Consider the following 41,520-nt stretch of genomic DNA (forward strand, 5'->3'; position numbering starts at 1 on the left):
TTTGTAAATGTATAACCGCAAACAAAGGCTGCCAAAGAGAATGCACTCATTTCGAAGAAAGAAGTTAACGCGGTTGGAATTCCAATTCCAGCAATTTTTCTGAAAATAGCTTTCTGAAAATTACTTGCCTTAAATTGAACTTCTTGTAATACAGATTTCGTTTTCTTAAAATTAAATAAAACAAGAATTAAGAAAATCATCATTACCAAACGCGCAACGAATGTTCCCCAAGCTGCACCAGCGACTTCTAAACGTGGGAATCCCCAGTTTCCATAAATCCAACCATAATTTAACGTAATATTAATCACGTTACTCAATACAGTTGCAATTGTAACAGGAATCGTTAAAGATAAACCTTCTGATAATTGACGAAACGTTTGAAAAATCATCAACGGTATCATCGAAAATGTCATAATCGTAAGATATGGAATACATTTTTCTACTACATCAGCGGGTTGTCCCATGTAGAACATCAGCGGTTTTAGGAATGTAATCAATAAGAATAAACCGATTGATAACGTAATATTTAAGACCAAACTGTGCGAAAAATAATTTGCAGCCATTTTTTTATCACCTTTCGAATCTTCTGCTGCAATCAATGGTGACAACGCAAAACTAAATCCGAAAGCAAATACTAAAACTGCAAAAAACAATGAATTTCCTAAAGAAGCTGCTGCTAGAGCTGTTTTACCCAAAACCTCATCTTCTATATTATCATATTTTCCACCTAAACCACCAACCATAATGTTATCAATAATGTTGACAGAAATTTGCCCCATTTGAGTAATCATTACAGGAAATGCTAATTTGATATTACGCCTTAAATGCTCTTTTAATTCCAATTTATTCTCTATTTACAATTGCAAAGATACAGCAAAGGTTTTGCTTCTACATTTAGAAATTGTGATGTAATTTAAAATTAATCAATAAAAAAAGATCAAAATAAAATTTTGATCTTTTTTCTATATCAGTATATTTCATTTAAATCGTTTTACAACGAAACAGTTGTCAACATAGTACTAACCGTAAATGATTTTGTTGTGCTTCCTTCAGTCACTGTTCCTCCCACAATATACCCACTTGGAGATTCTGTTCCTCCAGAAACTGAAGCCCCTTTACTAATTGTGTAACTTCCGTATATAATCAAAGGATCTGTGATTAAAATAGTAACTGAATTACCATTTCCATTAGAAGAAAAAGCAGGAATTCTATATGTTAAGATTCGTGTTCCAGTAGAACTTTTTAGATTAATGATTGTTGATGTATTATTGGTAAAAGTTGTTGTGATTTTTATTGACCGTTGCGTACTTACATTCGTTGTAGGATTACTCGTTGCTCCACCCGTACCTATTATTGTACCTCCAGTTATTTTGAATGTATTATTATCACAATCAAAACCTTCTTCTGGTGATCTGGCTCCGTTTGAAACTGTAAACCCTCCATTTATAGTAAGCGTTCCATTACTATCAATCCCATCATTTCCTCTTGCTTTCACCCATGTATTTCCTCCATTAATTATTATAGCAGTAGCTGCATTAATTGCATCATCATAGGTTTCAATATTAATTATTCCATCATTAATTGTAAGAATTGCTTTACTTTCCAAACCTTCTCCTCCGTCTGCATTTTGTGTTCCTTTTATTGTTATCGTTCCACTATTAACAGTTAAATTACCATCTGCTTTTACAGCTTTAGGATTTGCGTAATCTGCATTATTACCAGATCCTGATACAAGAAATCTTTCTCCAGATGTTGTAATATTTAGATTTAACAAAGAATTATCTTTATTTAGCTCTCCTATTGTAATATTACCATCAGCCGAAATCCCTTTTCCTCCATTACCAGAACTTGTAGTTGTAATATTTCCTCCGTTAAGATAAATATTAGTATCAGCTGTTATAGCAGTAGAAGCATAAGAATCTTTTATTCCGCTTTCATTTACATAAACGGCACCAGTCGCAGCAGTTTTAATATTTATTGTACCTCCATTAATAATAATTTCTCCATCAGCAGAAATTCCTTTTCCTCCTTGAGAAGCAGAGGTTAACGTAAAATCATACGTTCCTGAATTAATTGTAATATTTTTGTCCGACTTTAATACTGTTCCATACGATGGATCATATCCACTTCCAATTGCTTCAAGAATTACTTTACTACTTATAGATGCTGTAATATTTGCATCTGATATATTAATATTTTGATTCGATTTTATACCTTTTGAAGCAGCACCTGAAATTGTTAAAACAATTGTACCTCCTGAAATATCAACATCTGCTGCACCATTTTTTATTGCTTTTACATCATCTGAAGTCGAAACAATATCAATATTTCCATTAGAAATAGTTATTTTCCCATCGCCTGCATCAATTCCGTCGCTTAAAGAATTTACTTTCAGATTTCCATTAATCATTGTAAAACCTTCTGAATGTAATCCATCGCTAACAGCAGTTTCAACAACAATATTTCCATTATTTACAGTAATCAAAGAACTCGAATTTATTCCATGCTTTTTATATCCTTTGATTGTTAAATTTCCTGTATTTTCAAAAATAAGCGCTCCATTACTTGTCACTACACCAGAATTACTTCCACTAGTTCCATCTATTAAAGTATTTTTAGAATTTTGTTTTACATCAATAGTTGTTGTTTTCTTTCCACTAATCGAGACTGCGGCTCCGTTTGGATTTGTTAAATTCAAATTATTAAATACTAATTTTGAAGACAAATCAGTATTAAGCGAAAAAGAACCATTTGATGATGTTCCGATTAAATTATAAACCAAGTTTGTAATTCCTGCAGTAGAAGTTGCCGAAACTATTCCTCCATTTACAGAAATCACAACGCCTTTATCATTATACGGATTAATAATTGTTGCGTTTTCTAATCCATTATAAATCACAAAAATTTCTCTTTCATTTATAGGATTAGTATCAAAGGAAATACTATCAATAAATGATTTCTGAATTTCAAAAGTTGACACAATTGAAGATTCTTTAATATTAACAAATTGATTCGTTAACTTGATACTATCAACTTTAGTAATTTCGGATTTGTAGATTGTGTTTCCTGCATAATGAACATTAATATTATGCTGAGCTTTTACTCCAAATGGAATCAAAGCAAGAATAAAAATCAGTAAAAAACTTCTCATTTCTTTATTAATTTTAAAGTTGAACCATTCACTTTTACAAAATAAATCCCAGGTAATAAATTTGATACATTTATTTCTTCATCTTTTTTGTAGACTTTAGATAAGACTAATTGTCCCGCTGAATTATAAATATTTAACGTAGATTTTGCTTCTTTAGAAGAAATTTTAAAATAATTAGTTGCAGGATTTGGATAAATGATGATTTGTTCTCTATTCTGCTTAATATCTTCTACTGCTAGAGAATTTTTAAACGTAATCTTAGAAATAATTGAAACTGGAATATTAATTTCAGTACTTTCAAGTGATGTTTTAATGATTAAATTATCATTTGAAAAAAATAATTTTCCAGAATCTTCAACAGCATATTGTTGCTGGGTTCCTGTATAGTAATTGATAACTATATTTGTTTGTGCGAGAGCATTATAACTTACAAACAAAAAAATCGCAAACAAGAACCTAATTAGAAATTTGTTATTTAGTTTCATATATAGTGTTTTGTCAAAACTAAAATTTCAATTATTCATTTCTAAATTTAATCGGTAAACCGTTAAAATTTGTCGGTAAATATTTTCTATAAAAGAACGTTAAATTCATTTTTTCTATTAAAAACTTCTAGATTTTCATTCTAAATTATCCTTATATTGCATCCTATACCACATCAAAAAAAAATTTTAGTATGACCCTACAAGAATTTAAAAATAGTTTAGATTTACCTTTAATCACTTCTCCTATGTTTCTTGTTTCTCGAACTGAATTAGTTGTAGAAGCTTGTAAAAATGGTGTTTGCGGAACTTTTCCTTCTTTGAATGGAAGAACTTCCGAAGATTTCGAACAAATGTTAATTGATATCACTTCTCAATTAAAACAATTTGAAGATGAAACAGGTAAAAAAGCAGCTCCATTTGGAGTGAATTTAATCGTTAACAAAACAAACCCTCGTCTCGAAGGTGATTTAGCTTTATGTGCAAAATATAAAGTACCGCTTATTATTACGTCGCTTGGTGCTGTAAAACAAGTTGTAGATGCAGTTCATAGTTATGGAGGTTTGGTTTTTCATGATGTGATCAAAAAACGTCATGCGGAAAAAGCTGCCGAAGCTGGTGTAGATGGAATTATTGCTGTAGCTTCTGGTGCTGGTGGACATGCTGGTACGGCTAATCCTTTTGCTTTGATTGATGACATTCGTACTTTTTATGATGGTTGTTTAATTTTAGCAGGAGCGATGAACAACGGAAATGATATCTTAGCAGCTGAAAATATGGGTGCTGATTTTGCATACATCGGAACTCGTTTTATCGCGACAAAAGAAGCCTCTGCGAATCAAGATTATAAAACAATGTTAGTCGATTCTACTTTCGAAGATGTGATTTATACAGATGGAATTTCTGGTGTAAATGCAAATTTCTTGAAACCAAGTATTATTCATTCTGGAATTGATTTAGACGAAAAGAAAGAAGAAGATTTTTCGAAATTAATTGGAGGCGATGGACATAAAGCATGGAAAGACATTTGGTCTGCTGGACACGGAGTTTCTGGAATTCATGATATTATTTCTACCGAAGAATTAATCAATCGAATGAAAAATGAATATAAATGTGCATTAGAACAAAATGTGCAGAAATTAAATAATTTGAAATTTTAAACTTAATAATGAAAACTACTCAAGAACTCATCGAATTAATTTCTCTCAAAAAACTAGAAGAAAATTTATTCGAAGGGAAAAGTTCTTTTATGGGAAGTCCAAATGTTTTTGGAGGACAAGTTGTAAGTCAAGCTTTGCACGCGGCGTATCAAACTGTTCCTGCAGATCGTTTTTGTCATTCCCTTCACTCCTACTTTATTTTACCTGGACATTTAGAAAAACCTATCTATTTTGAAGTAGCAAATCTTCGTGATGGAGGAAGTTTTAGTACGCGTGTTGTTACAGCAAAACAAGACAGTGTGCCTATTTTTGTAATGGCTTGTTCTTTTCAGTTGAAGCAAGAAGGTTACGAACACCAAGAGGAAATGCCTGTTGTAACGCCTCCTGAAGAATTAATGAGTTGGAACGATGTCGCAGAACAATTTGGTTCGGTTTTACCAAAATCAATAATGCGATTTGTCTTAGCAGAGCGTCCCTTAGATTTTAAACCTGTTGAATTTGTCAATCCATTTGAGAAAAAAGATTATCCAAATTTTAGTAATGTTTGGTTAACTTTTAATGATGTTCCAAAGGATTTACCTTTACCTATTATTCAGCAATTAATTGCGTATAGCTCTGATTACAATTTGTTATCAACAGCGATAAAACCACATGCCTCTAAAGCTCATTTTGGAAATACGCAAATGGCAAGTTTAGATCATTCAATTTGGTTCCATAGAGAACCAAATTTGCATGATTGGATATTAGTTAATGTTGAATCTCCAAGTGCAAATGACACAAGAGGTTTTACACGAGGAAATTTATTCAATCGTTCTGGTGAACTAATTTGTAGCGTTGCACAAGAAGGTTTAATCAGACCAATAGTAAAAGATAAATAATGAAAAAAGCTAACCGAATTGGTTAGCTTTTTTGTTGAATCTATTTTTTAATTTGATTTTACTATCTTTAATAAAACAATTAAGATGAACAAAGAAAAACCTTTGAGCGAATTAACATTAGAAGAATTAAATGATAAAAGAAAAAAAGTTAACAAACTAAATCTTAGCATTCAAATTCCTTTATTACTCATTGCAATCGTTTTATTAATTCTGAAGATGACAAACAAATATGATATCAATGTAACATTCGTTATTTTATTATCATGTTCTGTAACTTTTATTCCTCTTATAACAGGTTTAGCGAAAATAAATGCAGAAATCAATACCAGAAAAAAAGCGAATCAATAGATTAATTTTTTCGTCACTTAAATTCTACTTCGTTTATATTAATTACTTCAAATAAAGTTTCTAAATAATTTATTCTGTAATCATTTATTTCAACAATAGACTTTTCTAAAATAAACAAATCATCTTTATCAATATTCACACTTTTAAACAACTCGTTTTCTTTAGCATGAATTTTATAATATGTATTGTTTATTAAATTTTTAAAAATCAAATTTCTTCTCGATATAAATACAAAAAAATTGTTAGAAAAAAAATTCATTACAAACCAATTATGATTAAAATTTGAATGATGATTAATAATAGATATAATATCATCCTTATAGTAATATAGAATAAAATTTCTTTCATAAGGAATAAAAACAACTGGTAAAAAAGAATGAGAAAATTCAAAATTCACATTCATTATTATTCTATTCGAACCTCCATTCACCTCTTTAAATCGTTCAGTAATATCTACTCCTTCAATTGTTATTTTAGGAATTAACAACTCTCTTCCACTGTTTGGTTCATCATAGCCAACAACTTCTAATTTCAAAATCTGATCAAAAGATTCTAATATATCAAAAGGATAGTACATAAATAAAAGTATATCTTTCAAAGATATAACTAAATTCAATGACTCTCTTTTCTCTTTTTCCTAAGATGTAAAATTCCTTTGATTGGATTATAAATCATAATAAAAACCATCATTACAATTCCAAAATAAAATAATGTTCTAAAAATTTGAATATCTGCAATCAACAAAGCTTGGTTATACAATTGAGATTTTAGATTGGTCGCTGTCAAACTGATCGATTCATTTACTAAATGAGTTGTATTGTGTTTATTGAATAAGTTATTCCATTGTTCTTGAAAAATTGTATTGGTAATATCTAGATTTTTCGTCATCAAAAATTGATGTTTAGTCGTCAAGAAAAGAATTGCATTTTGCATAATCGAAAAACTAATTGTCGACGACCAATAACGCATTGCGACTGCTGCTTGCATAGTATTCATAGAAAAATTAGCGTGTATAGAACATACCATATATTGCAAAATTGGCGCAAACAACATTCCTTGTCCCATTCCTTCCATCAATAATGGCGGAATAACTGCATTCGGACGAGTATCTGGAACCAAAATGTAACTAAACCACAACATAGCAAACGTTAAACAAAAAAAACCTCCAAAAAACACATACTTATATTGCGTTTGAAATTGTGTGATGATGTAATAAGCAAACAATGCTCCTATGTAAATTCCGGCACAATTATAATATTGTATTTGCAAAACAAACTCCCAATGCCATTTCCAAACAACATTCATCACTTGATAAATGTTACTCATACTCGATTTGAAAATATAAAATGTAAAAAACAACAACATCCCTACAATAACTCTTTCGGAGCGAAGAATCTCGAAATGGAAAATCGGTTTTTTAGATGTTAATTGTTGCAAAATAAATAAGCCCGAAAAAATAAGCATTGCAGCAAACGCAATAACGATATAAAGCGATTCGAACCAATAATATCTTTTACCATAAATCAATAAAAAAGCTCCTGCTATTAATGACAACATCATCAAAAAATAACCAGCCAAATTCAACTGATACAAAGGTTTTTTGGGATACAATCTACCATGACTAAAAAGAAATACGTAAATCAATAATGATAAAACATGAAAAAAGATGATCGTATAAATCACCATATTGAAATTGTAATTTTCGATGGCAAATTTCACAATAGAAGTCGTGTATTTATCAGCCGTCATCATAAATCCATACAAAAACGTATTTCCTAATAATCGTCCATATTCGCCTTTTATACGCGACATAATTAGCGGAACTATAATACAACCTTCGAGATAAGATGTTGTTCCTTGTATCACACGAAGCAGATAAATCAATTGCGTATTTGTTGTCAACGAAATCAGTAACATTAATACAATATTGATAATCGTCATAAACAATAAATAGGAACGAATATTAAAGAACTGAAAAAGCCGTTCGTTAATAAAAAGCCCACATACAATTGTTGCGTAAGCCAAAGAAAAAATGAATTGTAAATCGTCTACATCAACATCTAGAAATGAAGCTGTAAACGTACTATTCATATTGAAAAGTGAGAGAATCATCACATGCGGAATCAACGCGGCAATGAGAATTGGAAGCACCAATTTTTCTGGTATCCATTTCTTGAAAATGGGATGTTGATTGTGCATTGAGTTATTTATTCAATTTTACAATCAAGTTCAAAACATTCATTCGAAAGTTTGTCTAATTAAAAATATTTTATTGATTTCGTGATTATCTTACCTAAAAAGTAAAAAAAGGAAGCTGCCTGAGAAAAGTCAAAAGGCTAAAATGTGATTCTGAATAATAAATCGTTAAAATACGATGATTCATTTTTATAAAACTATAACAAATTTAAAATCAATAAAATACAATTAATATTTTCTATAACATTAATCATTTTTCGTTTGATTTATTTTGATGGCAAAAGTAAGTGCTGTCTCAGAAAAACAAGTTGATTATTTGAGAATATAATTTGTTCATTTACGCCATTTTCAAATTTAAAAAACTTTAAAACACCTCCTTTTTACAAGATAATTTTGATAAAACATTCATTTTTAAAATTTGTCATAAAAAAAACGTACTTGATTCTATTAAATCAAATACGTCAATTAAATAAAAAATAATTTATAAAACTTATTTTAAGGATGTAAAAGTCTATTTTTTATCGGTTGATAAAGAATTACAAAAATCGCAGCGATAATTCCCACAACAAACAATGTTCGGAAAATCTCTATATTACTAACCAACAAAGCTTGGTTATACAATTTTGCTTTTAAAGCTGCAGCAGTAATACTTTCTGCTTCGTTTGGAAGATGACTCGCAATATTTTTATTGAACAAACTATTCCATTGTTGTTGGAAAATCGGACTCGTTTTGTCTAAATTTTTGGTCATCAAAAATTGATGTTTAGTCGTCAAATATAAAATTGCATTTTGCATTAACGAAAAACCAATTGTTGTAGTCCAAAAACGAATCGCCGTACCTGCTTGTGCCGCACTACCAGTAATAGAAGGATGTACAGAACCTGTAATATACAACACCAATGGCGTAAAAATAACACCTTGTGCAATTCCTTCTAACATCAATGTTGGCGCTATTGCCTCGACTTTTGCGTCTGGATAAAACAAATAACTAAACCACAACATGCTCATGGCTAAAAGTACAAATCCAAGAAAAAATATTTTTCTGAAATCAACTTTATTCTTAACCATAAAAAATGAAAATACAACACCAATGATAGAACCTGCCACATTAAAATATTGAATCTGCAACACATATTCCCATTGCCATTTCCAAACTGTCGACATAACTTGGTAAATATTGCTCATCCCAGCACGCAGAGTATAGAAAACAAAAAACATTAATATTCCTAAAATGACACGTTCTGATTTGAAAATCTCAAAATGGAACAAAGGTCGTTTGGCTGTTTTTTGATGCAATAAAAATAAACCACTAAAAACGAGTGTTGATGCAAATGCTATGATAATAATTGGCGATTCGAACCAATAATATTTTTTTCCGTAAATCAAGAAAAATGCACCAGAAATTAGGGAAATAATCATCAAAAAAATTCCTCCTAAATTTAATTGATACAATGGTTTTTTAGGAAACATTCTGTTGTGATTAAAGAAAAATACATAAATAATTAATGCAACAACATGAAAACTCATAATCGTATACACCATCATATTGTGGTTATAATTCTCAATCGCAAACTTCACAATAGAAGTCGTGAATTTATCTCCTGTTAACATTACGCCGTACAAAAACGAATAAGCAATCAATTTTGAATGTTCACTTTTAATATTCGACATAATGATTGGTAACAAAATACAACCTTCGAAAAGCGATAAAGGTCCTTGAATGAAACGCAGAATCAAAATCAATTCTGTATTTGTCGTCAATGTCATTCCAAACAATACCAAAATGTTGAGCATGGTCATTGTTAGCAAATAACTTCTGATATTGAAAAAGTGAAAAAATCGAACGTGAATAAATAAGCCACAAACAATAGTGGCATACGCCATCGAAAAAAGGAACTGCAAATCATCGACCTCCAAATCCAAAAATGATGCTGTAAACGTACTATTCATGTTGAATATCGTCAAAATCATCAAGTGAGGAAATAGCGCAAGGATAAAAATTGGCACAACCAATTTTTGCGGAACCCATTTATTGAATATTGAATTTTGTTGTGACATTTATTTAATTTACTTTTTCTGCGGAAACATTTACATTCATTCCGGTACGTAATTTTTCGTTATTTTTAGACTCTTTCAGAATTATTTTTACAGGAAAACGTTGTTCAATTTTCACGAAGTTCCCTGTTGCATTATCAGGTTTTATCAAAGCAAACTCAGACCCAGAAGCTGGCGAAAGTGATTCAATTTTTCCTTCAAACTCAATGTTTTTGTAAGCATCAGCTTTTATAATAACAGGTTGATCCAAATCGATTTCTCCAATTTGCGTTTCTTTAAAATTCGCAACAATCCATTTCTCTTTCGAAACCACTTGTACTAAGGCTTGTCCTTCTTTTATTAACTGACCTTCTTGAATATTTTTTGTTCCAACCCAACCATCATAAGGCGCCACAACATAGGTATATGAGAGAGTAAGTTTGGCATCATTCAATTGGGCTTTTCGTTGTAAAATTTGAGTTTTTGCAGGCGCAACTTTTGTTTGTTCAGCAGACGCACTAACATTTACTGCATTACGTTGTTGTTCCAAAGCACTCAAACTTGCTTTTGCTTGTTTATATTTTGCTTCAACTTCTTCAAATTGTTGCACAGTTGCAGCATCTTCTTGTACTAAATTTTTGAAACGATTATAATCTTTTTCCGTTCTCCAAACCTCTATTTTAGCAGCTTCTATATTTGCATTAACAATATTAACATCACTTGATTTTGTATCTACCGCTTTTTCGTAGGTTAAAACAGATTGCGAAGTCGATTCTAAATTTGCTTCGGCAATATCAATCTGATTCTGAAACTCTCTATTGTCAATCACAACAAGCGTATCACCTTTGTGCACAAATTGATTTTCTTCGAAATTTACTTTTTTGATAAAACCAGAAACTTTACTCGAAACTGGTGTAATATATTGTCGCACTTGCGCATCATTTGTATTGACATGTGAACTCGAAAAGAAATAAAACCAAGCCACTGCAGTGATTCCTATGATAATAAAAATCCAAGCAATCGCCGAAAGCGTTCTATTCATTCGTTTTTCTCCTTTTGTCTGTTGTTTTCCCATTTTTATAAGTTTCCTAAAACGTATTGTAATTGATAGTATTTTAATTGTTTGTTGATCTGCAATGAAATCAAATTCGATTGAGCCTCTAAATAAGCGTTATCTGCATCGATAAGTTCTGTAATCAAACTCAATTTGTTGACATATTTTGTTCGAACAATTCGATAATTTTCTTTAGCTTGACCAATTGCTTCTTCCGCAATTTTTATTTTATCGATCGATTCTTCTAATCGTTTATTCGCTGCAAAAACATCGTGTCGAATTTGTTCTTCTTTCTCTTCTATTTCTAATTTTGCAATTGAAATGTTACGATCTGCGATTTGCATTTTTTGTTTATTTTTGAAAAAATTACTCAACGGAATCGAAACATTTACCCCAACAGAACCGAATCTGTACAAATATTCTTCTGGAGGAAAAAACATAAAGTTTGGATAATTATATCCATATTCAGCACCAGCAGTTATTTTTGGTAATGTATTGGCTTTGGTAATTTTCTTATCAATTTCTTTCAAATTCAAATCATCTTTCGCAATTTTCAAACTTTCACTTTGATCCATTGCTTCCAAAATCATTTCATCAACCAAACCCAAATGCTCTTCATTTGTAAACAAATCATTGGTGTCAATATGCATTTCTTGATTTTCTGGTAAGGCTAAAATTGTTTTGATTTGATGTTCAATAATCGAAATTTCATTCGCCAATTCTGTAAAAGACATTTTATGATTTGACAATTGCAATTCTGTTCTCAAGACTTCGTTGTAGGTTACCAAACCATTTTTTTTCAAGGATTCTGTTTGTTTAATCACAACCGAATCTTCTCTCATTTTATCTGAAATTAACTTTTGTTGTTCTTGCAAATGCAACGCTTGTAAATAAGCTGTGATGATTTGCATTCTCAATTCTCGTTCATCTTTTCGAACTTGCAGTTTCGAAATATTAGTTTCTATTTCAGATTTTTTCTCATCATTTTTTAATTTACCACCTAAATAAATTGGAATTTCTGCCGAAAGTGTAAAATCGTATTTCACTCGAGGAACAGCATATTTTGTAGAAGGTTTTAGAACACCGTCTTCGAATTGGCGTAAATTACTCAAAACATTAAAACCAGTGTGAAAGTCTACATCTGGTAATTTTTCGTTTTTAAGATCTTTCTCTTTTAATTCAGCAATATTAGTTTTTAAAGCGCTAATTTGTAATTTTTTATTATTTTGAAGTCCAATTTCAATTGCTTTGCTTAATTTCAGTTGGTTATAGTCTATTTCATTTTGAGCATAACTCAACCCACTCAGCATTAACAACAATGTAAGCAACTGATATTTAACGAATTTAAATATCATTTTGTATTATTTATAAGTCTGTTATTGATTTTTAGTGATGCAAAGTTACATTGAAAACATGTTTACCCTCTTGATAAAAAAAGAAAATAATTTGCTCATTTACGCCAAAATAAAGTAATTTGCAAAAGCAAAAATATTTCACTTTATAAAAGTATAAAACAATGTTGTTTGATCAGTTTTTTTTTAACGAAGTTGACAAATCTAAAGTCCATTTTTACATACAACATGCACATTTAGATACGATAGGAACGCGCGTACATGAACACAAAAAAGCACAATTATTATATGCAGAAGGCGGAATTGTACATGTTTTTGTAAACGACAAACATTGGTATTTGCCTGCGCGTTGTTTTATGTGGATTCCTGCAAATACGCCACATTCTATCTTAACGAATAGTAAAACAGGCGATTTGTATAACTTTTATTTCAAGACCGAAAAAGAAGAAAACGATTTTTATTCGATTACAAATATTTATTACACGAATGAGTTGTTAAGGGAAATGATTTTGTACACCAAAAATTGGAGTGGATCAATTTCGGAAAAAGATCCTGCAAAATATGATTTTGTAAAAGCCATACGATCTATTCTACCCGAAATGGAATCGAACAAATTACCTGCTTTTATTCAGCATCCATTTCCAAAAGATCAGAAACTGATTGATATTGCTCGATTTCTGATGAAAAATATCGAGAAAAACTATACAATAGATGAAGTTGCGCAACAATTTGGTTTGAGCACGCGAACATTATCTCGAAAATTCAAAGATAATATGGGAATTAATTATGTTCGATTTTTACGCGCATTACGTATCACAAAATCATTGGAATTGATTGCTGAAAATAAATACAATATGTACGAAATCGCAATGTTAGTTGGTTATAATTCGTTGTCATCTTTCAGTAATATTTTTCAGAAAGTTTCAGGAATTCGACCAACAGAATATGCGCAATTATTACACACAAAAAAACAATAACTTAAGATAAAAACTATGATTATTAAAGCTTTTGCCGGAAGTAACAGCTCTACTTCTATCAATAAACAACTCGTAACTTATGCTTCTTCTTTATTAAACAAAGATCAAATTGAGATTTTAGATTTAGATGACTTTGATATCCCTACTTTTGATATTGATATAGAAAAAGAACAAGGTTTTTCTGATGAAGTAAAACGATTTTATCAAAAACTTGTTGATTCTGATATTTTGCTTATTTCATTAGCAGAACATAATGCTTGCATTACAGCAGTTTTTAAAAGCTATATGGATTGGTGCTCAAGAATTAATTATAAATTTCTTGAAGGAAAAAAGGTCTTCGTTATGAGTACATCTCCTGGTGGTTATGGAGCAAAAAACTCTTTAGAAATAGGTTCTAAATTAATTACAAAATTAGGAGGTGACATTTTAGTCGATTTCTCTTTGCCTAAATTCAACGAAAATTTTGCAGAAGGTAAAATCACTAATGAAGAATTAAACAGAGAATTGATTCTTAAAATTGATGAATTTAGAAAAAAAATATAAGTTTTTATCTTTTCCTAACATAGGTCAATAAAATTTATGGTTGCTTGCAATAACTTTGCTTCATCAAAAATGAAAATACTCAATAAGAATATGAAAATTTTAGCTTTCGCTGGTAGTAACAGCAAAAAATCAATCAATAAAGAATTATTAAATTATACATTAAATCAAATCGAAAATGCAGAAATCGATTTAGTTGACATCAATGATTTCGAGATGCCTATCTACTCTATTGACCGTCAATTAGAAAATGGATTTCCACAAGAAGCGCAGGATTTTTACAATAAAATCAAAGATGCAGAAGGTGTTGTAATTTCTTTGGCAGAACATAATGGAAACTTTTCTGTTGCATTAAAAAATATTTTGGATTGGGTTTCTCGTATCGAAATGCCATATTTGAAAGATAAAAAATTGTTGTTATTAAGTACATCTCCAGGTGCTTATGGTGGAGGAAATGTAATGGAAGTTGCAACAAAATATTTTGGAATGTTTGCAAGCGGAGAAATTGTAGCAAGCACAACTTTCCCATCTTTCAACGATAATTTCCAAAATAACGAAATTGTAAATGAAGAATTAAAAAATAAAGTATTAGCGCAAGTTAGTATCTTTCAAGAAGCTTTAACTATTGTTGAAGCTTAATTGAAAATGTATGTATTAAAAAAAGGTCTTTCGAACGAAAGACCTTTTTTTTGTTATCAATTTAATTCACATTTATCTCGTAGGTGATATCAATCCCGCCATTTGCAAGCATATCATGTACACTACAATACTTCTTAACCGCTAATTCAGCAGCTTTATTTGCTTTATCTAAATCAATATTTCCTTTTAAGAAAAATTTGATGTGAATATTCGTGAAAATATTTGGAATTTCATCTCTACGTTGACCTTCAACTTCAACTTTAATATCTTCAATTTCTTGGCGTTGTTTCTTCAAAATCTCATTCAAATCAAAAACACTACAACTTCCCAAAGCAATCAAAACTAACTCCATCGGGCGAACTCCTTTTCCTTCTCCTCCAATAGATTCTGGTCCATCAATATTTACTTTTACTGAAGAACTTGGTGCTGTCGCTTCATAGTGAGAAGCCTGATTTACTCTATTTAATTCAATTTTCATCTTATTTCTTTTAAAGTATAAAAATAATCATTCTCAAAAGATTTATTCTAATATTTGATTGAATAATGATTTTCTGAATAAATTTTCACTAAATTTAAATTCAATTATAGAAAATTTACCACAGATGAATAGCATTGTATATTTTGAAATTCAAGCAAATGATCCACAGAAATGCATGACATTTTATGAAAATGTTTTCGGATGGAGTTTTTTAAAACAAGAAGGTTTACCGCTCGAATATTATCGTATCAATACATCTGGAATGGAGGGAGGAATGTTTAAGCGCCCTGCCGAAACACCTCCTCTAAATTGTGGTACAAATGCTTTTACATGTACCATGGAAGTAGAAAATTTTGATAAAACTGCTCAAAAAATCCTGGAAAACGGAGGAATAATAGCTATGCCAAAATTTGCAATTCCTGGAATGTGTTGGCAAGGTTATTTTTTGGATACAGATAACAATGTTTTTGGAATTTTTGAAGTTGATAGGCACGCGAAATAAAACTGAAACACACCAATATGAAACAATTTACTTTTCTAATTTTATTTATTTTTTCGCTGAATTCTTGCGAATCAACTAAAACTTCTGCTGATAAACCAAGTTTTGATTTTTTGGTTGGAGAATGGATTAGAACAAATGAAAAATCGGATCGAAAAACGTATGAAAACTGGAAAAAAGTTGATAAAAACACTTTTTTAGGTTGCGGGTTTACAATCAAAAATAATGATACAATTTCGCAGGAACATCTTACTATCACAAAGATTGATGATAAATGGATATTGAAAGTTAATTTGGACAAAACTAAAAATGTGACAACTGAATTTGAATTTATCAATTCTGATAAAATTTCGTTTACATTAGAAAATCACAAGAATGATTTTCCTAAACTTATCAAATATTGGAAAGTTGGAAATCAGTTAAAAGCTGAGATTAGTAATGATGAATCAAGTAAAATTGCGTTCGATTTCGAAAAAGTAAAGAAATAATTAAGCAACATTTGTGATCATCGCGTAAGCAAACGTTAGCACGGATAAAACTGTTCCGATCATAAAAATTGTGTACGTGATGCTTAACAAACGATATTTTCTTTCCAAAACTTTTCCTAAATAATACAAATCTCTTGTCAAAGAAGTATATACATAATCGCGGTCTTTCATAAGTTCTTGCATCGCTTCTTCGTAGGCATCAAGCGACATTTGATAAAAATTTCCGAAGAAAAGTAAATTCACTTTTTTGTTTTTTACATCTTCTTCGTTAAAACTTTCGTACGTTACATTTGGTTTAGTTGCTAAAATTGCAAAAATAATTGAAACAACGCTTGATAAAAGCATTACAATTGAAGGTAAAAGTAAATATTCATTCTTTGGACTTCCTAATTTTGGAACCAAAGTAGAAAGTGCAATCGAAATCACGATAGCATTTACAGACAATAAGATATTGGCTTTACTATCCGCAATATCGCTTAAACGAGTATGATTATTTAACGTCACACGAAAAAGTGTATCAACTCCACGTTCTGGTTGCTGAATTTTATCGTTTTTCTTTTTCTTAATTTCATACTTATTAGGAATATCACCAATCAACTCTATCTCTTTGATTTTGTTTTGTGTATAAATTAAGTTTTCTTCTTTTCCTTTTTGCCAATGTTTTTTTGCGGCATCTGTATAAAAATGATGAACATTTAGAAAGAAATTTCTATTTTCTAAATGCCATTCGTAGTCCGAAAATTCTTTGTGACAAATTTTGGCAATTTCATCACGTAACAACTCAGAAATCTTAGGATATTCGGTTTGTCCTAAATGATAGTTATCTGCATCTTTTACAATTGCTTCACCTATATTTTTCGGAACACTATTTAATGTTGTGATTAAAATATAATCTTGGACTTCGTTGATGTAATTTTCGTCGAAATTATGCTCGTTCAAATACTGTTTTGCAATATTTACACTTTCTTTTTCATGACCTTGCACGGTTTTTGTATATCCCGTATCATGAAACCAACCAGCAATTAATAATTTTTCTTGTAAATCTGTAGAGATTTGTTCCTCCGCGCTCAAAGTTTTTATAGCTTCTACAACTTTTACAGTATGCATAAAATTATGATACGTAAAATCTAAAGAAAGATTATCTTTGAACAGATTGAAAACATAGTTTTCTATATTTAATAACAATTGGTTCATCACAAGTTTTTAACGCTTAAATGTATGAAATTATTACCAACACTAAACAACAAAAAATTGAATTATCCTTTTTTGGCTTTAGTAGGTTCTTGCCTTTATATGATATCTTGCGCTACGCAACATCCTCAATATGGGAAAAACATTAAGACAGAAAAAGTACAAAATGTAGAAGGAAATAAAATTCAATCTATCTATTTAATTGGCGATGCAGGAGATCTTGATCAACCAAAAAATAAACAAAATTTAGAAATTTTAAAGAATCAATTAGCGAAAGCTGACTCTTCTTCTTATCTTTTCTTTTTAGGTGATAATGTTTACGAAAATGGAATTGTAACGGATTCTACAAAAGCTGAATATACAACAAGTAGAGAGAAGCTTCAATTTCAGATTGATTTAGCGAAAGAATTTAAAGGAAAAACCCTTTTTATTCCAGGAAATCATGATTGGCGAAATGGTGTAAAAGGATTAAAAGAACAAGAAAAATTAGTCAAAAAACAATTGGGTAATAAAAAATCATTTTTACCAAAAGATGCGTGTCCAATTGATAAAATAAATGTAAATGATAGCATCGGAATTATTGCGATAGATTCTGAATGGTATTTGCAAGATTGGGACAAACATCCTGGTCTGAATGAAAAATGTGATATCAAATCGCGCGAAGCTTTCTTCGAAGAACTAGAATCGCAATTGAACAAATATCAAAACAGAACAACTGTTATCACGATGCATCATCCGTTATATTCGAACGGAACACATGGTGGACAATTTGATTTCAAAAAACAGTTTTATCCATTAGGAGATAATTTCAAAGTTCCATTACCTGTAATCGGATCTTTTATTAATTTATTAAGAAGTACAACAGGTCTTAGTCCTCAAGATGTTAATAATTTCAAATACAGAGAAATGGCTTCTCGTATTGCAACACTTATCGAAAATAGAAATAATGTAATTGTTGTTTCTGGACACGATCACAACTTGCAATATATTCAACAAAACAATGTCAAACAAATTATCAGCGGTTCTGGTTCTAAAAAAGAATCTGCAAAAGCGGTTGGTAAAAACGATTTTTCTTACGGAGATAATGGTTTTGTTGTACTAGATTTATATGATAATGGCGCTTCTAAAGCTAATTTCTATGGTTTTAAAGACGATGGAATCGAATTATTATTAACAAAACAAATTACAGAAAAGAAAAAGGAATATTTGGCACAAGTTTATGATGATAAAAAAATGCCAAAAACGAAAGAAACAAGTGTATATCCATTAGACGTTACACGTAAATCTGATCCGTATAAATTCTTTTTTGGTCGTCATTATCGTCGAACATATGGACAAACAATTACTGCTAATACTGTTAATTTAAGTCAACTAAATGGAGGTTTAACCCCTGTTAGAATGGGTGGTGGACATCAAACGCAAAGTTTACGATTGGCAAATGCAAAAGGTGAAGAATACAATATGCGCTCGGTGAAGAAAAGTGCCACGCAATTTATTCAGCAAGTAGCGTTTAAAAATAAATATGTTGCAGATGAATTTGAAGATTCGTTCACAGAGAAATTTTTGATGGATTTCTATACAACCAATCATCCATATTATCCATTAACAGTTGCTAATTTGATGAAACCGATCAATATTATGCATTCTACGCCAAAATTATATTATGTTCCAAAACAAGAAGCCTTGAAAGCATATAATGAAAATTTTGGTGATGAATTATACATGATAGAAGAACGACCAATGTCCGGATATCAAGACGGTGTTTTCGGAAAACCAAAAGATATTGTTAGCACAGATGATATGTTGGCTGCGATTCACAAAAACAAAGATGTTGTCGTGGATAAGCAAGCCTATATTCGTGCACGACTTTTTGATATGTTAGTTGGAGATTGGGATCGACATTCTGACCAATGGCGTTGGGGCGTTTACAAAGAAAATAAACAAACTATTTATAAACCAATTCCACGTGATAGAGATCAAGCATTTCCACGTTATGACGGACTTTTCTTTCATTTGATTATGAAAATTCCTCCGCTTAGACATATGCAAGATTACAAAGATGATATCAAAAATGTAAAATGGTTCAACAGAGAACCTTATCCATTGGATTTAGCCATTTTAGAATCATCCGATCTTGATTTATGGAAAAAAGAAGCAAAATATATTCAAGATAATTTGAGTGATGATTATATCAAACAATCATTTGAATTAATTCCTGAAGAAACAAAACAAGAATATGATCAAGAAGTCATTAATAATCTTATTGCTCGAAAATCTAAATTAGAAAAATTTGCTGAAGAATATAATAAAGTTCTTCGCAAATTAGTCATTCTGAAAGGAACAGACGAAGATGAAGATTTTGTGATAACTCGTTTACCAAAAGGAAAAACAAATGTAAAAATCTATTCAGGACAAAATCGAACTTTAATTCTTGATGAAGATTTTGATAAAAAAGAAACGAAAGAAATTCGTTTATATGGATTAAACGGAAAAGATAAATTCAAGGTTGAAGGAAAGCCAAATAACGCTATTTTAGTTCGTATTATTGGTGGAATAGATGACGATATATACGAAGTAAAGCGTTCTGCAAAAGTAAAAGTATATGATTACGCTAACGGAAGCGATGCATCTGAATCTACCTTTTTAACATCGAAAAATTTTGTCAACGATTACGAAGTTAATACATACGATTACAAGCAACCGATGTATAATTTCTTTACTATGTTACCTAATATTGGCTACAATCCTGATGACGGAATAAAAATTGGTTTATCGCCAACCTACACTGTCAACGGTTTTGATCGTAAACCATATTCGCAACGCCACAATTTGCAATTAAGTTATTATTTTGCAACAGGCGGTTGGGATGCAAAATACAAAGGAACGTTTACAAAAGCGTTGGGTAAATGGAATTTAGATCTTAATGCAGCTTACACGAGTCCAACTTATAGTACAAATTTCTTTGGTTTAGGAAACGAAACCGTGAATAATCAAGAAGAAATTGGAATGGATTATAACCGTGTTCGATTAGAAAGTTATAGTATTGGACCATCTATTTTCAAGATTATGAATAACAATGGTCGTTTAGATTTTTCTGCGATTTATAGTTACAAAAAGATTGAAGAGAATAAAGATCGTATCGTCGAAGATTTACCATCAATTAATAGAGACGTTTTCAAAGGACAACATTTCGGAGAAATTGGAGCCAAATATTTGTTCAAAAATTACGATAACGAATCATTGCCAAAATTAGGTATGACATTTTTAGCTAATGCAAAGTGGATTTCTAACTTGACAGATTTTGAACGTAATCATTTTTACACAGAACTTAATTTAGGTTTTACGCACAAAATTTCTGCAAATGGAAGATTAACAGTTGCTTCTATGCTAAAAGGTAAAGCAGTTTGGGGTAATTTTATGGAATTCTACCAAATGGCTAATTTAGGTGGAGATCAAGATTTACGTGGTTATCGATTAGGTCGTTTTGCTGGAGACAAAGTTTTCTTACAAACATCTGATTTACGATTTGATGCTTTACGTTTCAAAGCCGTTGTTCCATTGCGATTAGGCGTTTTTGTTGGAGCTGATTATGGACGAGTTTGGTTAAACGGAGAAGACTCAAATAAATGGCATTCATCTATGGGTGGCGGACTTTGGATAAACGGAGCACAATCTATTACCGCAACAGTTTCATACTTTAAAGGTGAAGATCCAGGGCGAATCGTTTTTGGATTGAATTTCGGATTTTAACATATAAAAAAATAACCTTCAAAAATTTGAAGGTTATTTTTTTTGTACATATTTCTTGATTGCTTGCATCATATTTATCCACGCATTTTCTGAATGTGAGCGTTCAAAATCATCCGCAAAATCTTTTCCTTCAATTGATAGATAAGTAAAATTACCCGAAACTTTCAAGTTAAAAATTACTTCAATCTCATGGTCTGTATTTTGTTTTTTATAATTATATCGCAAACGTTCATTCTCCATAATTGATGTAATCAAGGCTTCATCTATCAACGTTTCATTATTTTTTTGTGATACAAACTTTATCTTCTCTCCTACTTTCCAATCGTTACAAGTCATTTTTATGTTTTCAAAACATTCATTAAACGCTTGTTCATCAGTCAAAACTTTCCAAATATTTTCGACAGTACTATCTATCGAAATATTAAGCAATACATCATCTTTTTCCATTCTTTATTCTTCTATTTTTGTATATTTTTCGAGTTTATTTTTATAATTAATCGAAACTCTAATTGCTTGCAAACCACTTATACCTTGCAAATCATCAATTTCCAAATATTCAACATCTTTTTTCAAAAATTTCTTATCAATTAATAAATTGATATAATTTGAGTATTCTTCTTTTAGGATATCTTCGGTATAAATAATACAAATTTTGTGTGGCAAATTGATTCGTTCATTTGTTCCTTTCACAAAAGCTTTACTCAATCTTTTCTTGATTATTTCATATTTTGCATTGTTATATCCATTAACATCAAAACGTTTCTCATCTAATTTGAACAAAATATCTAAAGTGGTATTCGTTGCAAAAATCAACGAAGCAACCTCAACTTTTAATGGTGTTTTTTTCTGAATTTCTTTGTAAGATTGTTCCAAGGCTATCATCGCTTGTAGTTGCCAATATCTAATTTCTCGAATATTTTGATAGGAGAATTTTTTGAACGGCGCAATACTTCGCCCAACATACAAATTGTAATCAATTCCATCTGTCTTGAAACGTTCGTAATAATGCGGAAATACATCTTGAGCATCTTTCTGAAAAGTGTCTAATTTGTTCGACAAAAGTGAATTTGTCATTACAATTGTTTGGTCAAATTTTTTGCGTTCTACGTAAAATAATCCCGTTGTAGAATCTAACTTTTTTAGATATTCTTCGATAATTGATTTCTCATTGTCCTTTACATATTTGGGAATTTCAGGATGAATATGCAACGTAATGTAATCAAATAATTTGCTTTCGAAATAGATTTTATCTACATTATCTATTCGTTGCAAAAAATCAGTCAAATCGTCAATATAATCCAAAAATTTATTCTTTTTTGTACGATTATATAACTCGTTACAAATCAAAATCAAGTAATTAATCTGATTAGTATAATCCATTTTTAAACATTGATTTCGAATCACTGACGAATTTCTCACATCCAATTCACCATAAATTGGATATACATTTTGAAAAGAGATCTGCAATTTTTGTTTTGTATTTCCCGGATGCAATATATGTTCGCGAGCTTTTTCTCTAAATTTCCAATCTACACTTGGATGCAACGAGGTATATTCGGTTTGTATATAAGCATTGATTTGATTCTCAAACTCTACCGTATAGCGATAAATAGATTCTTCTAAAAGAGGCGTGATTTCGCGCAAAAGGTTTGCATTAATTCGATTGAAAACTCCAGATTCTTTCGAACCTATTTCTAAAATACCTAAATGAGATTTTCCGTTTTTCAATGGGTAAAGAATCAAACTTTTCAAACCAGATTCATTTGCCATTCTCAACATTTTATCTTGCGGAAACTTCTCCAAAGCAGCGTCAATATTAGAAACAACATAATAATCTGATTTCGATATTTTGTTCTCTAAATCAGCACAAAAAATTTCATTCAGTTTTATTTTTTTATGATTATCAATCAATAAACTATCATTCAATTGTAATAAATGACTAATTTCCAATTGATTTTTATCCGAATTATAAGCCGAAAAACCGACTTCTAAATTATTGATTCTAAAAATAGATTTTAATGCAGAAATAATATCATTTCGAACAATATTAAAAGGTTCTCCATAAGATAATAATTTAGATTTTAAGTTAGAAAGTGCAATTTCAGTTGTATTATCAAAAAATGAAACAAGATTAAACCCTTTTGCAATCCAAGATCCAATTGGAATTTTTCTCATCCACAAAGCTGTATCTTCATAATTATTCAACAACTCTTCAATTTCATCTTCAGTCAATTTAAATTTATCTTCGGATGGATAAATACGAAAATAATCATAGTTTATATCAGTCCCAAGATAAATTCTGTAGCCATTTTGATTGTCTATCACCAACTGATTTGATAAATTAAAATCTAAATTTTTATGATAATATTTTGATAAGATGAAGCAACAACAAAACTTATATAATGTATCATAATCTAAATCTTCAAAATTGAATTTTAGTCGTGATTCATTATTATCAATCAACTCTTTAAGTCGATCCGTTGCAAAAATAAATTTATCTGAAAAGGGAAAAGTTATCGCTTTTAAATTATATTTTACAAATGGTTTTGGAATAATTTTCTCAATAATAGGCTCAACATCTTTGATAATTTTCTGAAAATCTTCAAATGTTTCAACACCATTAATCAACTCTGGTCGAGTAGCTTTCAGGTATTCTAGAAAAGCTTTAAACTCTCCAAAATTGTATTCAGATCGTTCTAATTCTTCAATCAGAGATTGGAACGAGTAAATAATTTTGATGGGTAATTTATCGATAAAATTTTCTTTCATATATTATTTAAAAATAACAAAAGACTACTAATAAAGTAGTCTTCAAGTTATTATTTTTTTAGTCATTATCTTGTAAATACCAAAATTTCTTCGGCAGAAAGGTTCTCATCAAAACGATAACCATCCACGTCAAATGCTTTCACTTGATCCAAAGTTTCAACTTTATTTTCTGCACAATAACGCGCCATTGCACCACGAGCATGTTTAAAATACATCATGATTTTTTTCAATTCACCGTTTTTGTAATCTTGAAACTCTACATCAATCATCGGAACTTTTAACGATTTTTTATCCAAAACTTTAGCATATTCATTACTTGCTAAATTTAAGATAAATTCTCCTTTTTTTAGTTTCGAATTTAGAAAAGGTGTCAAAATTTCTTTCCAAAAACCATACAAATTTTTCGAACCATGAACATCTAATTTCGAACCCATTTCCAAGCGATACAACATTACTTTATCCGAAGGACGCAACATTCCATAAAGCCCAGATAACAAAAATGCATTTTTATTGAAATAATCTAATGCTTCATCATTCAACGTTTCTGCATTCAAACCTCTATACACTTCACCTTTGAAAGCTAAAGCTGCTGGAATAGCTTGTTTCGTAGTAGGTTTAACATTCCAAACCTGATTACGCTCCACATTCATTTCTGCAATGTCTTTCGAAATTTTCATTAATTTTTCAAGATCAGTTGTACTCATCTCTTTCATAACATCCATAATTTCTTGCGAATGTTCCAAAAATTGAGGTGTTGTTGCTCTCCATTTAGCACTCGTTTCCAAATTCATCATCTTCGCTGGAGAAAGTAATATTTTCATAGTTTTTTCTTAAAAATAAATTATAAATAATCTTCAATATCACCTTTACCTTCACGTAAAACCTCTACTCCATCTGTCATATCAACAACAGTAGACGCAATATTATCTCCATAACCACTATCAATCACAGCATCCACAAGTTTCTCCCATTTCTCAAAAATCAATTCAGGATCTGTTGTATATTCAACAATTTCATCTTCATCATAAATAGAAGTTGAGGCAATAGGATTTCCTAATTTTTCGACAATCATTTGCGGAACAGCATGATCTGGAACACGAATACCAACGGTTTTTTTCCCTTTGTAAGCTACAGGTAAATTGCGCGAAGCATTCATAACAAATGTAAAAGGACCTGGTAGAGCGCGTTTCAAAATTTTGAACGTACTATTATCAATTGGTAAAGTATATTGAGACAAATGGCTTAGATCGTTACAAACAATCGAAAAATGAGATTTTTCTAATTTTACACCTTTCAATCGTGCCAATTTTTCCATCGCTTTGATATTCGTAATATCACATCCTAATCCATACACAGTGTCGGAAGGATAAATAATTAAACCTCCATTTTGTAGAATCTTAACCACTTGATCAATCGCTTTTTCTTGTGGATTTTCTGGATGAATTCTGATATAATCTGCCATTTGTAAATCTTTATTCAAAGATACAAAATTGCAATCAATAAAATTCTTTCCTAAATTTTTGTTTTTGATTGGATGATTGAAGAAATTGATATTCTTCTTTAGTTGCATGATATTTTCTTAAAAAACTCCAACTAACAATTTTGTAAGTTCTTGTAAAGAGATGTCAACCATACTAATTTTACAGAAAAATTAAACATGATTTTAGCAGAAAATATAGTAGCCTTTCATCATTATTCTTTAAAAGTAAATGACTTTGAAAAAACATTGAAATTTTATGATTCTTTAGGTTTTGAAGAGGTTCATTCATGGTCATTGCCTTCTTTTAAGTTAAAAAAAGCTGTAATGATTTACAATAAAAATATCAATTGTTACATCGAATTATTTGATAAAGATGCTGAAATTCCAACTCAAGGTAGAAAAAGGCAAGCGGATGATGAATACATTGAAAATTCAATCTTACATATTTGTTTTATGGTAAAAGATGCAGAAAAAGCTCGAGAAGAGGCAATAAAAAATGGAGCTTTTGATTTGAGTAAAGGTGTTCACGAACTTTTATTAAGTAACGATAAAAAACCGGTTAATGTTCGTAATAGTCTTGTTTATAGTCCTAATGGAGAGGTTATTGAATTTTTAGAAAATGTACATTTTTAAATTTTTATAAATCTAATTTATTGATATTTTCTAATAGTGATAAAACTTTATCTCCTTTTGAAGATAACTTATAAATTGATTTTGTTTTATCTTTTTCATTCTCAATCAAATGATCTATTTGCAATTCTTTCAATTGTTTTGTCAAAATTCTATCAGTAAGATTAGGAAATTCTAATTTCAAATCAGAATAACTTTTTGTAGTTTCCTTTAAAGTAAAAATTATTGAAACCTTCCATCTACCAGTGATTAAGGATAAAACCTTGTAAGAGTTACAAAAGTTTTCTAAATATTTATCATTAATAGAATTTGTAGAATTTTCTTTCTTCATAATTGAATGAGATTGAAAAAAAATAAGGCTAAAATTTAATCTTTAGCCTTGTTTTTTTATCTATTTATTCTTCAAAATCTCGTGGAAAACAGTTTGAGCTGAGAAAATTCGGTTCGTTGCTTCATCAATTACGATAGAACGATCAGAATCTAAAACTTCATCAGATACTACTACATTGCGACGAACTGGTAAACAATGCATAAATTTTCCGTTATTTGTCAAATTCATTTTATCCATTGTCACTTCCCAATCCTTATCACCATCATTCGGTTGACCATAATTTTCAAAAGAAGACCAGTTTTTTGCATAGACAAAATCAGCATCTTTCAACGCTTCATCTTGATCATAAGCAATCGTTGCTCCATCAGTAAATTTTGGATCTAACTCCAAACCTTTTGGTTGTACAACTGTAAAATCTACCCAATCTACTTTAGAAAACCATTGCGCAAAAGAATTCGGAACAGCTTGTGGCAAACGACGTGGATGCGGCGCCCAAGTCATCACAACTTTCACTTTCTTTTCAGGTTTTGTCCCAGGCGTATAACCCGTTTTTTCTGCAATTGTAATTAAATCAGCAAAAGACTGTAATGGATGTAAAGTTGCACTTTCCAAAGAGACAACAGGAACAGAAGATAATTCTTTTACTTTATTGAACATGATTTCGTTATAATCTTCATCACGATCTACTAATTTCGGAAAAGTACGAACGCCTAAAACATCACAATACGCACTCATTACCTGAATTGCTTCTTTGATATGTTCTTGCGTATCTCCGTTCATCACAGCACCATCAGCCATTTCCAATGTCCAAGAATCTGCTCCAGCATTCAAAACCCAAGCATTTGCTCCAAGATTATAAGCCGCTTTAATAGAGCTTAGACGTGTACGTAAACTTGGATTAAAAAATATTAAACCAATTGTTTTGTTTTTACCAACCTCTTGTTGAGCAAAAGGATTTGCTTTAATTTCTAAGGCTATTTTTAGTAATTCGTCGATGTTTTCTACATCATTAACCGAAGTAAATTGTTTCATAATTGAGAAGAATCTTTTGTTTTATTTGTTCTGCAAAATTAGTTGAAACAATCGAGGTTTAAAGAATTATTTTTGCTAATTTTCACTTAAAACAACGTCAATTCATCTTGTGGACCACGAATGTCTAAATCTAAATCATCGTTTAATTTTTTGATGAAATATTTGGCTAACATTGGCGATTCTAACTCTAAATTTTGATGAATAAAGAAATACAATTTCTGCAAACCTTCTGCTTTCCAAAGTTTAATTGTTTCAATCCATTCATCTAAACGTTCATAATCGGATGGAATATTTGCTCCAACAAAACGCACAAAAGCTTCATTCGAAGTCAATCGCATATGCACCATATCTCTCCTACCCGCCGCATCAACAATGATATTTGAAATGTTATGCTTTTCTAATAACGAAACTAATCGATTAAAATTTTCTTCGTTCGAAAACCAATCTTCATGACGAAGTTCTACAGCTAACGGATAACCTTTCGGAAAATTTTGAATGAAATTTTCTAATTTTTCAAAATCTTTTGGCGCAAAATTTTCGTGCATTTGCAAGAAAATCATTCCTAATTTTTCTTCAAACAATGCAACTGCATCTAAATATTGATTCAATTTATCTGTCACATTTTGCAATCGAGCATAATGACTAATACTTTGTGGAATTTTAGGAAAAAATTTAAAATCTTTTGGCGTTTTATTTGCCCAAGTTTCTACATTTTCTTTACTTGGCGAGCGATAATATGTCGCATTTAGCTCGATACTATTAAATTGTGTTGAATAATAACTCAATTCATCTTTTGTTTTAGGAGGATAAAAATTCTTCAAATCTTTCTTATTCCATTTCGCACAGCCTACATATACTTCAAAATTATCTGATTTACTAGCTTTATTCAACAAATCAATCGTTTCTTTTGGCGTTTTTGGCAGTGTAAAATCAACCAATTCTGGTTTTCTACTTTTCCAAATTTCATCTTTCTAAATTTGAACGAAAATTAAGCAATTATAAGCAGTTCGCAAGATGTATTTTACGACAAAATGTCAGAAAAATTTCATTTGGAATATCTTTTGAAATTTAGAATTCGTCAATAAATCTCATGCTTTAGACTATTTACAAGAAAAACTAATTATTAAATAATAAAAATACAATAACGATGAATAAAGGAAATATTAATGTTTCGGTAGAGAATATCTTTCCATTAATTAAGAAGTTTTTATACAGCGATCACGAAATCTTTTTGCGTGAATTAATTTCAAATGCTTCTGACGCAACCCTAAAATTAAAGCATTTAACAAGTATTGGTGATGCAAAAGTAGAATACGGAAATCCAAAAATTGAAGTAAAAATCAATAAAGATGATAATACTTTACACATTATTGACCAAGGTTTGGGAATGACGGCTGATGAAGTGGAGAAATACATCAATCAAGTGGCATTCTCTGGAGCGGAAGAATTTATCAATCAACACCAAGATGCGGACGGAATTATCGGACATTTTGGTTTAGGTTTTTATTCTGCATTTATGGTTGCGGATAAAGTAGAAATCATTACAAAATCATATAAAGACGAGCCTGCAGTTCATTGGACATGTGATGGTTCTCCTGAATTTACATTAGAAAATTCGGATAAAACTGAGCGTGGAACTGAAATCATTTTACATATTGCTGAAGATTCGAAAGAGTTTTTAGATGAATGGAAAATCCGTGAATTATTGAATAAATACAATAAATTCATGCCAATTCCGATTAAATTTGGAACGAAAAAAGAAACACTTCCATTACCAGAAGGGGCTGCAGAAGATGCAAAACCAGAGGAAATCGAAGTTGATGATATTATCAACAATACAAATCCGGCTTGGACAAAAGCGCCATCTGAATTGTCTGACGAAGATTATCAAAATTTCTACAGAGAATTGTATCCAATGCAATTTGAAGAACCTTTATTTCACATTCATTTAAATGTTGATTATCCATTTAATTTGACTGGAATTTTGTTCTTCCCAAAATTAGGAAACAATATCAATATTGATAAAGATCGTATTCAATTGTACCAAAATCAAGTGTTTGTAACAGACGAAGTGAAAGGAATTGTACCTGATTTCTTGATGTTATTGCGTGGTGTGATTGATTCTCCAGATATTCCATTGAACGTTTCTCGTTCGTACTTACAAGCTGATGGAGCAGTGAAGAAAATTTCGGCGCACATCACGAAAAAAGTGGCGGATAAAATGTCTTCATTAATGAATCAAAATCGAGAAGATTATGAGCAAAAGTGGAACGATATTAAAGTTGTCATTGAATATGGAATGATTTCGGAAGATAAATTCTTCGAAAAGTCTGACAAATTTGCATTGTATCCAACAGTCGATGGTAAATATCTTACTTGGGACGAATTGAATACTGCAATCAAAGATAATCAAACCAACAAAGACGGAAAATTAGTTATTCTTTATGCTTCTGATGTTGATGGACAAGATCAATACATACAAATTGCGAAAGAAAAAAGTTATGAAGTAGTTTTATTAGATTCTCCTATTTCTTCTCACTTGATTCAGAAATTGGAATCAACGAAAGAAAATGTAACATTTGTTCGTGTTGATGCAGATCATATCAATAATTTGATTGAAAAGGATGAAGTTAAAATTTCTAAATTATCTGATGATGATAAAGAAAAATTGAAAACAGAAATCACAGAATCAATCAACAACAAATCATATACAATTCAATTAGAAGATTTATCTGGAACAGATGCGCCTTTCATCATTACACAATCAGAATTTATGCGTCGTATGAAAGATATGCAGGCTTCTGGTGGAGCTGGAATGTTTGGAATGGGTAATTTCCCTGAAATGTATAATGTTGTTGTGAATGCAAACTCGGATTTAGCAACAGAGATTTTAGCTAAAGATTCGAAAGAAGAAAAAGATGCGTTGATTAACCAAGCATTAGATTTAGCAAAATTATCACAAGGTTTGTTAAAAGGTAAAGAGTTAACAAATTTTATCAATAGAAGTTTTAAGAACATTAAATAATCTCAGAACACTATATTTTAGTAATCTTAAACTTAAAATCCAGCACATAATGTGCTGGATTTTTTATTTCTCAATAGATTTATTGATGTGTTAAACTTTTAAAGTTAGTCTGAAATAATTTGCAAAACATGATTTTTGTCATTAATTTACATCAAGGAATTAATAATTATTCGTTCAGGACTTCAAAATACTTTAGTTGTTTTGAAACAGAACATTAAAATTAATAGTTGTTTTTCCACAAAATAACGAAATTTTTAAGCCGACAGAGAATTTTCATAATAAGGTGAAAATTAATTCAAATCATTATCAAAAATTTCGGGAAGGATTTCAAGAAATTGAAATCCTTTTTTCTCCAGACGTTCTTTTTAAATCGATTTTGCTCATAGTTTTTGCATTTTTACATATAATTAATAATCAATCAGACATGAGTACATTTCATTTATTATTTACAATAGATATTTGTTCTATTTATAAAAATTCTTTTTTTATAATCATTTAAAAAGAACAAGTTACAATGGACTTATTCAGAAGAAAGAATTTGACATTGGGAAGGATTTCAAGAAATTGAAATCCTTTTTTTATGCAATTATTATAACAAAAAAAGAGCGACAAATATGTCGCTCTTTCTATATATATCAGAATGTTATTATTCTTGTGATACAATTTTTGCAGATAAATACTCACGGTTCATACGTGCGATGTTATCTAAAGAAATTCCTTTTGGACATTCGATTTCACAAGCTCCTGTATTTGTACAGTTACCAAAACCTTCTAAATCCATTTGTGCAACCATTTTTTGAGCACGACGAGCAGCTTCTACTTGTCCTTGTGGTAATAATGCGAATTGAGAAACTTTAGCTCCTACGAATAACATTGCAGATCCATTTTTACAAGTTGCAACACAAGCTCCACAACCAATACATGTTGCAGCGTCAAACGCTTCATCTGCATGCATTTTGTTTACTGGAATGTTGTTTGCATCTACTGTACGTCCTGATGTGTTTACAGAAATGTAACCACCAGCTTGTTGGATACGGTCGAAAGATGAACGGTCTACAATTAAATCTTTGATTACTGGGAATGCAGCAGATCTCCATGGTTCGATGTAAATCGTTTCACCATCTTTGAACATACGCATATGTAATTGACAAGTTGTAACACCTCTATCTGGTCCGTGCGCTTCTCCATTGATGAATAAAGAACACATACCACAAATACCTTCACGACAGTCGTGGTCGAATGCAACTGGCTCTTTTCCTTCCTCTATTAATTGCTCGTTTAATAAATCAAGCATTTCTAAGAAAGAAGAATCAGTAGAAACATCTTTTAAGGAATATGTTTCCATTTTTCCTTGAGCATTAGCGTTTTTTTGACGCCAAATTTTCAGCGTGATGCTGATTGTTTTTGATGATGCCATAATTCTATATGATATTTTGACATTTTGCTTGAAAGTTTGTTATCAAGCAAAATGATTTTATTATTTATAACTACGAGTTTTAAGCTCGATATATTTGTAATTTAATTCCTCTTTGTGTAAAACCTCAGTGTTGATATCATCACCTTTATATTCCCAAGCGGCAACATAAGTATAGTTTTCATCATCACGCATTGCTTCACCTTCTTCTGTTTGGTACTCCTCACGGAAGTGACCACCACAAGACTCATTACGGTTAAGAGCATCAATTGCCATTAACTGTCCTAATTCTAAGAAGTCAGCTACACGTCCAGCTTTTTCTAACTCAGTATTCATTTCGTTAGCATCACCAGGAACTTTTACATCACGATAGAATTCTTCACGTAAAGCAGCAATTTCAGCAATCGCTTCTTTTAAACCTTGAGCATTACGAGCCATACCTACTTTGTTCCACATAATAATTCCTAAACGTTTGTGGAAACTATCTACAGTTTTAGTTCCTTTATTGCTTAAGAAATGTTGAATTTGGTCTTTAACAGCCTTTTCAGCTTCATCAAATTCTGGCGTATTTGTAGGAATTTTACCTGTACGAATATCTGCTGATAAATAATCTGCAATTGTATAAGGTAATACGAAATAACCATCTGCTAAACCTTGCATTAATGCAGAAGCTCCTAAACGGTTAGCTCCGTGATCAGAGAAGTTAGCTTCTCCTACTACGAAACATCCAGGAATTGTTGATTGTAAGTTGTAGTCAACCCAAACACCACCCATTGTATAGTGAATTGCAGGATAGATACGCATTGGATTTTCGTATGGATTCTCATCTGTAATTTTCCAATACATTTGGAATAAGTTTCCATATTTCTCTTCAATCCATTTTTTACCTAATTTCTCGATTTCAGCATCTGATGGATTTTGATCTCCGTTTGCGAAAGCAACCTCACGACCTTTTTTCTTGATCTCATCTGTAAAATCTAAGTAAACTCCTTCTCCAGTTTCATTTGCTTCAATACCATAACCAGCATCACAACGCTCTTTTGCAGCACGAGATGCAACGTCACGAGGAACTAAGTTACCAAATGCAGGATAACGTCTTTCTAAGTAGTAATCTCTGTCTTCTTCTTTGATATCAACTGCTTTTTTCTTACCAGCACGGATTGCTTCAGCATCTTCTTTCTTTTTAGGAACCCAGATACGACCAGAGTTACGTAAAGATTCAGACATTAAAGTCAATTTAGATTGATTTGTTCCGTGGGTTGGAATACAAGTTGGGTGAATTTGTACATAACAAGGGTTAGCAAAATAAGCACCTTTTTTGTGAATTTTCCATGCTGAAGTTACGTTAGAACCCATTGCATTAGAAGATAAGAAATATACGTTTCCGTAACCACCAGTAGCAATAACTACTGCGTGAGCAGAATGTCTTTCGATTTCACCTGTAATTAAATTACGAGCGATAATACCACGAGCTTTACCATCTACAAGTACAATATCTAACATTTCGTGACGGTTGTACATTTGGATGTGCCCTAAGTGAATTTGCTGATTCATTGCTGAATAAGCTCCTAATAATAGTTGTTGCCCTGTTTGACCTTTCGCATAGAAAGTACGAGATACTTGTACCCCACCAAAAGAACGATTATCTAATAACCCACCGTAATCACGTGCAAAAGGAACCCCTTGCATTACACATTGGTCGATAATATTACCAGAAACCTCCGCTAAACGATAAACGTTAGACTCACGAGCGCGGTAATCACCACCTTTGATTGTATCGTAAAATAAACGATAGATAGAGTCGTTATCTCCTTTATAATTTTTAGCAGCATTAATACCCCCTTGTGCAGCAATAGAGTGAGCACGACGTGGAGAATCTTGGTAACAAAAAGCTTTTACTTTGTATCCTAACTCTGCTAAAGTTGCAGCTGCAGAACCTCCAGCTAAACCTGTACCAACAACAATAACATCAATTTTATCACGGTTATTTGGAGCCACTAAGTTTAAATGTGCTTTGTGTTCGCTCCATTGTTTTGCGATATCTCCTTCTGGAGTTTTAGAATCTAATATACTCATTTCTTGATATTATTTAATTATTTAACAAAAAAATGGTAAACAGCAATGATAATGAAACCAGCTGGAATTAAAATAGAGTACCATTTTCCGAAAGCAACAATTACTGGCGTGTATTTGTTGTGTCTTGCTCCAATAGATTGGAATGCAGACGCAAAACCATGTTGTAAGTGTAATGATAAAAATACAAATGCAACAATGTAAATTACTAATCTTACAAAACTTAAAGCACCTTCTAATGTGAAAACGTGGTTTAAGTGATCCATAAAGTAATTTCCTTGAGCAAACTCAGGATTTGGAGCAATGTAGTGATCAGTAATTGTAGGAACCCAAAAGTCATACAAGTGTAATAATAAGAAAACTAAAATTACAGATCCAGAAACTAACATGTTTCTTGACATCCAAGAAGCATTTGCAGCACCATTATACTTTTGATAAGCAACTGGTCCACGCGCTTTCTTGTTTTGCGCTTCTAATACAAACCCCATTACAAAGTGGTATACAACACCAATTAATAAAATAGGCTGCATTAAATATTGGATAAAAGGGTTATCACTCATGAAAGCCGAAACTTCATTGAACCCATTCGGATTAATAACAGATAATGCATTAATCACGAAATGTTGTAACAAGAACACGATCAAAAATAACGCTGAAAGCGCCATCGCGAACTTCTTACCAATCGAAGATTTTAGTAATGATTCATTTGCCATAAAGCAATTCGTTTAATTTTTTAGATATTTCCACAAATTTAATCATCCCATTGCTCTAATCACAATGAAATATATCATTTCGTTAACAGATTTCGATAGTTTAGAATCATTCTTAGTTAATTAAGACATTTTTAACAATTTTTCTAAATTTTTATTGCTTAATAAATAATTAATTTTTATACTTGCAGTAGAAAAGTAGAACAACTTTTCATAGGTTTAAGTTAGTTAGGTTAATCCTCTTATAGAAATATAAGAGGATTTTTTATTTTTTTAGTTGTATGTAACATTATTCTTTTTTTTACTACATATAAAGAGCAACAGAATAATAGTTTGAATAATAAAGCAAAAATATTTACCGAATTAGTCGAGAAAAATCAGGGAATTATCCATAAGGTTTGTCGTATTTACACAGACGACAAGGATTCTCATGACGATTTATTTCAGGAAATTGTATTGCAATTATGGCGTTCTTACGATTCCTTCAAGGGAGATTCAAAATTTAGTACGTGGATGTATCGTGTTAGCTTAAACACAGCAATTACATTAATCAGAAAAAAAACAAAATCCAGTGAAACTGATTTTAATGAAGCTCAATTTTTAAACTTAACATCAGACGACAAAGACGAATTTTTAGAAGAACGTATCACACTTTTATACGCGGCAATTAGATTATTAAACGACGTAGAACGTGCATTGGTACTGCTATTTTTGGAAGACTTACCTTACAAAGACATTGCCGAAACTTTAGGAATTTCGGAAGTAAATGCACGAGTAAAGATGAACAGAGTGAAGATAAAATTAAAAGAAATAATGTTTAAAATGGAACAATAATGGAGTTAGATGACTTAAAATCAATTTGGGGTTCCATAAAGGAAGAAGAAAAGTTTGATCAAAATCAAATTTTTCAAATGTTGAAGAAAAAATCATCAACGACAATAAAATGGTTATTTATATTCACTTTTTGCGAATTTATCCTTTTTCTTGTCTACAATTTATATGTTTTAATTTCAGGAAAAAATTTTTTTAATAACGAAGTCAAAACATTAGTCGAAGAAAAAACAATTAACAATTACGAGATCGCTTCGGTTTTTAGTATTGTGATTACGTTTGGATTTTTGGTGATGGCTTATCGTTATTTCAAAAAAATAGATCTTAATCAATCTGTCGTCGATTTGATGAAAAACATTATTTCATTTCGTCGTTTGGTTAACTTGTTTATTCTTTTTACTGTTTTAAGTTTAATTGTTTCCTCTTCCCCATTTTATTATGAATTAGGCCAATCTATTTATTTGGCAAAAAACGCTCATGATATACAGCCAATTTTGAATAATGCTGCTATTTATGGTTGGATTGCAATAATAACTGCTGTTGCTTTTATTGTGATTATAGGAACGGTTTATTATGGGATTATTTATTTTTTATTTTTAAGAAAACTTCAACAAAACATGAAAGAGTTGAAAGAAATGAAATAAAATCTTATTTTTGTAAACTGAATGAAAAAATTTATCCAATATCTTATGCTAACGATTTCACTGTTTATGACAGTGTATCAGTCTGCGCATATATTGGATCATACTCTAAATAAAGAGCACAAAGAGTTGAAAGACAAATTCTCTAACGTACACGATCATAGCTGTACAATTTGCCATTTCAATCAACATTTTATAGAAAATGATTCAGAAATCGAGTTATTCGAATGGTGTCAATCATTTATCCAAAAAGATAAAACACTTTACACAACTCGTGTAAAACAAGCTGTATTACTTACTCAAAAAAGTCTTCGAGCACCGCCCTACGCAATTTAATTTCAGAAAAAACCACCTTATTTTTTTAACGTTATTAAATTATTGTATTTATGTCAATCAACATAAAATGTAGTATTGCGGCTACATTATTGTGCGGAACTGTGTTTGCACAAAACATTTTCGAAGGTCAAATTATAGATAAAAATCAAAAACCAATTCCTTTCGCAACTGTATACTTCAACAACGAAGAATATCACACAAATGCCGAAGGAAAATTTAGAATTGAGAATTTAAACAAAGGAAATTATCAAGTTCAAATTGATGAACAAGGTTACGAACCTTTTTCTCAAAATATTACGTTTGATTCGCAACAAAAATTTGTTTTTACACTTACTTTTCACAAAGCATATAATTTAGATGAAGTTACTGTTTTAGGACATCATCACGATTTTTCAACAGCTAATGTAGAGCGTGTCGATCAATCTTATATTCAAGAAAACTATGCAGGATCATTAGCCAAATCACTTGAAAACATTGCAGGTGTTAATGCTTCTGGAATTGGATCATCAGCTTCAAAACCAATTATTCGTGGACTTGGTTTCAATCGATTAATTGTTGCTGAAAATGGTGTAAAACAAGAAGGACAACAATGGGGAGCCGATCATGGTTTGGAGATTGATGCGCTAAATGTTGAAGATGTCGAAGTGATAAAAGGTCCTGCGGCTTTGGAGTACGGAAATGAAGCTATTGCTGGAGTTATCAAGATTAACAATAACAATTTACCAGCGAAACATTCAATTTCTGGAGAAGTAAAAACTTTATATCAATCAATAAATGATAATTACGGAATTGGATTTAATTTGAAATCTCGTAACGATCATTTTTTCTATAAAATAAAAGGTTCATATTCTGATTATGCAGACTACAGAACGACTACTGATCGCATTTATTACCTAAATCGTTATTTACCAATTTACAATAAACGTGTAAAAAATACGGCTGGACAAGATTTGAATGCTGAAATACAAACAGGTTATATTGGTGAAAAATTTCGTTCAATTTTAACTGTTTCTAACGTTAATCAGAAAATCGGTTTCTTTCCTGGTTCACACGGAATTCCTTCTGTAGATAGACTTCAAGATGATGGAAATTATAGAAATATCGAATTTCCTTATCAAAAAGTTAATCATTTTAAAGTGATTTCCGAAAATGAATTTCGTTTAAATTCAAAAGATGTTTTAAAATTTTTGGCAAGTTATCAAAACAATCGTCGCCAAGAAGTTAGTTCGTTTCACACACATTATGCGAATCAACCTGCTCCAACAAAAAATCCTGATTTAGAATTAGATTTTAATTTATCAACGTATGATTCTCAATTAAAATTCGAACATAATCACAACAAAAATTTCAAAACAATAATCGGTGCGCAAGCGCAATTGCAAGCCAATAATATTGCAGGTTACAATTATTTATTACCAAAATATGACCGAAATATTTTTAGCGGATTTTTGATTGAAGAATTCAAAAAAGGAAATACGTGGAAAGTTACAGCTGGTTTACGTTATGATTATTCGACGTTCAAATCGGAAGGTTATTTTGATGATTTTCTGTATAATTATTTAATTGAAAAAGGAAATTCGGAAGGAATTGCAGATTATTATGCAAATCGAAGCAAATCAATCGATCGTAATTTTAGTAATTTAAACGGAATGATTGGTGCAACTTTTCAACCAAATGATTCGTGGGATTTCAATTTGAATGTTGGAACAAATTTCCGTTTACCAACCGCTATAGAATTGGGTTCTAACGGAATTCATCACGGTAGTTTTAGACATGAACGAGGTGACGAAAATCTTGATATAGAAAAAGGAATTGCTGTAGATTTCAAATCTGTTTTTCACAAAAATGATTGGAATATTTCGCTAAGTCCGTATTTATATTATTTCAGCAATTATATTTTCTTAAAACCTTCGGGACAATTTTCGATTCTTCCTCATGGTGGACAAATTTATCAATATACACAAAGCAAAGCTTTGTTGACTGGTTTTGAATTTGAAGTTCGTAAGAAAATCAACGAAAATTTTGATGCAAATCTTGTGTACGAATATTTATACAATCGACAAATTACGGAAAATAAAAAATTCGGAAATTATCTTCCTTTCACTCCTGCAAATAATTTATTTGGACAAATTAATTATAAAATCAATCAAAATATTGCATTTTTAGAAGGTTTGAGCTTTTTTGCAAATGGAAAATATACATTTGAGCAAGATAAAATTGCACAAAATGAAGATATCACTCCAAGTTATTTCTTGGTTGGAATTGGAGGAAAAACGAAACTTAAATTCAATAATTTTAGTGCAAATTTAAGTGTTCAGGTTTCTAATTTATTCAATAAAAACTATTACAATCACACCAGTTTTTATCGTGCATTGCAATTACCAGAACAAGCTCGAAACATACAAATTATGTTAGGAATTCCGTTCGGAAAATAGTTGATACATGAAAAAGAAACATCCTATTTTTGGACTTTTCTTTAGTATTATTCTTTTTTCGATTCCAACTTTTAATCAATTACATTTTTCTTTAATCGATCATTCACAAGATTTTTCGAATCAAAAGAAAGAAATTATTCATCATCAATGTAATCATTTCACCTATTACTCTGTCTTTATTGACACGCATGATGAACCAAAAATAGAATCAAAACCGAACGAAGAATTTTACAGTAAAGAAAGTTTTGAACAAGTAGAAAAAATTAAACATTCTACAATTGAATATCATTTTACACGAGGTCCGCCTCAGGATTTTGTTTATTAATAAATCAACCAAAATCTTAAAAAAATAATATTCAATTCAAAAAAAATAAAACAATGAAAAATTCAATTTTAAACTATTCATTTATAACATTATCAGCATTATTCATTACATCTTGTTCATCAGATGATTCTTCATTAGATACAACAAAACCAGAAATTAATTTAATTTCACCAAAAGATGAAGCTCACCTACATTTAGGTGACGAGATTAATATTGAAGCTATCTTGAAAGATAATATTGAGTTGGGAGCTGTAAAAATTGATATTCATTATGCAGGAGATGGACATACTCATAACCATCGTTCTGCTAGTGTACAAGAAGCTTCAAGTTCTACAAATACTCAATGGGAATTTACCAAAGAAGAAGCAATTCCTTCAGGTAAAAAGGAATATGCATACAATTATAAAGTTGCAATTCCTCAAGAAGGTATTGTAGATGGTGCATATCATTTAGGATTAATTCTAATTGATAAAGCAGGAAATCAATCCGAAACATACATCGAAATCGATATAGTTGACCATAGCCACGATCATTAATTATTTTTTTATATAAAAAGCCTGAAATTTCAGGCTTTTTTTTATGCGCATTGTTAAAAGAATGTTATTTTAGCACTCCTCAATTATATCAAAACAAAAAAATGATTGCAATAGCAGATAGCGGTTCTACTAAAACGGATTGGGTAATTTTAGATAGTGACCTTAATGAAGTTTTTAGAACAAGTACAATCGGATTTAATCCGTATTTTGTAACATCAGAAGATATTACGACTGAATTACAAAAAAATGAAGATTTTGCACCTGTTGCAAATGATTTTACAAAAGTCTTTTTTTATGGTGCAGGAACTTCCAGCGAAGCAATGCATGCTGTTGTTAAAGAAGGTTTAGAGAATTTCTTTACAAATGCAGAATTTGTCGTAGACCATGATTTATTAGCTGCTTGTTACGCAACTTATATGGGAAAACCTGCAATGGTTTGTATCTTAGGAACAGGGTCTAATTCTTGTTATTTCGATGGAACAACAATGCGCGAAGAAACAAAATCTTTAGCTTATATCTTAGGTGACGAAGGTTCTGGAAATGACTTAGGAAAACGTGTATTACGCGCTTTTTACACAAAAAAAATGCCTCCACATTTAGCCAAAGCTTTTGATGATTATTATAAATTATCAGTAGATGAGTTAAATAAAAATGTGTACCAAAATAAATTTGCAAACACATATTTAGCATCTTTCAATAAATTTGTTGTCGAACATAAAAATGATCCATTTATTCAGAAAATTATTTATGATGCAATGTCTTCTTTTATCGAATATCAAATTATGCCTTACGAAGAAGCTCGTCATTCTGAATTAAATTTCATTGGCTCAATTGCTCATATTTACGAAGATGTTATTCGTTCGGTTGCGGCAGAATATCACTTGACAGTTGGTCATATTATTAGAAAACCAATTGATAATGTTGTTGATTATCACAAAAAATATTTGATTAAATAATCATGGCAACTCAACCAAAAATAGCGGTAATCTCTTACAATACTCCTCATCGCAAAACACAAGATGTTTTACACGGATTAAAAGCTAAAGGTTACCAAAATGTAAAAATATTTGCATTGCCTTTTATACAAAGGGAAAATCCGTTCAAACCAATTTATCAACATCGTCCAAGTAAGGCGATTCAAGTAAATTTAGATGATTACTGTAATAATTTTGGTTATGATTTTGATTTGACAACTGCTGAAACGTTGAACAATCAATTAAACGATTATAAAGCTGAATATGTGATTATTGCAGGAGCAGGATTATTACCAGATGAATTGGTTGAAAATCATAAAATTATCAATACGCATCCAGGTTTTTTACCTTTGACGAGAGGTTTAGATTCATTAAAATGGGCAATCACAAAAGGTGTAGAGATTGGTGTTACAACTCATTTTGTAGACACAGAAGCTGACGCTGGTTTTTTGATTGAACAACAATATGTTCCTGTTTATGGGAATGATACATTTCATTCATTGGCTAATCGTCAATATGAAACAGAAATTGAAATGTTAGTTAATTCGATTGAATTAATTTCAACACTTTCAGAATTTAAATCACTTTCATCAAATGAATTTGAGGCTACGCGCAGAATGCCAAAAGCTATCGAAGAAAATTTGATGCAATCATTTGAAACATACAAAGAAAAATATAAAAGGGATTAAATATTTTTTAGAAAAAAATTAAAAAGAAGCTGTCTCAAAAGTGAGGCAGCTTTTTTTTTTATGTTTTTCATA

At 30.8% G+C, this 41,520-nt stretch carries 38 protein-coding genes and 1 pseudogene; 19 read left to right on the forward strand and 20 right to left on the reverse strand.

Translation table 11 applies throughout. The features are described 5' to 3' along the window. The 3 genes from B3R94_RS13450 to B3R94_RS13460 all read right to left on the reverse strand — a co-directional run. Positions 1 to 842 (reverse strand): MATE family efflux transporter (locus tag B3R94_RS13450; RefSeq protein WP_291101454.1); only part of this gene is annotated, 842 nt, incomplete at its 3' end. Between the two features lie 149 nt (positions 843 to 991). Further along, positions 992 to 3,151 (reverse strand): carbohydrate-binding domain-containing protein, encoded by a 2,160-nt coding sequence (locus tag B3R94_RS13455; RefSeq protein ID WP_291101457.1) that lies wholly within the window; start codon positions 3,149 to 3,151, stop codon positions 992 to 994. After that, positions 3,148 to 3,636: a T9SS type A sorting domain-containing protein gene (locus B3R94_RS13460; protein ID WP_280062160.1), complete on the reverse strand. Its 489-nt coding sequence runs from the start codon at positions 3,634 to 3,636 to the stop codon at positions 3,148 to 3,150. Before B3R94_RS13460 ends, B3R94_RS13455 begins: the two co-directional genes overlap by 4 nt. 191 nt (positions 3,637 to 3,827) lie before the next feature. Here B3R94_RS13460 and B3R94_RS13465 point away from each other — a divergent pair, with 191 nt between their 5' ends. The 3 genes from B3R94_RS13465 to B3R94_RS13475 all read left to right on the forward strand — a co-directional run bounded on the left by B3R94_RS13465 (position 3,828) and on the right by B3R94_RS13475 (position 6,019). Continuing rightward, entirely contained in the window at positions 3,828 to 4,793 is a 966-nt protein-coding gene (locus B3R94_RS13465) for an NAD(P)H-dependent flavin oxidoreductase (protein ID WP_291101461.1), read from the forward strand. An 8-nt stretch (positions 4,794 to 4,801) separates the two neighbouring features. Continuing rightward, positions 4,802 to 5,671 carry an acyl-CoA thioesterase gene (locus B3R94_RS13470; protein ID WP_286475296.1) on the forward strand — a complete coding sequence of 290 codons (870 nt, stop codon included), beginning with the start codon at positions 4,802 to 4,804 and terminating at the stop codon, positions 5,669 to 5,671. 84 nt (positions 5,672 to 5,755) lie between these two features. Beyond that, positions 5,756 to 6,019 carry a hypothetical protein gene (locus B3R94_RS13475; protein ID WP_115001096.1) on the forward strand — a complete coding sequence of 88 codons (264 nt, stop codon included), beginning with the start codon at positions 5,756 to 5,758 and terminating at the stop codon, positions 6,017 to 6,019. Between the two features lie 13 nt (positions 6,020 to 6,032). Here B3R94_RS13475 and B3R94_RS13480 read toward each other — a convergent pair whose 3' ends face one another. From B3R94_RS13480 to B3R94_RS13500, 5 genes are all read right to left on the reverse strand, one after another. Next, positions 6,033 to 6,635, reverse strand: a complete 603-nt coding sequence (locus B3R94_RS13480) for a hypothetical protein (RefSeq protein ID WP_291090054.1) — start codon at positions 6,633 to 6,635, stop codon at positions 6,033 to 6,035. Beyond that, positions 6,632 to 8,218, reverse strand: a complete 1,587-nt coding sequence (locus tag B3R94_RS13485; protein ID WP_291101466.1) for a hypothetical protein — start codon at positions 8,216 to 8,218, stop codon at positions 6,632 to 6,634. The genes B3R94_RS13480 and B3R94_RS13485 overlap by 4 nt, the downstream gene beginning before the upstream one ends. Before the next feature lie 492 nt (positions 8,219 to 8,710). Next, a complete protein-coding gene (locus tag B3R94_RS13490) occupies positions 8,711 to 10,273 on the reverse strand; it encodes a hypothetical protein (RefSeq protein WP_291101469.1) in 1,563 nt (520 codons plus the stop codon). 4 nt (positions 10,274 to 10,277) lie between these two features. Then, positions 10,278 to 11,324 (reverse strand): HlyD family secretion protein, encoded by a 1,047-nt coding sequence (locus B3R94_RS13495; RefSeq protein ID WP_219034486.1) that lies wholly within the window; start codon positions 11,322 to 11,324, stop codon positions 10,278 to 10,280. A 2-nt stretch (positions 11,325 to 11,326) separates the two neighbouring features. Beyond that, the gene (locus B3R94_RS13500; protein ID WP_280051128.1) at positions 11,327 to 12,658 is read right to left on the reverse strand and encodes a TolC family protein; all 1,332 of its coding nucleotides are present in this window, start codon (positions 12,656 to 12,658) and stop codon (positions 11,327 to 11,329) included. A gap of 161 nt (positions 12,659 to 12,819) precedes the next feature. Here B3R94_RS13500 and B3R94_RS13505 point away from each other — a divergent pair, with 161 nt between their 5' ends. From B3R94_RS13505 to B3R94_RS13515, 3 genes are all read left to right on the forward strand, one after another. Continuing rightward, entirely contained in the window at positions 12,820 to 13,632 is an 813-nt protein-coding gene (locus B3R94_RS13505) for an AraC family transcriptional regulator (protein ID WP_038336064.1), read from the forward strand. A 15-nt stretch (positions 13,633 to 13,647) separates the two neighbouring features. Beyond that, positions 13,648 to 14,175 carry an NADPH-dependent FMN reductase gene (locus tag B3R94_RS13510; RefSeq protein WP_115001105.1) on the forward strand — a complete coding sequence of 176 codons (528 nt, stop codon included), beginning with the start codon at positions 13,648 to 13,650 and terminating at the stop codon, positions 14,173 to 14,175. A 90-nt stretch (positions 14,176 to 14,265) separates the two neighbouring features. Next, positions 14,266 to 14,811 (forward strand): NADPH-dependent FMN reductase, encoded by a 546-nt coding sequence (locus B3R94_RS13515; protein WP_125349252.1) that lies wholly within the window; start codon positions 14,266 to 14,268, stop codon positions 14,809 to 14,811. A 61-nt stretch (positions 14,812 to 14,872) separates the two neighbouring features. On the opposite strand, the gene B3R94_RS13520 is transcribed toward B3R94_RS13515, so the two are convergent. Then, on the reverse strand, positions 14,873 to 15,289 hold the full coding sequence (locus B3R94_RS13520; protein WP_038336062.1) for an OsmC family protein: 417 nt from the start codon (positions 15,287 to 15,289) through the stop codon (positions 14,873 to 14,875). A 124-nt stretch (positions 15,290 to 15,413) separates the two neighbouring features. On the opposite strand from B3R94_RS13520, the gene B3R94_RS13525 reads away from it, so the two are divergent. Beyond that, on the forward strand, positions 15,414 to 15,791 hold the full coding sequence (locus B3R94_RS13525; protein WP_180904698.1) for a VOC family protein: 378 nt from the start codon (positions 15,414 to 15,416) through the stop codon (positions 15,789 to 15,791). Between the two features lie 17 nt (positions 15,792 to 15,808). After that, positions 15,809 to 16,276, forward strand: a complete 468-nt coding sequence (locus B3R94_RS13530; RefSeq protein WP_291101474.1) for a DUF6265 family protein — start codon at positions 15,809 to 15,811, stop codon at positions 16,274 to 16,276. Here B3R94_RS13530 and B3R94_RS13535 read toward each other — a convergent pair whose 3' ends face one another. Further along, entirely contained in the window at positions 16,277 to 17,470 is a 1,194-nt protein-coding gene (locus tag B3R94_RS13535; protein ID WP_291101477.1) for a Pycsar system effector family protein, read from the reverse strand. A 24-nt stretch (positions 17,471 to 17,494) separates the two neighbouring features. Here B3R94_RS13535 and B3R94_RS13540 point away from each other — a divergent pair, with 24 nt between their 5' ends. Next, complete coding sequence (locus B3R94_RS13540) at positions 17,495 to 21,217, forward strand: metallophosphoesterase (RefSeq protein ID WP_291101480.1); 3,723 nt, start codon at positions 17,495 to 17,497, stop codon at positions 21,215 to 21,217. Positions 21,218 to 21,250: 33 nt separating this feature from the next. Here B3R94_RS13540 and B3R94_RS13545 read toward each other — a convergent pair whose 3' ends face one another. The 4 genes from B3R94_RS13545 to B3R94_RS13560 all read right to left on the reverse strand — a co-directional run bounded on the left by B3R94_RS13545 (position 21,251) and on the right by B3R94_RS13560 (position 25,448). Then, complete coding sequence (locus B3R94_RS13545; RefSeq protein ID WP_280051427.1) at positions 21,251 to 21,664, reverse strand: SRPBCC domain-containing protein; 414 nt, start codon at positions 21,662 to 21,664, stop codon at positions 21,251 to 21,253. Positions 21,665 to 21,667: 3 nt separating this feature from the next. Further along, positions 21,668 to 23,986, reverse strand: a complete 2,319-nt coding sequence (locus B3R94_RS13550; protein ID WP_291101483.1) for a hypothetical protein — start codon at positions 23,984 to 23,986, stop codon at positions 21,668 to 21,670. 65 nt (positions 23,987 to 24,051) lie between these two features. Then, on the reverse strand, positions 24,052 to 24,807 hold the full coding sequence (gene yaaA, locus B3R94_RS13555) for a peroxide stress protein YaaA (RefSeq protein WP_291101486.1): 756 nt from the start codon (positions 24,805 to 24,807) through the stop codon (positions 24,052 to 24,054). Between the two features lie 20 nt (positions 24,808 to 24,827). Then, positions 24,828 to 25,448: an L-threonylcarbamoyladenylate synthase gene (locus B3R94_RS13560; RefSeq protein ID WP_219034359.1), complete on the reverse strand. Its 621-nt coding sequence runs from the start codon at positions 25,446 to 25,448 to the stop codon at positions 24,828 to 24,830. Between the two features lie 195 nt (positions 25,449 to 25,643). Here B3R94_RS13560 and B3R94_RS13565 point away from each other — a divergent pair, with 195 nt between their 5' ends. Further along, positions 25,644 to 26,099, forward strand: coding sequence for a VOC family protein (locus B3R94_RS13565; protein ID WP_280062172.1), 456 nt, complete (start codon positions 25,644 to 25,646; stop codon positions 26,097 to 26,099). Between the two features lie 4 nt (positions 26,100 to 26,103). Here B3R94_RS13565 and B3R94_RS13570 read toward each other — a convergent pair whose 3' ends face one another. From B3R94_RS13570 to B3R94_RS13580, 3 genes and pseudogenes are all read right to left on the reverse strand, one after another. Next, the gene (locus B3R94_RS13570) at positions 26,104 to 26,427 is read right to left on the reverse strand and encodes a winged helix-turn-helix transcriptional regulator (RefSeq protein ID WP_291101489.1); all 324 of its coding nucleotides are present in this window, start codon (positions 26,425 to 26,427) and stop codon (positions 26,104 to 26,106) included. Positions 26,428 to 26,487: 60 nt separating this feature from the next. After that, positions 26,488 to 27,459: an N-acetylornithine carbamoyltransferase gene (locus B3R94_RS13575; protein ID WP_291101492.1), complete on the reverse strand. Its 972-nt coding sequence runs from the start codon at positions 27,457 to 27,459 to the stop codon at positions 26,488 to 26,490. 86 nt (positions 27,460 to 27,545) lie between these two features. Continuing rightward, positions 27,546 to 28,426 (reverse strand): annotated as a pseudogene (locus B3R94_RS13580) (DUF72 domain-containing protein). A 180-nt stretch (positions 28,427 to 28,606) separates the two neighbouring features. Between B3R94_RS13580 and htpG the strand changes: the two are divergent. Continuing rightward, positions 28,607 to 30,484 (forward strand): molecular chaperone HtpG, encoded by a 1,878-nt coding sequence (gene htpG / locus B3R94_RS13585; RefSeq protein ID WP_291101495.1) that lies wholly within the window; start codon positions 28,607 to 28,609, stop codon positions 30,482 to 30,484. 646 nt (positions 30,485 to 31,130) lie between these two features. On the opposite strand, the gene B3R94_RS13590 is transcribed toward htpG, so the two are convergent. Genes B3R94_RS13590 through B3R94_RS13600 form a run of 3 tightly spaced genes read right to left on the reverse strand, consistent with a single transcriptional unit; the run spans position 31,131 to position 34,684 of the window. Next, positions 31,131 to 31,901, reverse strand: a complete 771-nt coding sequence (locus B3R94_RS13590) for a succinate dehydrogenase/fumarate reductase iron-sulfur subunit (RefSeq protein WP_038337216.1) — start codon at positions 31,899 to 31,901, stop codon at positions 31,131 to 31,133. A gap of 60 nt (positions 31,902 to 31,961) precedes the next feature. Then, positions 31,962 to 33,974, reverse strand: a complete 2,013-nt coding sequence (locus tag B3R94_RS13595; RefSeq protein ID WP_291090015.1) for a fumarate reductase/succinate dehydrogenase flavoprotein subunit — start codon at positions 33,972 to 33,974, stop codon at positions 31,962 to 31,964. Between the two features lie 17 nt (positions 33,975 to 33,991). Further along, the gene (locus tag B3R94_RS13600; RefSeq protein WP_038337219.1) at positions 33,992 to 34,684 is read right to left on the reverse strand and encodes a succinate dehydrogenase cytochrome b subunit; all 693 of its coding nucleotides are present in this window, start codon (positions 34,682 to 34,684) and stop codon (positions 33,992 to 33,994) included. A 330-nt stretch (positions 34,685 to 35,014) separates the two neighbouring features. Between B3R94_RS13600 and B3R94_RS13605 the strand changes: the two genes are divergently transcribed. From B3R94_RS13605 to B3R94_RS13640, 8 genes are all read left to right on the forward strand, one after another. Next, positions 35,015 to 35,515, forward strand: a complete 501-nt coding sequence (locus B3R94_RS13605) for an RNA polymerase sigma factor (RefSeq protein ID WP_291061969.1) — start codon at positions 35,015 to 35,017, stop codon at positions 35,513 to 35,515. Further along, positions 35,515 to 36,156, forward strand: a complete 642-nt coding sequence (locus B3R94_RS13610; RefSeq protein ID WP_291101498.1) for a hypothetical protein — start codon at positions 35,515 to 35,517, stop codon at positions 36,154 to 36,156. Before B3R94_RS13605 ends, B3R94_RS13610 begins: the two co-directional genes overlap by 1 nt. Positions 36,157 to 36,222: 66 nt before the next feature. Continuing rightward, complete coding sequence (locus B3R94_RS13615) at positions 36,223 to 36,489, forward strand: hypothetical protein (RefSeq protein ID WP_291049116.1); 267 nt, start codon at positions 36,223 to 36,225, stop codon at positions 36,487 to 36,489. A gap of 50 nt (positions 36,490 to 36,539) precedes the next feature. Next, complete coding sequence (locus tag B3R94_RS13620) at positions 36,540 to 38,924, forward strand: TonB-dependent receptor (protein WP_291101501.1); 2,385 nt, start codon at positions 36,540 to 36,542, stop codon at positions 38,922 to 38,924. 7 nt (positions 38,925 to 38,931) lie between these two features. Next, positions 38,932 to 39,249 carry a hypothetical protein gene (locus B3R94_RS13625; RefSeq protein ID WP_038337229.1) on the forward strand — a complete coding sequence of 106 codons (318 nt, stop codon included), beginning with the start codon at positions 38,932 to 38,934 and terminating at the stop codon, positions 39,247 to 39,249. Between the two features lie 53 nt (positions 39,250 to 39,302). Further along, positions 39,303 to 39,785, forward strand: a complete 483-nt coding sequence (locus B3R94_RS13630) for a DUF4625 domain-containing protein (protein WP_052218032.1) — start codon at positions 39,303 to 39,305, stop codon at positions 39,783 to 39,785. Positions 39,786 to 39,886: 101 nt separating this feature from the next. Further along, entirely contained in the window at positions 39,887 to 40,741 is an 855-nt protein-coding gene (locus B3R94_RS13635) for a BadF/BadG/BcrA/BcrD ATPase family protein (RefSeq protein WP_038337231.1), read from the forward strand. Between the two features lie 2 nt (positions 40,742 to 40,743). Further along, positions 40,744 to 41,448: a formyltransferase family protein gene (locus tag B3R94_RS13640; protein ID WP_038337233.1), complete on the forward strand. Its 705-nt coding sequence runs from the start codon at positions 40,744 to 40,746 to the stop codon at positions 41,446 to 41,448. Positions 41,449 to 41,520 lie beyond the last annotated feature (72 nt).

This window comes from Empedobacter sp. UBA7611, from assembly GCF_002484365.1.
GTDB lineage: Bacteria > Bacteroidota > Bacteroidia > Flavobacteriales > Weeksellaceae > Empedobacter > Empedobacter falsenii_B.

Bases quoted from the DNA above. Each gene is read 5' to 3' on its own strand.
- B3R94_RS13455 (WP_291101457.1), bottom strand. From the start codon at position 3,151: ATGAGAAGTTTTTTACTGATTTTTATTCTTGCTTTGATTCCATTTGGA.
- B3R94_RS13460 (WP_280062160.1), bottom strand. From the start codon at position 3,636: ATGAAACTAAATAACAAATTTCTAATTAGGTTCTTGTTTGCGATTTTT.
- B3R94_RS13465 (WP_291101461.1), top strand. From the start codon at position 3,828: ATGACCCTACAAGAATTTAAAAATAGTTTAGATTTACCTTTAATCACT.
- B3R94_RS13470 (WP_286475296.1), top strand. From the start codon at position 4,802: ATGAAAACTACTCAAGAACTCATCGAATTAATTTCTCTCAAAAAACTA.
- B3R94_RS13475 (WP_115001096.1), top strand. From the start codon at position 5,756: ATGAACAAAGAAAAACCTTTGAGCGAATTAACATTAGAAGAATTAAAT.
- B3R94_RS13485 (WP_291101466.1), bottom strand. From the start codon at position 8,218: ATGCACAATCAACATCCCATTTTCAAGAAATGGATACCAGAAAAATTG.
- B3R94_RS13490 (WP_291101469.1), bottom strand. From the start codon at position 10,273: ATGTCACAACAAAATTCAATATTCAATAAATGGGTTCCGCAAAAATTG.
- B3R94_RS13495 (WP_219034486.1), bottom strand. From the start codon at position 11,324: ATGGGAAAACAACAGACAAAAGGAGAAAAACGAATGAATAGAACGCTT.
- B3R94_RS13500 (WP_280051128.1), bottom strand. From the start codon at position 12,658: ATGATATTTAAATTCGTTAAATATCAGTTGCTTACATTGTTGTTAATG.
- B3R94_RS13505 (WP_038336064.1), top strand. From the start codon at position 12,820: ATGTTGTTTGATCAGTTTTTTTTTAACGAAGTTGACAAATCTAAAGTC.
- B3R94_RS13510 (WP_115001105.1), top strand. From the start codon at position 13,648: ATGATTATTAAAGCTTTTGCCGGAAGTAACAGCTCTACTTCTATCAAT.
- B3R94_RS13515 (WP_125349252.1), top strand. From the start codon at position 14,266: ATGAAAATTTTAGCTTTCGCTGGTAGTAACAGCAAAAAATCAATCAAT.
- B3R94_RS13520 (WP_038336062.1), bottom strand. From the start codon at position 15,289: ATGAAAATTGAATTAAATAGAGTAAATCAGGCTTCTCACTATGAAGCG.
- B3R94_RS13525 (WP_180904698.1), top strand. From the start codon at position 15,414: ATGAATAGCATTGTATATTTTGAAATTCAAGCAAATGATCCACAGAAA.
- B3R94_RS13530 (WP_291101474.1), top strand. From the start codon at position 15,809: ATGAAACAATTTACTTTTCTAATTTTATTTATTTTTTCGCTGAATTCT.
- B3R94_RS13535 (WP_291101477.1), bottom strand. From the start codon at position 17,470: ATGAACCAATTGTTATTAAATATAGAAAACTATGTTTTCAATCTGTTC.
- B3R94_RS13540 (WP_291101480.1), top strand. From the start codon at position 17,495: ATGAAATTATTACCAACACTAAACAACAAAAAATTGAATTATCCTTTT.
- B3R94_RS13545 (WP_280051427.1), bottom strand. From the start codon at position 21,664: ATGGAAAAAGATGATGTATTGCTTAATATTTCGATAGATAGTACTGTC.
- B3R94_RS13550 (WP_291101483.1), bottom strand. From the start codon at position 23,986: ATGAAAGAAAATTTTATCGATAAATTACCCATCAAAATTATTTACTCG.
- yaaA (WP_291101486.1), bottom strand. From the start codon at position 24,807: ATGAAAATATTACTTTCTCCAGCGAAGATGATGAATTTGGAAACGAGT.
- B3R94_RS13560 (WP_219034359.1), bottom strand. From the start codon at position 25,448: ATGGCAGATTATATCAGAATTCATCCAGAAAATCCACAAGAAAAAGCG.
- B3R94_RS13565 (WP_280062172.1), top strand. From the start codon at position 25,644: ATGATTTTAGCAGAAAATATAGTAGCCTTTCATCATTATTCTTTAAAA.
- B3R94_RS13570 (WP_291101489.1), bottom strand. From the start codon at position 26,427: ATGAAGAAAGAAAATTCTACAAATTCTATTAATGATAAATATTTAGAA.
- B3R94_RS13575 (WP_291101492.1), bottom strand. From the start codon at position 27,459: ATGAAACAATTTACTTCGGTTAATGATGTAGAAAACATCGACGAATTA.
- htpG (WP_291101495.1), top strand. From the start codon at position 28,607: ATGAATAAAGGAAATATTAATGTTTCGGTAGAGAATATCTTTCCATTA.
- B3R94_RS13590 (WP_038337216.1), bottom strand. From the start codon at position 31,901: ATGGCATCATCAAAAACAATCAGCATCACGCTGAAAATTTGGCGTCAA.
- B3R94_RS13595 (WP_291090015.1), bottom strand. From the start codon at position 33,974: ATGAGTATATTAGATTCTAAAACTCCAGAAGGAGATATCGCAAAACAA.
- B3R94_RS13600 (WP_038337219.1), bottom strand. From the start codon at position 34,684: ATGGCAAATGAATCATTACTAAAATCTTCGATTGGTAAGAAGTTCGCG.
- B3R94_RS13610 (WP_291101498.1), top strand. From the start codon at position 35,515: ATGGAGTTAGATGACTTAAAATCAATTTGGGGTTCCATAAAGGAAGAA.
- B3R94_RS13615 (WP_291049116.1), top strand. From the start codon at position 36,223: ATGACAGTGTATCAGTCTGCGCATATATTGGATCATACTCTAAATAAA.
- B3R94_RS13620 (WP_291101501.1), top strand. From the start codon at position 36,540: ATGTCAATCAACATAAAATGTAGTATTGCGGCTACATTATTGTGCGGA.
- B3R94_RS13625 (WP_038337229.1), top strand. From the start codon at position 38,932: ATGAAAAAGAAACATCCTATTTTTGGACTTTTCTTTAGTATTATTCTT.
- B3R94_RS13630 (WP_052218032.1), top strand. From the start codon at position 39,303: ATGAAAAATTCAATTTTAAACTATTCATTTATAACATTATCAGCATTA.
- B3R94_RS13635 (WP_038337231.1), top strand. From the start codon at position 39,887: ATGATTGCAATAGCAGATAGCGGTTCTACTAAAACGGATTGGGTAATT.
- B3R94_RS13640 (WP_038337233.1), top strand. From the start codon at position 40,744: ATGGCAACTCAACCAAAAATAGCGGTAATCTCTTACAATACTCCTCAT.